The 45490-nt window shown below is 59.1% G+C and carries 36 protein-coding genes; 11 read left to right on the forward strand and 25 right to left on the reverse strand.

Annotated elements, in window-relative coordinates; translation table 11 throughout:
- The first annotated feature begins 176 nt into the window (after positions 1 to 176).
- Positions 177 to 542, forward strand: a complete 366-nt coding sequence (gene queD, locus KHQ28_RS21630; protein ID WP_004174641.1) for a 6-carboxytetrahydropterin synthase QueD — start codon at positions 177 to 179, stop codon at positions 540 to 542.
- 40 nt (positions 543 to 582) lie between these two features.
- Here queD and queE read toward each other — a convergent pair whose 3' ends face one another.
- Entirely contained in the window at positions 583 to 1254 is a 672-nt protein-coding gene (gene queE / locus KHQ28_RS21635) for a 7-carboxy-7-deazaguanine synthase QueE (protein WP_002915210.1), read from the reverse strand.
- A gap of 474 nt (positions 1255 to 1728) precedes the next feature.
- Here queE and KHQ28_RS21640 point away from each other — a divergent pair, with 474 nt between their 5' ends.
- Positions 1729 to 2838 carry an SDR family oxidoreductase gene (locus tag KHQ28_RS21640; protein WP_032418397.1) on the forward strand — a complete coding sequence of 370 codons (1110 nt, stop codon included), beginning with the start codon at positions 1729 to 1731 and terminating at the stop codon, positions 2836 to 2838.
- 63 nt (positions 2839 to 2901) lie between these two features.
- Here KHQ28_RS21640 and eno read toward each other — a convergent pair whose 3' ends face one another.
- The 5 genes from eno to rlmD all read right to left on the reverse strand — a co-directional run bounded on the left by eno (position 2902) and on the right by rlmD (position 10766).
- Positions 2902 to 4200, reverse strand: coding sequence for a phosphopyruvate hydratase (gene eno / locus KHQ28_RS21645; RefSeq protein WP_002915213.1), 1299 nt, complete (start codon positions 4198 to 4200; stop codon positions 2902 to 2904).
- A gap of 81 nt (positions 4201 to 4281) precedes the next feature.
- Complete coding sequence (gene pyrG / locus KHQ28_RS21650; RefSeq protein WP_004142808.1) at positions 4282 to 5919, reverse strand: glutamine hydrolyzing CTP synthase; 1638 nt, start codon at positions 5917 to 5919, stop codon at positions 4282 to 4284.
- 280 nt (positions 5920 to 6199) lie between these two features.
- Positions 6200 to 6991: a nucleoside triphosphate pyrophosphohydrolase gene (gene mazG, locus KHQ28_RS21655; RefSeq protein WP_002915215.1), complete on the reverse strand. Its 792-nt coding sequence runs from the start codon at positions 6989 to 6991 to the stop codon at positions 6200 to 6202.
- Between the two features lie 111 nt (positions 6992 to 7102).
- Positions 7103 to 9340 carry a GTP diphosphokinase gene (gene relA / locus KHQ28_RS21660; RefSeq protein WP_002915217.1) on the reverse strand — a complete coding sequence of 746 codons (2238 nt, stop codon included), beginning with the start codon at positions 9338 to 9340 and terminating at the stop codon, positions 7103 to 7105.
- 121 nt (positions 9341 to 9461) lie between these two features.
- Positions 9462 to 10766 (reverse strand): 23S rRNA (uracil(1939)-C(5))-methyltransferase RlmD, encoded by a 1305-nt coding sequence (gene rlmD / locus KHQ28_RS21665; protein WP_004174638.1) that lies wholly within the window; start codon positions 10764 to 10766, stop codon positions 9462 to 9464.
- 113 nt (positions 10767 to 10879) lie between these two features.
- Here rlmD and barA point away from each other — a divergent pair, with 113 nt between their 5' ends.
- Positions 10880 to 13630, forward strand: coding sequence for a two-component sensor histidine kinase BarA (barA, locus tag KHQ28_RS21670; RefSeq protein ID WP_004151066.1), 2751 nt, complete (start codon positions 10880 to 10882; stop codon positions 13628 to 13630).
- A 157-nt stretch (positions 13631 to 13787) separates the two neighbouring features.
- Here the strand turns inward: barA and KHQ28_RS21675 are convergent, their stop codons facing one another.
- From KHQ28_RS21675 to syd, 8 genes are all read right to left on the reverse strand, one after another.
- Positions 13788 to 14927, reverse strand: coding sequence for a glycerate kinase (locus KHQ28_RS21675; RefSeq protein WP_032418396.1), 1140 nt, complete (start codon positions 14925 to 14927; stop codon positions 13788 to 13790).
- 72 nt (positions 14928 to 14999) lie between these two features.
- Positions 15000 to 16340, reverse strand: a complete 1341-nt coding sequence (gene gudD / locus KHQ28_RS21680; protein WP_002915223.1) for a glucarate dehydratase — start codon at positions 16338 to 16340, stop codon at positions 15000 to 15002.
- Positions 16341 to 16357: 17 nt separating this feature from the next.
- Positions 16358 to 17698: an enolase C-terminal domain-like protein gene (locus KHQ28_RS21685; RefSeq protein ID WP_004900218.1), complete on the reverse strand. Its 1341-nt coding sequence runs from the start codon at positions 17696 to 17698 to the stop codon at positions 16358 to 16360.
- 2 nt (positions 17699 to 17700) lie between these two features.
- On the reverse strand, positions 17701 to 19053 hold the full coding sequence (locus KHQ28_RS21690) for an MFS transporter (protein ID WP_002915225.1): 1353 nt from the start codon (positions 19051 to 19053) through the stop codon (positions 17701 to 17703).
- Positions 19054 to 19524: 471 nt separating this feature from the next.
- Positions 19525 to 19968: a flavodoxin gene (locus tag KHQ28_RS21695; protein WP_002915235.1), complete on the reverse strand. Its 444-nt coding sequence runs from the start codon at positions 19966 to 19968 to the stop codon at positions 19525 to 19527.
- A gap of 4 nt (positions 19969 to 19972) precedes the next feature.
- Positions 19973 to 20767 carry a tRNA pseudouridine(65) synthase TruC gene (gene truC, locus KHQ28_RS21700; RefSeq protein WP_002915236.1) on the reverse strand — a complete coding sequence of 265 codons (795 nt, stop codon included), beginning with the start codon at positions 20765 to 20767 and terminating at the stop codon, positions 19973 to 19975.
- On the reverse strand, positions 20767 to 21096 hold the full coding sequence (locus KHQ28_RS21705) for a YqcC family protein (protein ID WP_002915249.1): 330 nt from the start codon (positions 21094 to 21096) through the stop codon (positions 20767 to 20769). Before KHQ28_RS21705 ends, truC begins: the two co-directional genes overlap by 1 nt.
- Before the next feature lie 631 nt (positions 21097 to 21727).
- The gene (gene syd, locus KHQ28_RS21710) at positions 21728 to 22273 is read right to left on the reverse strand and encodes a SecY-interacting protein (protein WP_002915253.1); all 546 of its coding nucleotides are present in this window, start codon (positions 22271 to 22273) and stop codon (positions 21728 to 21730) included.
- Positions 22274 to 22341: 68 nt separating this feature from the next.
- On the opposite strand from syd, the gene queF reads away from it, so the two are divergent.
- The 5 genes from queF (at position 22342) to KHQ28_RS21735 (ending at position 28978) form a co-directional block, all read left to right on the forward strand.
- Positions 22342 to 23187 carry an NADPH-dependent 7-cyano-7-deazaguanine reductase QueF gene (gene queF / locus KHQ28_RS21715; RefSeq protein ID WP_004174633.1) on the forward strand — a complete coding sequence of 282 codons (846 nt, stop codon included), beginning with the start codon at positions 22342 to 22344 and terminating at the stop codon, positions 23185 to 23187.
- Between the two features lie 111 nt (positions 23188 to 23298).
- Complete coding sequence (gene ppnN / locus KHQ28_RS21720; RefSeq protein ID WP_002915258.1) at positions 23299 to 24666, forward strand: nucleotide 5'-monophosphate nucleosidase PpnN; 1368 nt, start codon at positions 23299 to 23301, stop codon at positions 24664 to 24666.
- 509 nt (positions 24667 to 25175) lie between these two features.
- Positions 25176 to 26465 (forward strand): HAAAP family serine/threonine permease, encoded by a 1290-nt coding sequence (locus KHQ28_RS21725; protein WP_004151070.1) that lies wholly within the window; start codon positions 25176 to 25178, stop codon positions 26463 to 26465.
- Between the two features lie 65 nt (positions 26466 to 26530).
- Positions 26531 to 27898: an L-serine ammonia-lyase gene (locus tag KHQ28_RS21730; protein ID WP_002915259.1), complete on the forward strand. Its 1368-nt coding sequence runs from the start codon at positions 26531 to 26533 to the stop codon at positions 27896 to 27898.
- A gap of 138 nt (positions 27899 to 28036) precedes the next feature.
- On the forward strand, positions 28037 to 28978 hold the full coding sequence (locus KHQ28_RS21735) for an aliphatic sulfonate ABC transporter substrate-binding protein (RefSeq protein ID WP_002915261.1): 942 nt from the start codon (positions 28037 to 28039) through the stop codon (positions 28976 to 28978).
- Positions 28979 to 29023: 45 nt separating this feature from the next.
- On the opposite strand, the gene KHQ28_RS21740 is transcribed toward KHQ28_RS21735, so the two are convergent.
- The 9 genes from KHQ28_RS21740 to KHQ28_RS21780 all read right to left on the reverse strand — a co-directional run bounded on the left by KHQ28_RS21740 (position 29024) and on the right by KHQ28_RS21780 (position 38752).
- Positions 29024 to 30247, reverse strand: a complete 1224-nt coding sequence (locus KHQ28_RS21740; RefSeq protein WP_002915263.1) for an acyl-CoA dehydrogenase family protein — start codon at positions 30245 to 30247, stop codon at positions 29024 to 29026.
- A 10-nt stretch (positions 30248 to 30257) separates the two neighbouring features.
- Positions 30258 to 31679 (reverse strand): MFS transporter, encoded by a 1422-nt coding sequence (locus KHQ28_RS21745; RefSeq protein ID WP_032418395.1) that lies wholly within the window; start codon positions 31677 to 31679, stop codon positions 30258 to 30260.
- Between the two features lie 193 nt (positions 31680 to 31872).
- Positions 31873 to 32751 (reverse strand): MetQ/NlpA family ABC transporter substrate-binding protein, encoded by an 879-nt coding sequence (locus tag KHQ28_RS21750; protein WP_002915265.1) that lies wholly within the window; start codon positions 32749 to 32751, stop codon positions 31873 to 31875.
- The gene (locus tag KHQ28_RS21755; protein WP_015958893.1) at positions 32748 to 33446 is read right to left on the reverse strand and encodes a methionine ABC transporter permease; all 699 of its coding nucleotides are present in this window, start codon (positions 33444 to 33446) and stop codon (positions 32748 to 32750) included. The genes KHQ28_RS21750 and KHQ28_RS21755 overlap by 4 nt, the downstream gene beginning before the upstream one ends.
- Positions 33443 to 34465 carry a methionine ABC transporter ATP-binding protein gene (locus KHQ28_RS21760; protein ID WP_020317275.1) on the reverse strand — a complete coding sequence of 341 codons (1023 nt, stop codon included), beginning with the start codon at positions 34463 to 34465 and terminating at the stop codon, positions 33443 to 33445. Before KHQ28_RS21760 ends, KHQ28_RS21755 begins: the two co-directional genes overlap by 4 nt.
- A complete protein-coding gene (locus tag KHQ28_RS21765) occupies positions 34462 to 35868 on the reverse strand; it encodes an LLM class flavin-dependent oxidoreductase (protein WP_032418394.1) in 1407 nt (468 codons plus the stop codon). Before KHQ28_RS21765 ends, KHQ28_RS21760 begins: the two co-directional genes overlap by 4 nt.
- 73 nt (positions 35869 to 35941) lie before the next feature.
- Positions 35942 to 37339 carry an FAD/NAD(P)-binding protein gene (locus KHQ28_RS21770; protein ID WP_032418393.1) on the reverse strand — a complete coding sequence of 466 codons (1398 nt, stop codon included), beginning with the start codon at positions 37337 to 37339 and terminating at the stop codon, positions 35942 to 35944.
- Between the two features lie 46 nt (positions 37340 to 37385).
- Positions 37386 to 38558: an FMNH2-dependent alkanesulfonate monooxygenase gene (ssuD, locus tag KHQ28_RS21775; protein ID WP_004142863.1), complete on the reverse strand. Its 1173-nt coding sequence runs from the start codon at positions 38556 to 38558 to the stop codon at positions 37386 to 37388.
- Between the two features lie 77 nt (positions 38559 to 38635).
- Positions 38636 to 38752, reverse strand: a complete 117-nt coding sequence (locus tag KHQ28_RS21780; protein WP_004219275.1) for a hypothetical protein — start codon at positions 38750 to 38752, stop codon at positions 38636 to 38638.
- Positions 38753 to 38829: 77 nt separating this feature from the next.
- Between KHQ28_RS21780 and KHQ28_RS21785 the strand changes: the two genes are divergently transcribed.
- Together KHQ28_RS21785 and xni are read left to right on the forward strand one after the other, a co-directional pair.
- Positions 38830 to 40773, forward strand: coding sequence for a sigma-54-dependent Fis family transcriptional regulator (locus KHQ28_RS21785; protein WP_004142865.1), 1944 nt, complete (start codon positions 38830 to 38832; stop codon positions 40771 to 40773).
- Between the two features lie 96 nt (positions 40774 to 40869).
- On the forward strand, positions 40870 to 41625 hold the full coding sequence (gene xni / locus KHQ28_RS21790; protein ID WP_032418392.1) for a flap endonuclease Xni: 756 nt from the start codon (positions 40870 to 40872) through the stop codon (positions 41623 to 41625).
- 70 nt (positions 41626 to 41695) lie between these two features.
- On the opposite strand, the gene fucO is transcribed toward xni, so the two are convergent.
- Both fucO and fucA read right to left on the reverse strand, forming a co-directional pair.
- Positions 41696 to 42844, reverse strand: a complete 1149-nt coding sequence (gene fucO / locus KHQ28_RS21795; RefSeq protein WP_032418391.1) for a lactaldehyde reductase — start codon at positions 42842 to 42844, stop codon at positions 41696 to 41698.
- Positions 42845 to 42871: 27 nt separating this feature from the next.
- Complete coding sequence (gene fucA / locus KHQ28_RS21800; protein WP_002915470.1) at positions 42872 to 43519, reverse strand: L-fuculose-phosphate aldolase; 648 nt, start codon at positions 43517 to 43519, stop codon at positions 42872 to 42874.
- A 566-nt stretch (positions 43520 to 44085) separates the two neighbouring features.
- Between fucA and fucP the strand changes: the two genes are divergently transcribed.
- Positions 44086 to 45396: an L-fucose:H+ symporter permease gene (fucP, locus tag KHQ28_RS21805; protein ID WP_004151076.1), complete on the forward strand. Its 1311-nt coding sequence runs from the start codon at positions 44086 to 44088 to the stop codon at positions 45394 to 45396.
- The last annotated feature ends 94 nt before the right edge of the window (positions 45397 to 45490 follow it).

The raw sequence follows: 45490 nt of genomic DNA on the forward strand, positions 1-45490 counted from the left end.
GTTTTAGTTGTAGTTATTAACAACAAAATCGATTAAATAAGCAATTGAAATATAAGAGATTAACTCAAATAAAGCAGATGAACATGTCTATTTTCTGTTCACGGCCGTTTTAGTTAATGCGAAAAAATGTACTTTCCGGTACCCTACGGCGGTTTTTTTCGTCCTGTTGAGAGTCAATGATGTCCACCACGCTGTTTAAAGATTTCACCTTCGAAGCCGCCCACCACCTGCCGCACGTCCCGGAAGGACACAAATGCGGTCGCCTGCATGGCCACTCCTTTATGGTGCGTCTGGAGATCACCGGTGAAGTCGATCCCCATACCGGGTGGATCATGGATTTTGCCGAGCTGAAGGCCGCCTTTAAGCCGACATACGATCGCCTCGACCACTATTATCTGAACGATATTCCTGGTCTGGAAAACCCCACCAGCGAAGTGCTGGCCAAATGGATCTGGGATGAGATGAAACCGCGGGTGCCGCTGCTCAGCGCCGTGATGGTCAAAGAGACCTGCACCGCCGGCTGCGTCTATCGCGGCGAGTAAGCGAAAAAAAGCCCGGTCAGTACGCTGCCGGGCTTTTTTATCAGGCAATATTCAGATACTTGTGCGTCTGCATAGACAGGCGCCAGTTGCGGGCGATGCAGGTGTCGATACACAGGCGCGTCGCATCTTCTTTCTGACTGATCGGCTGCAGGGCGATGATCCGCGGTTTGTCATCGCTCAGCGTTTCCAGCAGTTCGTCCAGCGCTTCTATGTCGCGGACGCGCCCTACCGGATGCTTGATCTCATCCGCCCGCTGCAGGGCCTGAGACAGCACGTCATAGCCACCGCGCATGTTGACCTTCGGGGAAACCGTCACCCAGGTATTGGGGCTGCAGCGTACTTCATGGGTGCCGCTGGTTTCAATCTGACAGCTAAAGCCGTTTTGTTCCAGAAGCGAGGTTAACGGCGTTAAATCATGAATGCAGGGCTCACCGCCGGTAATAACCACGTGGCGGGCTGTCCACCCCTGCCGCCCAATAATCGCCAGCAGATCCTCGCTGCTTGCCGGGCCCCACTTGTCGCTCTCTTTGGTTTTCGCCAGGATGCTGAACAACGACACTTCCCGATCGGCCAGCTTGTCCCAGGTATGCTTGGTGTCACACCACGCGCATCCTACCGGGCATCCCTGCAGACGAATAAAGATGGCAGGCACGCCGGTGAAGTAACCCTCGCCTTGCAGGGTCTGGAACATCTCGTTAATCGGGTACTGCATAGTCATCTCTGTTTAGGGTGATAAACGTTCATTATCGCAGATTTCGCTGCCCAGGTCTTGTCCTGCGCTGCGATCGCTTTTTTACCCCTCCGTCAATATCCGTGTCGGGAATAATATTATTGATTAAAAAAGCAATCTTTTCTTTTGGCTTAGTTTATTAGCATGGTAAGAATTAAAATAAATAGCATTCTGACGCGCGGGGGGAAATATGTAACAGAAAATGTTATTCCTGTCATTCAGGATAAAATAAAAAGTCCAAGAACCAAAATAAAAAACCTTAAAATACAGTAATGTACAAACTGATACATGAAAGAGTGAATTATCTGGCCGATCTGCGAGTCCAATTCTATCCCCCGGTAATAATAACCTTAAACTGGTCTTAATAAAGCCCTGATCGGGCCCCTTTTTTATTTAATTGTCGTTTACTTTTGCCCGCCTAGAATCCCGCAGACCAACCATAATGAGATAGCGTTTATGACCACATTATTAATTACCGGCGTTACGGGGTTTCTGGGCGGTGCCGCGTTAGAGAAAATACTCCATCAGGAAACCCGGTTAGATCTGCTGCTGCTGGTACGTGCTGATAGCCCCGAGGCTGGCCTCGAACGGGTTAAAGAGAACATGCGTAAGTTCAACATCGCCGAGGAGAAGCTGGCGATGTTGCGCCAGCAGCATATCCTGCTGGGCGATCTCGCCTCTCCGGAGCATTTTCTTAACGATCCGCGCCTCGATCAGGTCACGCACATCCTCAACTGCGCCGCTGTCGCCTCATTTGGCAGCAACCCGCTTATCTGGAAGGTTAACGTTGAGGGCACGCTGCGCCTGGCGCAACGTATGGCGCAGGTGACGGGTCTGCAGCGCTTTCTGCACGTCGGTACGGCGATGTCATGTTCGCCTGAACCGGATTCACTGGTCGCCGAAAGCGCGGAGTTTCGGGAACGCGCTGAGCACCTGGTGGAATATACCCACTCGAAGTCGACCATCGAGCAGCTGATGCAGCAGCAGTGCCCTACGCTACCGCTGGTAATTGCCCGCCCCTCTATCGTGGTGGGTCATACCCATCACGGCTGCCGGCCTTCCAGCAGTATTTTCTGGGTGTTCAGCATGGGGCTGATGCTGCAGAAATTCATGTGCTCCATGGAGGACCGAATTGACGTTATCCCGGTGGACTACTGCGCCGACGCCCTGCTAATGCTGCTTAACCAGCCTCTGGCTCACGGCGAGGTGGTGCATATCTCTGCTGGCGAAGAGAACAGCGTGAAGTTTGCCGAAATCGACCTGGCGATGGCTCAGGCCCTGGAGCAGGCGCCGGTGGGGGATAAGTACGCCCAGGTGAGATATGAAACGCTGGTCAAAATGAGACGCGAACTGAAAGGGATATTTGGGCCATGCAATGAGCGGCTGATGCTGAAAGCCATGCGCTTATACGGCGCGTTCGCCACCCTGAACGTGCGCTTTAGTAACGACAAGCTGCTGAGCATGGGGATGCCAAAACCGCCGCGCTTTACCGATTACATCGACCGCTGCGTGGAAACCACCCGCGGGTTGTCGATCCCTCAGCAAATGGCCGTCGACTTTAAATAATGGCCGCAGGCGTAAAAAAAATGCCAGCCCGAAGGCTGGCATGATTATTTCACAAGGACAGGATTAAGCCTGACCTTTGATCTCTTTACGACCGTTGAACGGCGCTTGCTCACCCAGCGCTTCTTCGATACGAATCAGCTGGTTGTATTTAGCAACGCGGTCAGAACGGCTCATAGAACCAGTTTTGATCTGGCCTGCAGCGGTACCAACAGCCAGGTCGGCAATGGTAGCGTCTTCAGTTTCGCCAGAACGGTGAGAGATAACAGCGGTGTAGCCAGCGTCTTTCGCCATCTTGATAGCAGCCAGAGTTTCGGTCAGAGAACCGATCTGGTTGAACTTGATCAGGATGGAGTTAGCGATGCCTTTTTCGATGCCTTCTTTCAGGATCTTGGTGTTGGTTACGAACAGGTCGTCACCAACCAGCTGGATTTTGTCGCCCAGTACTTTAGTCTGGTAAGCGAAACCTTCCCAGTCAGATTCGTCCAGACCATCTTCGATGGAGACGATCGGGTACTGTTTGGTCAGCTCTTCCAGGAAGTGAGTGAACTCTTCAGAGGTGAACGCTTTGTTGCCTTCGCCAGCCAGAACGTATTTACCGTCTTTGTAGAATTCAGACGCCGCGCAGTCCATCGCCAGGGTGATGTCTTTGCCCAGCTCGTAGCCTGCAGCTTTAACCGCTTCAGCGATAACAGCCAGCGCTTCGGCGTTGGAACCCAGGTTCGGCGCGTAGCCGCCTTCGTCACCAACGGCAGTGTTCATGCCTTTGGACTTCAGCACTTTCGCCAGGTGATGGAACACTTCAGAACCCATGCGTACTGCTTCTTTCAGGGTCGGCGCGCCAACCGGCTGAATCATGAATTCCTGGATGTCGACGTTGTTGTCAGCGTGCTCACCGCCGTTGATGATGTTCATCATCGGAACCGGCATGGAGTATTTGCCCGGAGTGCCGTTCAGTTCAGCGATGTGCGCGTACAGCGGCAGGCCTTTGGACGCAGCAGCTGCTTTGGCGTTCGCCAGAGAAACAGCCAGGATAGCGTTCGCACCGAAGTTAGATTTGTTTTCAGTACCGTCCAGGTCGATCATGATCTTGTCGATGCCAGCCTGATCTTTAGCATCTTTGCCCAGGATTGCCTGAGCGATCGGGCCGTTTACCGCAGCAACAGCTTTGGTTACGCCTTTACCCAGGAAACGGGATTTGTCGCCATCGCGCAGTTCCAGCGCTTCGCGGGAACCAGTAGAAGCACCTGACGGAGCAGCTGCCATACCGACGAAACCACCTTCCAGGTGTACTTCGGCTTCAACAGTCGGGTTACCACGGGAGTCGATGATTTCACGACCGATGACTTTAACGATTTTGGACATTAGGTTTTCCTCAGTACAAGTTAAACTAAAACTCCAGACAAACAATGCACCCGGATGGGTGCATTGCCGTTCAAACTCTTTTTACTTCGCCTGGCGTTTCTGGTACTCGCTCGCGGCTTTCACAAAGCCGGCAAACAGCGGGTGTCCATCACGCGGCGTCGAAGTAAACTCCGGGTGGAACTGGCAGGCCACAAACCACGGATGGTTCGGCACTTCGATGATCTCGACCAACTGATCATCCCCGGAACGGCCCGCAACGCGCAGACCGGCAGCTTCAATCGGTTTCAACAACATGTTGTTGACTTCGTAGCGGTGACGATGACGCTCGGTGATGGTCGGCTCGCCGTAAAGCTGGCGTACCAGAGAATCATCACTCAGCTGGCACTGCTGCGCGCCCAGGCGCATGGTGCCGCCCAGATCGCTCTTCTCAGAGCGGACTTCAACGTTGCCATCTTCGTCACGCCATTCGGTAATCAGGGCCACGACCGGGTATTTACAGTCTGGCACAAATTCCGTCGAGTTGGCGTTTTCCATACCCGCTACGTTACGCGCGAACTCAATCAGCGCAACCTGCATACCCAGGCAGATGCCCAGATAAGGAATATTGTTTTCACGCGCATAGCGCGCGGTGGCGATCTTGCCTTCAACGCCGCGATAGCCGAAGCCGCCCGGGATCAGGATAGCGTCTAAATCCTTGAGGATTTCGACGCCGCGCGTTTCCACATCCTGCGAATCGATCAGCTTGATGTTGACGGTAACGCGATTTTTCAGACCGCCGTGTTTCAGCGCTTCAATCACCGACTTGTAGGCATCCGGCAGTTCAATGTACTTACCGACCATACCGATGGTGACTTCGCCTGCCGGATTAGCTTCTTCATAGATTACCTGTTCCCATTCGGCCAGGTTTGCTTCCGGACAAGTTAAGCTGAATCGTTTACAAATATAATCGTCCAGCCCCTGAGATTTCAACAGGCCCGGAATTTTATAAATGGAATCGACATCTTTCAGAGAAATCACAGCCTTTTCCGGAACGTTACAGAACAAAGCAATTTTGGCTCGTTCGTTGGCCGGAACCGCGCGATCGGAGCGGCAGATCAGAATATCAGGCTGAATACCGATGGAGAGCAGCTCTTTCACGGAGTGCTGGGTCGGCTTGGTTTTGACTTCGCCCGCGGCGGCCATGTACGGCACCAGAGTCAGGTGCATGAACAGGGTATGCTCGCGGCCGATCTCTACCGCCATCTGACGAATCGCTTCGAGGAACGGCAGGGATTCGATATCGCCTACGGTACCGCCGATTTCCACCAGCACGACGTCATGGCCTTCGCCGCCCGCCAGTACGCGCTCTTTGATAGCGTTGGTGATGTGTGGGATAACCTGAACGGTCGCGCCCAGGTAGTCGCCACGGCGCTCTTTGCGCAGCACGTCGGAGTAGATACGGCCGGTGGTGAAGTTATTGCGGCGCGTCATCTTGGTGCGGATAAAACGCTCATAGTGGCCCAGGTCCAGATCGGTTTCTGCGCCGTCTTCAGTAACGAACACTTCCCCATGCTGGATTGGGCTCATGGTGCCCGGATCGACGTTGATATACGGATCCAGTTTCATGATGGTCACGTTGAGACCACGGGCTTCAAGAATGGCTGCCAGGGAGGCTGCGGCAATGCCTTTACCCAGAGAGGATACGACCCCGCCGGTCACAAAAATATAGTTCGTTGTCATGCTGAACCTGAGAAGTTAGGGTAAAACGATGGAATAACCAGGACGGGAAAGTAGTATACCCGAACATGCGTGACGCCACAAACTTTCATTCTTCCCCTCCCCTTCGTTCTTCAAGTTGCACCTGTGTTGCGACTCGAACAACTCGAAGAGGCAGGCTACATGGTGTTTCAACGACATAACGGAAAGAGAAAATAGACGCTTTTGGCGAAATGTTTTTGACGTAAATCAAGCGCTTGTTATTTATAAAATCACACAAATCGCGCTTGATCACGAAAATCCGTTAGAGATCAGTTTCCTGGCGTTTTACTTCCTGCCACACTTCTTCCATGGTATCGAGGTCGACGCCGGTCATTTCCAGGCCTCGGGCGGCGACAATACGCTCGACCTCGCGGAAACGACGCTCAAACTTGAGGTTTGCTTTCTGCAGCGCCACCTCGGCTTTGACGCCCAAATGACGGGATAAATTCACCGTGGCAAACAGCAGATCGCCCACTTCCTCTTCCAGTTTTGCTTCATCCACCACCGCCTGCTGCGCTTCATGCATCACTTCATCAATTTCTTCATGCACTTTGTCGAGCACCGGGCCCAGCGAGGTCCAGTCGAAACCCACTGCCGAGCAGCGGCGCTGGATTTTATGCGCGCGCATCAGCGCCGGCAGGCTATGGGGAATATCGTCCAGTGCCGAATGCTGGGCTTTTTCCGCCCGCTCCGCGCTTTTGATTTGCTCCCAGCGGGCCAGGACTTCCGTGCTATTGCCCGCCGATGCCTCGCCGAAGATATGCGGGTGGCGACGCTCCAGCTTGTCGCTGATGGCGGCGCAGATATCGTCAAAGTTAAAGCGTCCCTCTTCCTGCGCCATTTGCGCATAGAACACCACCTGGAACAGCAGATCGCCCAGCTCACCGCGCAGATCGTCAAAATCTTCCCGCTGGATAGCATCGAGGACCTCGTAGGTCTCCTCAAGGGTGTAAGGGGCGATAGTGGCAAAGGTCTGCTCTTTATCCCATGGGCAGCCGTTTTCCGGGTCGCGCAGGCGGCGCATGATGCCGAGCAAGCGGTCAATTTGAGTCATGTGACAATCCTGGAAATTTAAAAAATAGTCGGCCGGATAAGGCGTTTAGACCTTATCCGACGTTGCGAAATTGCCGGATGGCGGCTTCGCCTTATCCGGCCTACAGACGAATTAACCGCCGTGCAGACGGCGCGCGTCGATCACATCCGGCACCTGGTTGAGCTTACCGAGCACCCGGCCCAGCACCTGCAGGTTGTAAATCTCGATGGTCATATCGATGGTTGCCAGCTGCTGACGGGTATCGCTGCGGCTGGCGACGCCCAGCACGTTCACCTTCTCATTGGCGAGGATGGTAGTGATATCGCGCAGTAAACCGCTGCGATCGTTCGCCTCCACTCTGACCACCAGCGAGTAGCCCGCCGAGTAGCTTTCGCCCCATACCGCATCGACGATGCGCTCCGGGGCATGCGACTGCAGTTCTGCCAGCTGATCGCAGTCCGCGCGATGCACGGAGATCCCGCGCCCCTGGGTGATAAAGCCGACGATCTCGTCGCCCGGGATTGGCTGGCAGCAGCGGGCAATATGGTGCATCAGGTTGCCTACCCCTTCCACCACTACCCGGCCATTGTCCTTGGTGCGATTTTGCGGCGTGTAGGTTTTCTGCTGCAGTTGCTTCAGCGCGGCCGCATCCTGCTCGGCGGCGCTAGGTTTATTGAACTGCGCCTGCAGGAAGTTGACCATCTGGTTGAGACGGATATCGCCACCGCCGATGGCGGCCAGCAGTTCATCGAGCTCGTTGAAGTTATAGCGCGGCAGCAGGTGCTTTTCCGCATCCTTCAGGCTGATGCCCAAATGCTCCAGCTCGTCGTCGAGGATCTGCCGACCGGCGAGAATGTTCTTGTCGCGATCCTGCTTACGGAACCAGGCGTGGATCTTCGAGCGTCCGCGGCTGGTGGTCACATAGCCGAGGTTAGGGTTCAGCCAGTCACGGCTCGGGTTCGGCTGCTTCTGGGTAATAATTTCGATCTGATCGCCCATCTGCAGCTGGTAGGTGAACGGCACGATGCGGCCGCCAATTTTGGCGCCGATGCAGCGATGGCCGACATCGCTGTGAATATGATAGGCAAAGTCCAGCGGCGTCGACCCCGCAGGCAGGTCCACCACGTCGCCTTTCGGCGTAAAGACATACACCCGGTCGTCGAAGACCTGGCTGCGCACTTCGTCGAGCATCTCGCCGGAGTCGGCCATCTCTTCCTGCCAGGCAATCAGCTTACGCAGCCAGGCGATACGGTCTTCATAGCCGCGGCCGCCGCTGGTGCCGGCTCCCGCGCCCTCTTTGTACTTCCAGTGCGCGGCCACGCCCAGCTCGGCGTCTTCATGCATCTGCCGGGTGCGGATCTGAATTTCCACCGTCTTGCCGCTCGGCCCCAGCACCACGGTATGGATAGACTGGTAACCGTTGGGTTTCGGGTTGGCCACGTAGTCGTCGAATTCATCCGGCAGATGGCGGTAGTGAGTATGGACGATCCCCAGCGCGGCATAGCAATCCTGCAAACGCTCAGCCACAATACGCACCGCGCGAACGTCAAACAGCTCGTCGAAAGCGAGGTGTTTTTTCTGCATTTTGCGCCAGATACTGTAGATATGCTTCGGCCGGCCATAGACTTCCGCCTTGACGCCTTCGGCTTTCATCTCTGAGCGCAGGTGGCCGACAAACTCTTCGATGTAATGCTCGCGGTCGATACGGCGCTCGTGGAGCAGTTTGGCAATGCGCTTGTATTCCGCCGGGTGCAGATAGCGGAAGCAGTAATCTTCCAGCTCCCACTTCAGCTGGCCGATACCTAAGCGGTTCGCCAGGGGAGCATAGATATTGGTGCACTCTTTCGCCGCAAGAACGCGCTCATCTTCCGGCGCGTCCTTGACCTCGCGCAGATGCGCGATACGCTCAGCAAGTTTGATGACCACGCAGCGGAAATCGTCAACCATCGCCAGCAGCATACGGCGAATGTTATCCACCTGCTCGGAAGAGACCGAGTCGGTATGGGTAGCCTTCAGCTGGCGGATAGCGGCCATGTCCCGCACCCCGTGAATCAGGGTCACGACCGATTTACCTACGCTCTCCTGCATCACCTCTTCGCTGACAACTTCGCCGTCGGCCAGCGGGAACAGCAGCGCCGCGCGCAGCGTATCGATGTCCATACTTAGGGTGGAGAGGATCTCCACCATTTCGACGCCCCGCCACAGCAGCAGGTCCGCCTGCGGGTGTCCTTGCGTTTTTTCGCGACAATAATCCCAGGTTTCGGCTAAGCGCTCACACGACTGCTGGCTGGAAATTCCCAGACTCGCGATCCATTTCTTCGGGTCAAATTCACCAGCTTTATTAAGATGTGCACTTCTTACCGCAACCATTGTCCTCTCCTTAAGGGACCGGCCTGCCGAAGTCGGCAAGCCTCAACTTTCTACATGTCATCCTGCAGGTCGCGTCAGCATTCATGGCCAGGGTGGCTCTTCTGCGACGTTGTGAATGACCTTATGTAAGCCTGCGCTCAAACAACACCATTGATTCCAGATGGCCGGTATGCGGGAACATATCCAGCATCGCCAGGCGTTGAATCTGATATCCAGCCTGCAACAGGGTTTCGCTGTCTCGCGCCAGCGTCGCCGGGTTGCAGGAAACATACACCACCCGCCGCGGTGCCAGTTTTATTATATGCGGCATCACGCCCGGCGCGCCGGCGCGGGCCGGGTCCAGCAGCACTTTATCAAAGCCGTGCTTCGCCCAGGCCTGACGGGTGACGTCTTCTTCCAGATTTTCATGGAAGAAAGTGACATTTGATAAACCATTGCGGGCGGCGTTTTCCCGCCCCTTCTCCACCAGCGCCGGCACCCCTTCCACGCCCACCACATGGGCGGCGCGTGTCGCCAGCGGCAGGGTAAAGTTGCCCATCCCGCAGAACAGATCCAGCACCCGGTCCTCTGGCCGCAGATCCAGCCACTCCAGTGCGGTACGCACCATCTGCTGATTTACGCCGTCGTTGACCTGGATAAAATCCCGCGGGCTGAACACTAAGCGTAGTCCGTCTGAGGTATACCATGGCGCTTCGCCATGAATATGCTCCAGTATCTCGCTTTGTGGCGCGAGGTACAGGGAAAGACCGTGAGTTTGCGAAAAGCGTTCCAGTTTTTCCCTGTCTGTCGCCGGCAGGGCTGCGGTATGGCGCAGCACCATCAGCGGGCCATTGTCCGCCTGCACCAGCTCGACGTGGCCGAGATGGCGTAATGCGCTCAGCGCGCTTAAGCACTCGCGCACGGCGGGCAGCAATGCCTCAAGTTGGGGCACCAAAACAGGGCACTGCACCACATCGACGATCGCTTTGGCGTTGGCCTGGCGAAAACCCATCTGCAATTGTTGGGTCTTCGGCTGATAATTCAAGCTCAAGCGTGCGCGACGGCGGTAGCCCCACGGCGCGCCGGCGATGACGTCATCTACCTCGCGCTTCATCAGTCGCCCCAGCGCGGCGCGTTTACTTTGCTGCTGAAGCGGAACGCTGGCATGTTGTTGTTGGCATCCGCCGCAGACGCCAAAATGGGGGCAGCGCGGCGCCTGGCGCTGCGGGCTGTCGGTCAGTCGGCGTTTCACCTCGGCGCGGGCGTACTGTTTTTTATCTTCCACCAGCACCACCTCGGCCTGCTCGTGGGGCAGCACGCCGCTCACGAACAGCGCCTTCCCCTGGTGGCGGGCAACACCCTGACCAAAGGGATCGAGGTCGTTGACTGTAACGGTTATGATCTGGCGCGTCGTCACACGCCGTTTTGCAGAGTAGAATTGCGCCATCGTAGAGAGTTGTCTCAATCAAATAAAACGAGCTCGTTCAGAGCGGCAGCGCCGCGAGGCGCAGCGACGCTGCACAGAACGATGATGTCTATATTCTCCCATAATGGAACCGCATGACCAACTACAGCCTGCGTGCTCGCATGATGATTCTGATTCTGGCGCCAACCGTCCTGATAGGACTGTTGCTCAGTATTTTCTTTGTCGCTCATCGTTATAACGACCTGCAACGCCAGCTGGAGGACGCTGGCGCCAGTATTATCGAACCGCTGGCGGTCTCCAGCGAATATGGCATGAACTTGCAAAACCGCGAATCCATCGGCCAGCTGATCAGCGTTCTGCATCGTCGCCACTCGGAGATCGTGCGGGCCATCTCGGTGTACGATTCGCATAACCGCTTATTTGTCACCTCCAATTACCAGCTCAATCCCAGCGAACTGCAGATCCCGAAAGGCGAGGCATTCCCCCGTCACCTCAGCGTCATCCGCGATGGCGACATGATGATCCTGCGCACGCCTATTGTCTCGGAAAGCTATTCTCCGGATGAATCACCCGAATCTGACGCTAAAATGCCGGGCAATATGCTGGGCTACGTCGCCCTGGAGCTGGATCTAAAATCGGTTCGCCTCCAGCAGTACAAAGAGATTTTTATCTCTAGCGTAATGATGCTGTTCTGTATCGGCATCGCGTTAATCTTCGGCTGGAGGCTGATGCGCGACGTCACCGGGCCAATCCGCAATATGGTTAACACTGTCGACCGCATCCGCCGCGGACAGCTGGACAGCCGGGTCGAAGGCTTTATGCTCGGCGAACTGGATATGCTGAAAAACGGCATTAACTCGATGGCCATGTCGCTGGCGGCATACCACGAAGAGATGCAACACAACGTCGACCAGGCGACCTCCGATCTACGGGAAACGCTTGAGCAGATGGAGATCCAGAACGTCGAGCTGGACCTGGCGAAAAAGCGCGCCCAGGAGGCGGCGCGCATTAAGTCTGAGTTCCTGGCCAATATGTCTCACGAGCTGCGCACCCCGCTCAATGGGGTGATCGGCTTTACCCGCCTGACGCTGAAAACCGATCTCAACGCTACGCAGCGCGACCACCTGACCACCATCGAACGTTCGGCCAACAATCTGCTGGCGATCATCAATGACGTGCTCGACTTTTCCAAGCTGGAAGCCGGGAAGCTGATCCTGGAGAGTATTCCGTTCCTGCTGCGCACTTCGCTTGATGAAGTGGTCACCCTGCTGGCGCATTCCGCGCACGATAAAGGGCTGGAGCTGACGCTGAATATTAAGAACAATGTACCGGATAACGTCATTGGCGATCCGCTGCGTCTGCAGCAGATTGTGACCAACCTCGTGGGCAACGCCATCAAATTTACCGAGCACGGCAATATCGACGTACTGGTGGAGCAGCGGGCCATCAGTAATTCCCGGGTACAGATCGAAATTCAGATCCACGATACCGGCATCGGCATCCCCGAGCGCGACCAGTCCCGGCTATTCCAGGCCTTCCGTCAGGCCGATGCCAGTATTTCACGCCGCCACGGCGGCACCGGGCTCGGGCTGGTGATCACTCAGCGTCTGGTCAAAGAGATGGGCGGGGATATTTCGTTCCACAGCCAGCCGAACCGCGGCTCCACCTTCTGGTTCCATATCAGCCTCGATCTCAACCCGAACGCCATTCCGGATACGCTGAACACCGACGGGCTTGTCGGCAAACGTCTGGCCTATGTGGAAGCCAACGCGACGGCGGCGCAGTGTACCCTGGAGATGCTGGCCGCTACGCCGCTGGAGGTTATCTACAGCCCTACCTTCTCCTCGCTGGCGGAAGCGCAGTATGACATTCTGCTGGTCGGTATCCCGGTTTCAATGCGCGATTTGTCGCCGCATCGGGAAAAATTAGCCAAAGCCTGCGCGATGTCCGATAACGTACTGCTGGCCCTGCCGTGCCATGCCCAGGTCAGCGCCGAAGCCCTGAAGCGCGACGGCGTTGCCGCCTGCCTGTTAAAGCCGCTCACCACCACCCGTCTGCTACCGGCGCTGGTGGCTACCAGCCACGCGCTTGCCTCCGCGCCGCTGATGCAGATCGACAGTCATAAGTTGCCAATGACGGTAATGGCCGTCGACGACAACCCGGCTAACCTGAAGCTGATTGGCGCCCTGCTGGATGATCTTGTGCAGCAGGTGATCCTCTGCGACAGCGGCCAGCAGGCGGTGGACAAGGCCAAGCAGCTGCAGATGGATCTGATCCTGATGGATATTCAGATGCCGGATATGGACGGCATCCGCGCCTGCGAGCTTATCCATCACCTGTCCCATCATCAGCAAACCCCGGTTATTGCGGTCACCGCGCACGCCCTGGAGGGCCAGCGTGAGAAATTACTGAGCGCCGGCATGAACGACTATCTGGCGAAGCCAATCGAAGAAGAGAAACTGCACGCACTGCTGCTGCGCTATCAGCCCGGCCTGCACAGCGTCGTTCCGGCGTCGCTACCGCCCGCAGAGCCGATCGTCGATCATAATCAAACGCTCGACTGGCAGCTGGCGCTGCGCCAGGCGGCCATGAAGCCGGACCTGGCGCGGGAGATGCTGCAAATGCTGATCGCCTTTATGCCGGAGGTGCGTAACAAAGTTGAGGAGCAGCTGGTGGGCGAGCAGCCGGAAGGGCTGGTGGATCTGATCCATAAACTGCACGGCAGCTGCAGCTATAGCGGCGTGCCGCGGCTGAAAAAGCTGTGCCATACCCTGGAAAGTCAGCTGCGGGCAGGCACCGCCGCCGAGGATCTGGAGCCGGAGCTGCTTGAGCTGTTAGATGAGATGGATAATGTGGCCCGCGAAGCGTGCAGGATGGGGGTGTAAACCCCGGATAGCGGCGCTACGCGCCTCATCCGGGCTACGCCCTACGGTCCGGTATTCGGTTGGTAGCCCCGGTAAGCGTAAGCGCCACCGGGGATGGTTCCCGGATCGCGGTGCTACGCACCTTATCCGGACTACAAATACCACTGCGCCAGCCGGGTTACCGGCTGTCGCCCATCTGCAAAACCGCAGCTACGTTACGCGCCGTCATTCGCAGGTTGGCGGCGGCATTGGCCAACGCTTCATCAAGGGTACAGATGGTATACAACACGCTGAATACCGCATCCAGCCCGTGCTGATGCACGACGCCAACATCGGCGGTAAGACTGCCGGCAATCCCGATCACCGGGACGTTAAAACACTTCGCCACTCTCGCCACCCCCACCGGCACTTTGCCGTGGATCGTCTGGCTATCGATACGCCCTTCGCCGGTGATCACTAAATCGGCATCCGCCACCCGCTCAGCCAGCTGTAGCGCATCGGTGACAATCTCAATGCCCGGACGCAACTGAGCACCACAGAACGCATACAGCGCCGCACCCATGCCGCCCGCCGCGCCGCCGCCCTCAAGGCTCAGCACGTCGATATCTAAATCGCGGGCGATAATCCGGGCATAGTGCCGCAGGCCGCTGTCGAGCCGGTCGATCATCTGCGCCGTCGCCCCTTTTTGCGGGCCGAACACCGCGCTGGCGCCCTGCGGGCCGGTCAACGGGTTGGTGACGTCGCAGGCAACGTCAATCCGGCAATCTGCCAGACGCGAATCGAGTTCGCTGAGATCGATTCGCGCCAGCGTCTCCAGCGCGCCGCCCCCGGAGGCGATTTGCTGGCCCTCGGCGGTCAGCAGTTTCGCCCCCAGCGCCTGCGCCATCCCGGCGCCGCCGTCATTGGTCGCACTGCCGCCAATACCAATAATGATCTGTCTTACCCCGGCGTCCAGCGCATGGCGGATAAGCTCCCCGGTACCCCAGGAAGTGGTCAGCAGCGGGTTACGCTGCGCCGGCGGGACGCTCTCCAGGCCGCTGGCCGCCGCCATTTCGATAAAGGCGCACTGGCGATCGCCGGACAGCCCGTAAAATGCCTCAACCGGCTCGCCCAGCGGCCCGGTGACCGTCAGCGGAACCAGAAGCCCGCCGGTCGCCGCCACCATGGCTTCCACCGTCCCTTCCCCACCATCGGCAACCGGCAGCTTGACGTACTCGGCGTCAGGATAAATCTCGCGAAAGCCTTGCTCTATCGCACTGGCCACTTCCAGCGCGCTCAGGCTCTCCTTCCAGGAATCCGGTGCGATCACTATTTTCATCTGCTGTCCTTACTCTGAGCCAACCCCTGGCGCTGTCGCGCAATGCCGGCCCCCGCAGAGGCCGGCGGACTTTTAGCGCACCATGCATGGACGCTTGTTGTCAAAGGTCCAGCCCGGGATCAGATACTGCATCGCCATCGCATCGTCGCGGGCGCCAAGACCATGTTTCTTATATAGCTCATTTGCCTGCATCACGCGGTCCATATCCAGCTCAACCCCCAGGCCCGGGGTACTCGGTACCTGCACCATGCCGCCTTTGATTTCAAAAGGTTGTTTGGTCAGACGCTGGTTGCCCTCCTGCCAGATCCAGTGGGTATCGATAGCGGTGATCTTGCCCGGCGCCGCTGCCGCGACGTGGGTGAACATCGCCAGCGACACGTCGAAGTGATTATTAGAGTGCGAACCCCAGGTCAGGCCGAACTCATGGCACATCTGCGCTACGCGCACCGACCCCTGCATGGTCCAGAAGTGCGGGTCCGCCAGCGGGATATCCACCGATTGTAGCGACAGCGTATGGCCCATCTGCCGCCAGTCGGTGGCGATCATATTGGTGGCGGTCGGCAGGCCCGTCGCGCGGCGGAACTCGGCCATCACTTCGCGGCCGGAGAAGCCCTGTTCGGCGCCGCACGGATCTTCCGCATAGGCCAGCACGCCCTTCAGCTGTTTACCAATCTGAATGGCCTCCTCAAGCAGCCAGGCGCCATTCGGGTCGAGAGTGACGCGAGCATTCGGGAAGCGCTTCGCCAGGGCGCTGATCGCTTCGGCTTCTTCAAAACCGGCCAGCACGCCGCCCTTCAGCTTAAAGTCGTTGAAACCATATTTTTCATACGCCGCTTCCGCCAGGCGGACCACCGCATCCGGCGTCATCGCCTCTTCATGGCGCAGGCGATACCACTCGCACTGCTCATCCGGCTGGCTCTGATAGGCCAGCGGCGTCGCATGGCGATTACCGACAAAGAACAGATAGCCCAGCATTTCGACTTCGCTGCGCTGCTGGCCATCGCCTAGCAGCGAGGCGACGTTGACCCCAAGGTGCTGGCCCAGCAGATCCAGCAGTGCCGCTTCGATGCCGGTCACCACGTGAATGGTGGTGCGCAGGTCAAAGGTCTGCAGGCCGCGGCCCCCGGCGTCGCGGTCGGCAAACTGATTGCGTACCGCGCCCAGCACGTTTTTATACTCGCCCAGCGTTTTGCCCACCACCAGCGGAATGGCATCCTCCAGGGTCTGGCGAATCTTTTCACCGCCCGGGATTTCACCGACGCCGGTATGGCCGGCGTTATCTTTGATAATTACGATATTGCGGGTGAAGTACGGGGCGTGGGCGCCGCTCAGGTTCATCAGCATGCTGTCATGGCCGGCAACCGGGATCACCTGCATGGTGGTGACAACGGGCGTTGAAGAGAAAGTCGTCATAGCATCATCCTTTTTAATTAGTGGCGGCCGAAAACGGGACGTTTGCGGTCGAATGTCCAGCCGGGGATCAGGTACTGCATCGGGCCCGCGTCGTTGCGCGCGCCGCCCGGCAGCGCTTTATAGGCCTCATGGGCTCTGCGCACCTGCTCCCAGTCAAGTTCCACGCCGAGTCCCGGCGCGTCTGGCACGGCAATGCTGCCGTTAATAATCTGCAGCGGATCTTTGGTCAGGCGCGCGTCGCCCTCCTGCCAGATCCAGTGGGTATCGATGGCGGTGGGGTTGCCCGGCGCGGCGGCGCCGACGTGGGTAAACATCGCCAGGGAAATATCAAAGTGGTTGTTGGAATGGCAGCCCCAGGTGAGCCCCCAGTCGTCGCACAGCTGCGCCACCCGCACCGCGCCGGAGAGCGTCCAGAAGTGCGGGTCCGCCAGCGGGATATCGACGGCGTTGAGCATCACCGCATGGCCCATTTCGCGCCAGTTAGTGGCTATCATATTGGTGGCGACCGGCAGCCCGGTGGCGCGGCGGAACTCGGCCATCACCTCCCGGCCGGAGAAACCCTGCTCGGCGCCGCACGGATCTTCGGCGTAGGTCAGAACATCCTGCAGCCCTTTACACAGCGCGATGGCCTCATCCAGCAGCCAGGCGCCGTTAGGGTCGACGGTGATGCGCGCATCCGGGAAACGCTTTTTCAGCGCCCGCGCGGTGTCAATCTCCTGCTCGCCGGGCAGCACGCCGCCTTTGAGCTTAAAGTCTTTGAAACCGTAGCGATCCTGGGCGGCTTCCGCCAGACGCACTACCGCCTCGCTGCTCAACGCCTGCTGGTGGCGCAGGCGGTACCATTCGTGATCGCCCGGCGTATGGTCCAGATAGCCAAGGTCGGTTTTCTGCCGATCGCCGATATAGAACAGGTAGCCCAGCACGGTGACGGCATCACGCTGCTTACCCGGGCCCAGCAGCTCGCAGACCGGCACATTAAGCACCTGGCCGAGCAGGTCCAGCAGCGCCGCTTCCAGCGCCGCCACCGCGTTAACCTTCAGTTCGAAGGTCCACGCCCCTTTGCCGAAGGTGTCGAAATCCGCCGCCTGATTGCCTTTGTGCACCTGCTGCACCACGCGATTGAGTCGGGCGACCTCCTGGCCCACCACCTGCGGGATCGCCGCCAGCAGCGTCTGGTAGATGACCTCTCCGCCGGGCGCTTCGCCGACGCCGGTATGGCCGGCGTTATCGGTTAACACCACGATATTGCGGGTAAACCAGGCGTTATGCGCTCCGCCGATGTTCAGCAGCATGCTGTCGTGCCCGGCCACCGGAATGACCTTCATCTCTGTGATAATCGGGCTGGATTGAGTAGTCATGATTAACGTCCCGCTACAGGTTTCAGTTCGATACGTTTGATATCGCCCACCAGCACCAGATAGCTCAGCACCGCCACCAGGGCATGGATACCGACGTAGATCAGCGCGCCGTTGAACGAGCCGGTGGTGCCGACGATATAGCCGATGGCGATCGGGGTGACGATGCCGGAGATATTGCCGAACATATTGAACAGACCGCCGGAGAGACCGCTAATCTCTTTCGGCGCGGTATCCGCCATCACCGCCCAGCCGAGGGCGCCGATCCCTTTGCCGAAGAAGGCCATTGCCATAAAGCCGATCACCATCCACTCCACGTTGACATAGTTACACATCAGCATGGTCATGGAGAGCAGCATCCCCAGCACAATCGGCGTTTTGCGCGCAATGTTCAGCGAGCCGGTGCGGCGCATTAACCAGTCGGAGATCACCCCGCCCAGCACCCCGCCGACAAAGCCGCACACCGCCGGAATCGAGGCGACAAAGCCGGCTTTGAGGATCGACATGCCGCGCGCCTGCACCAGATAAACCGGGAACCAGGTGATAAAGAAGTAGGTTAAGGCGTTGATGCAGTACTGACCGATATAGATGCCGATCATCATCCGCGAGCCGATCAGTTGCTTGATCTGCCCCATTTTGACGCTAAACGGCACTTTCTGCGCGCTGCTCTTCTGATCCATGTTGATCAGCGCCCCGCCTTCGGCGATATAGTCCAGCTCTTTCTGGTTCACGCCCGGGTGGTTGTTCGGATCGTGGATCACTTTCAGCCACACAAAGCTAATCACAATCCCCAGCCCGCCCATAAAGAAGAACACATGCGACCAACCCACCTCATGCGTCAGCCAGCCCATGATCGGCGCGAAAATAACGGTGGCAAAGTACTGGGCGGAGTTAAAAATCGATACCGCTGTCCCCCTCTCCTGCGCCGGGAACCAGGCGGCGACGATCCGGCTGTTGCCGGGGAATGACGGCGACTCGGCAAGGCCGACGAGGAAGCGCAGGGTAAACAGCGCAACGATAATGCCAAAGCCGCTGAAGATATCGACGAAGCCCTGCAGCAGGGTAAACATCGACCAGATGAAGATCGACCAGAAATAGACGCGCTTCGAGCCGAAGCGGTCGAGCAGCCAGCCGCCCGGGATCTGGCCGATGACATAAGCCCATGAGAAGGCGGAGAACACATACCCCATCCCCACCGGATCAAGGCCGATATCCCTGGCCATTTCCGAACCGGCGATCGACAGCGTCGCCCGGTCGCCATAGTTAAAAGAGGTGACGATAAACAGCATCACCACTATCCAGTAGCGGGCGTTGGTGCGCTTTTCAGCCGCCGTCGCCGCCTGACTTAATGAACTCATTGTTGTACTCCTGAACCATAGCGTTTAGCTACGTTCATTCTGAACAGCACAACCTGTAGGGTAATCAGAATGACGTGGTCGTGTTTTGATAGTTGTCGTTATATCTGGCACTGCATTTATCACTGGCTGGAGCAGTATATGAAGAGGCACACCGCGGCTCACCGTGCATCCACACAGCTTTTACGCCGCTATTGCAGGTGGTTTGTGGCGAATGCCTGAAAGAATGGGGGGAAGTTCACGGAAATGAAAAGCCAGCGCCGCTGGCGCCGCATAGCGCAGCAAAAAGGCCCGGAGTGTGAAATACCTCACTTGACCCGGTGAAACTGGCTGGCTTAAGCCATGATATTGCTAAGGATATTATGGCGTTTGCCTAAAGGCGCGGCACCTGGAAAGCGCTACTATTTTGACGTCCGCGTATCTGGCCGCGACGTATTGAAAGAGCGCCCTCTGCGTAGGGAGAGGGCAGCGCTTTTATGCGAGCAGGGTGGCCCACTGCTCAACCCACGGATTGGAGACGCTCTCCGGCTCCGGGTCTTCGCTGGCGTCAATCTTCAGCATCTCGCCGATGCGCTTCGCGCCCTGCTCCTGCAGCAGCTGATCGAACTTCAGGCCGCCGCCGCAAAAGTTGGCATAGGTGCTGTCGCCGAGCGCGATAATGCCGTACCGCAGGTGAGGCTGATACATATCTTTGATGCCCTCATACAGCGGGACGATGCTGTCCGGCAGATCGCCCTGCCCGGTGGTGGAGGTGACCACCAGCACATACTTACCCGTGTAGGATTCCCAGTCGTTGACCTGCGGATCCTCATACACGGTAGCCTTGTGTCCCAGTCCGCTGAGGATCGCTTCCGCTTCTTCCGCGACCAGCAGCGAGTTGCCGTACATGGTGCCGACAAAAATTCCGACTTCCGCCATGCTATTATCTCCCTGGATTGACCTTATTCTCTTCATCCTGACCGCTGTCGTCGGCAAACTCAACCCTTTCATTTAGCGGGAGAAGCCCGCGCCAGCCAAACTGCGACAGCGCGCGCATCCAGACGTCGTCAAAACCGGCGCGCAGGGTCAGCGGCTCGCCGGTAAAAGGATGGGTTAACGACAGCTCGCTGGCGTGCAGCATTAGGCGGTGACAGCCGAAATGTTCCGCGGCGCTGCGGTTTTGCCGCAGATCGCCGTGCTTGCTGTCGCCGAGGATCGGATGACGGAGGTGGGCCAGATGACGGCGCAGCTGGTGCTTGCGGCCGGTTTTCGGCTCCAGTTCCACCAGCCCATAGCGCGAGGTGGGATAGCGCCCAGTCGCCACTGGCATCTCCACTGTCGCCAGACCGCGGTAGTGGGTTACCGCTGGCTGCGGCCCTTTATCTTCGCGGGCGAACTTATCGGCAATTCTATCCAGCTCCTCCACCAGCGGGTAATCCAGCAGCGCCTCTTCCATCAGCCAGCCGCGGACGATCGCATGGTAGCGCTTCCGGATCTGGTGCTGCTCGAACTGTTGCGCCAGCAGCCGGCCCGCCTCGCTCGACAATCCCATCAGCAGCACGCCGGAGGTGGGCCGGTCGAGACGATGAGCGGTAAAAACGTGCTGACCAATCTGGTCGCGCACGGTCTGCATCACCACCACTTTCTCGTCGCGATCGAGCCAGCTGCGATGCACCAGCCAGCCCGAGGGTTTGTTGACCGCCACCAGCCAGTCGTCCTGGTAGATAATCTCCAGCATCAGGCCTGCTCACCGGCAAACAGCGCGTCTAACAGCAGAAGTTCCGCCAGCATGGATTCGCGGACCGGGTGGGCCTGATCCAGAGCCATTTCGTAATAAGGCGCAACGGCAAAATTTTGCGGCAGCGGCTGGCCGCTCTCCAGCAGCTGGTGCATACGCGGGATCAGGACCCACTGCAGCCACTCCAGCGGCTCCAGGGTATCCAGGCAAAACGGCTTATCGCTGGCGAAGGCGCTGCTGTCCGGCGCCGTCTCCTGCCAGTGCTCCGTTTCGCGCAGCAGGGCTTCAATGGCGCGCAGGCGATCGCGCACGCTATCGTGAAGAGTCATGGGGAAACCTCGATGAGTTAAAAACCGGGCGCAGGATAGCAAATCCGCAGGAGAAATAAAAAAAGGGAGCACTGTATAAACAGTGCTCCCGGTTCGTTTTGCAGCAGTCCCGCTACATTGGTGCTCCCTGCTCGTCCTTGAAAACTTTTCCTGAGGTCTCCTGACCATGTTCATCCATAAACACGTGCATCCTGCTTTCACACCACCCCGATGCGAAATGACTTATCCATAAGTTTGTCCCGATCTTCCTGATCCACCGTTCATCCTGAGCGGCTCTCGTTCTCCATCCTGGAGGTGTCCATTACGCGATCCTGCGTTATCCTTGCTTCATCCTGAAGCCTGTCCCTGCAGCGCCGTCCTGGCGGGTCCTGCAGAAGCGCCATCATCCTGATGTTCGCTTCATTTCGCGACGTCCTGTCGACAGACATAGGATCACTGATTCTGCCCCTTCTTACAACCCTTCTTGAGACAATCTCTTAAGATTAGTCCCCACTCAAAAGGACGAAAAAATTAAGATCTGATTTAATACCAACAACTTATATAAAAAAGTATGGATTAAATTTACCTTAAATGATGACGATCTCTTACAGGTTTTGTAAGAGATCTCTCACAAACGATCTGGCAGACTGGATTACAGAACTGGCTCAAGGTGGTTGAGGAAACCCGCAAGTGAGGGAGAAAGCGTAATGCGTTTGGCGGTGCCGAGGGTCTCTTTGACTACCTCGCCGCTGAGATTACAGACGGATATCACATCCAGTTCACTCTCGAGGGTGGCGATAAACAGCGTCGGCGACAGCTTCAACCGCTTCTGCACCACCAGGTGCCCGATTAAATTTTCCTGCACCCGCTGGAAATCCTCTTCACTCCAGGTCTGCAGCAGCGTCAAGGTTTCGCCGGCAAACCGGCCGGACATATCGCCGGCAAACTGAGTGGTATAATAAGAATGAAGCGGCTGTTGTACCACAATGTCGAGGGCGCGTTCAACCGCGCTGATATTTTGCGCCAGCGAAAACGGCTGCGGCTGCCAGAAAACGGCCTCGCCCTGGGTGTCGACAACGCAAGGCGACGGGACGCCGTAAAGCTCTTCACTGCGCGGCAGGCTGTGGCGCTGCTGCTGCCAGACGGCGCAATATCGTTGGGTAAAAGCGCGTAGCGCTTCTGCTGTCTGATGGTCCACCGGTTTCTCTCTTCACGTTAGACAGGATACACTGGAGCAATAGTGTACCCGCTTTACTATGGTGAAACATGTCTTCTTACGATAATCATCAGGCGCTGGCCGGCCTGACGCTCGGTAAATCAACCGATTACCGCGATACCTATGACGCCTCGCTGCTGCAGGGCGTGCCGCGCAGTTTAAACCGCGACCCGCTGGGCCTGCATGCCGATAATCTGCCGTTTCACGGCGCCGATATCTGGACGCTATACGAACTCTCCTGGCTGAACGGCAAAGGTCTGCCGCAGGTGGCTGTCGGCCACGTCGAGCTGCCCGATACCAGCCTCAATCTGGTGGAGTCGAAAAGCTTTAAGCTCTATCTCAACAGCTTTAACCAGACCCGTTTCGCCAGCTGGCAGGACGTTGCAGAGACGCTGACTCGCGATCTCAGCGCCTGCGCGCAGGGGAAGGTGAAGGTATCGCTCTACCGCCTGGATGAACTGGAAGGCCAGCCGATTGCCCGCCTGCACGGCACCTGCATCGACGATCAGGATATCGAGATCGATAACTATCAGTTCAGCGCCGATTACCTGCAGGGCGCCGCCAGCGGCAAAATCGTGGAGGAGACGCTGGTCAGCCACCTGCTGAAGTCTAATTGCCTTATCACTCATCAGCCGGACTGGGGCTCGGTGCAGATCCAGTATCGGGGGGCGAAAATCGACCGCGAGCAGCTCCTGCGCTATCTGGTTTCGTTCCGCCACCATAACGAATTCCATGAGCAGTGCGTCGAACGTATCTTTAACGATATTCTCCGTTTCTGCCAGCCGGAATCGCTTTCCGTTTACGCCCGCTATACGCGGCGCGGCGGTCTGGATATCAACCCCTGGCGCAGCAATGGCGACTTTTCCCCCGCCACCGGCCGCCTCGCCCGTCAATAATAAACAATTTCACAATTTGCGTGCGTTTAGGCGCGCGCAAGGTTGTGGAAACGCCGTTCGCAGGGCTATTGTAATCACAGGAAGACCATAAGCGTCCTGTAAGGAGTTCACTTGATTACACATGTTAGCCCGCTTGGTTCAATGGATATGCTGTCGCAGCTGGAAGTGGATATGCTTAAGCGCACCGCCAGCAGCGACCTGTACCAACTCTTTCGCAACTGCTCGCTTGCTGTGCTCAACTCGGGGAGCCTGACCGATAACAGCAAGGAGCTCCTGTCCCGTTTCGAAAATTTCGAGATTAACGTGCTGCGGCGCGAACGCGGCGTGAAGCTGGAACTGATCAACCCGCCGGAAGACGCCTTCGTTGACGGGCGGATTATCCGCTCCCTGCAGGCCAACCTGTTCGCCGTGCTGCGCGATATCCTGTTTGTTTACGGCCAGATCCACAATACCGTTCGCTTCCCGAACCTCGATCTCGAAAGTTCGGTTCATATCACTAACCTGGTGTTCTCGATCCTGCGCAACGCCCGCGCGCTGCACGTCGGCGAGGCGCCGAACATGATCGTCTGCTGGGGCGGCCACTCCATCAACGAAAACGAATATCTCTACGCCCGCCGCGTCGGTACGCAGCTGGGCCTGCGGGAACTGAATATCTGCACCGGCTGCGGGCCTGGCGCAATGGAGGCACCGATGAAAGGCGCCGCCGTCGGCCATGCGCAGCAGCGCTACAAAGACAGCCGCTTTATCGGCATGACCGAACCATCCATTATCGCTGCGGAACCACCGAACCCGCTGGTCAATGAACTGATCATCATGCCGGATATCGAAAAGCGTCTGGAGGCCTTCGTACGTATCGCCCACGGGATCATTATTTTCCCGGGCGGCGTCGGCACTGCCGAAGAGCTGCTCTACCTGCTGGGTATTCTGATGCACCCCGACAACAAAGCGCAGGTGCTGCCGCTGATCCTCACCGGGCCGAAGGAGAGCGCCGACTACTTCCGCGTACTGGACGAGTTTATCACCCATACCCTGGGCGAATCGGCCCGTCGCCACTACCGGATCATCATTGACGACCCCGCGGAAGTGGCGCGGCAGATGAAAAAAGCGATGCCGCTGGTGAAAGAGAGCCGTCGCGAGACCGATGACGCCTATAGCTTTAACTGGTCGATTCGCATCTCGCCGGACCTGCAGATGCCGTTTGATCCGACCCACGAGAACATGGCCAACCTCAAACTCTCCCCGGATCAGCCGGTGGAAGTGCTGGCCGCCGACCTGCGTCGTGCCTTCTCCGGGATTGTCGCGGGGAACGTCAAAGAGGTGGGCATCCAGGCCATTGAGCAGTACGGTCCTTACAAATTGCACGGCGATCCGGAGATGATGCGCCGTATGGACGATCTGCTGCAGGGCTTCGTCGCCCAGCACCGCATGAAGCTTCCGGGCGGCACCGCCTATATTCCTTGCTACGAAATCATCGCCTGATTTCCCCCTCTCCCGCCGGGGCATCGCCTGACGCCTGCCCCCGGCGGGCTCTCTTCCTCTGACTTCCAGAACGCGCTAAAAACCTTTCTGTTACTAATCAATCACCTGAATTATTTCTACATAGCCAAACGTTTGCGTTGGTAAAAACTGCGACAATTATCACTGCAAAAAATGGTTTTAAGCGCAAAAACGTCGACTAGTTCTCTTTTTTACAGTAAATCCCTCGTTATTACGCCGCTCCGCTTTTATCTCATATGCTGCAAATGGTAGCCTTCGCGCCACAAATCGCTGGCTGATCACCAGAAACAGGCTGTTGGACTAAAAATACGCACATTGAAAGTGGATTATTGCATTTGAGATCGCGATCACTGATGCATAAACCATATAAATGTATCTTTCCGGCCCAATTATTACGGAGAAAATTTCTAAAAAAACCGTAATTAAACGAATTTCATGTTACGCAATTGTATTTATTCATTAGATTTTGTTGATTCCTCCAGGAGATACAGATGGAAACCACTCAAACCAGCACCATCGTTTCGGGCGAAACCCGCAGCGGATGGCGTAAAACCGACACCATGTGGATGCTGGGCCTGTACGGTACAGCGATTGGTGCGGGCGTCTTGTTCCTGCCGATCAACGCCGGCGTTGGCGGCATGATCCCCCTGATCATCATGGCGATTCTGGCCTTCCCGATGACTTTCTTCGCCCACCGCGGCATGACCCGCTTCGTGCTCTCCGGGAAAAACCCGGGCGAAGACATCACCGAAGTAGTGGAAGAACACTTCGGCGTAGGCGCAGGTAAGCTGATTACCCTGCTTTATTTCTTCGCTATCTACCCGATCCTGCTGGTTTATAGCGTGGCGATCACTAACACCGTCGAAACCTTCATGGCGCACCAGCTGCACATGACGCCGCCGCCGCGCGCCATTCTGTCGCTGATCCTGATTGTCGGCATGATGACCATTGTGCGTTTCGGCGAGCAGATGATCGTTAAGGCAATGAGTGTGCTGGTGTTCCCGTTCGTTATCGCGCTGATGGTGCTGGCTCTGTATCTGATCCCGCAGTGGAACGGCGCGGCGCTGGAGACGCTCTCCCTGAGCGGCGCTTCCGTTACCGGCAACGGCCTGCTGATGACCCTGTGGCTGGCGATCCCGGTGATGGTCTTCTCCTTCAACCACTCGCCGATCATCTCTTCCTTCGCGGTAGCCAAACGTGAAGAGTACGGCGAAGGCGCTGAGAAGAAATGCTCCAGTATCCTCGCTCGCGCCCACATCATGATGGTGCTGACCGTGATGTTCTTCGTCTTCAGCTGCGTTCTGAGCCTCTCTCCGGCAGACCTGGCGGCGGCGAAAGAGCAGAACATCTCGATTCTGTCTTACCTGGCGAACCACTTTAACGCGCCAATCATTGCCTGGATGGCGCCGATCATCGCGATGATCGCCATCACCAAATCCTTCCTTGGCCACTATCTGGGCGCTCGCGAAGGCTTTAACGGCATGGTGATTAAATCCCTGCGCAGTAAAGGCAAATCAATTGAAATCAACAAACTGAACAAGCTGACCGCGCTGTTCATGCTGATCACCACCTGGATTGTGGCAACCCTGAACCCGAGCATCCTCGGTATGATCGAGACCCTTGGCGGCCCGATTATCGCGATGATCCTGTTCCTGATGCCGATGTACGCGATTCAGAAAGTCCCGGCGATGCGTAAATACAGCGGCCATATCAGCAACGTCTTCGTGGTGATTATGGGCCTGATTGCCATCTCCGCGATCTTCTACTCTCTGTTCAGCTAATTCATTCAACGCCTCCCCCCGCGCCGCTTTACGGCGGCGCGCTTTCCGACAGCACGGGAATACATATGATCAGCGTATTCGATATCTTTAAAATCGGCATTGGCCCTTCCAGCTCCCATACCGTTGGACCGATGAAAGCGGGCAAACAATTCACTGACGACCTGATCGCGCGCGGCCTGCTGGCCGAGGTGAGCAAAGTCGTCGTCGACGTCTACGGCTCCCTCTCCCTGACCGGTAAAGGCCACCATACCGATATCGCGATTATCATGGGACTCGCCGGCAACCTGCCGGACACCGTCGACATCGACGCCATTCCGGGCTTTATTCAGGACGTTAATACCCATGGCCGCCTGATGCTGGCCAACGGTCAGCACGAAGTGGACTTCCCGGTGGATCAGTGCATGAATTTCCATGCCGACAACCTGTCGCTGCATGAGAACGGCATGCGCATCACCGCCCTGGCCGGCGACAAGGTGCTCTACAGCCAGACGTATTACTCTATCGGCGGCGGCTTTATCGTTGATGAGGAGCACTTCGGCCAGACTACCGAGGCGCCGGTTGCCGTTCCTTACCCTTACAAAAACGCCGCCGACCTGCAGCGTCACTGCCGTGAAACCGGGCTGTCGCTCTCCGGCCTGATGATGCAGAACGAACTGGCGCTGCACAGCAAAGAAGCCCTTGAGCAACACTTCGCCGCGGTGTGGGAAGTGATGAGCGCCGGTATCGAGCGCGGCATCACCACCGAAGGCGTCCTGCCGGGCAAACTGCGCGTCCCGCGCCGCGCCGCCGCGCTGCGCCGCATGCTGGTGAGCCAGGACACCACCAACAGCGATCCGATGGCGGTGGTCGACTGGATCAATATGTTCGCCCTGGCGGTGAACGAAGAGAACGCCGCCGGCGGCCGGGTGGTGACCGCGCCAACCAACGGCGCCTGCGGTATCGTGCCGGCGGTGCTGGCCTACTACGACAAGTTTATCCGCAAGGTGAACAGCAACTCCCTGGCCCGCTATATGCTGGTCGCCAGCGCGATTGGTTCGCTGTATAAGATGAATGCCTCCATCTCCGGCGCCGAAGTCGGCTGCCAGGGTGAAGTGGGGGTCGCCTGCTCGATGGCGGCGGCCGGTCTGGCGGAACTGCTGGGCGGCAGCCCGGGTCAGGTGTGCATCGCGGCAGAGATCGCTATGGAGCATAACCTCGGCCTGACCTGCGACCCGGTCGCCGGCCAGGTGCAGGTGCCGTGCATCGAACGCAACGCTATCGCTGCCGTGAAAGCGGTCAACGCCGCGCGAATGGCGCTGCGCCGGACCAGCGAGCCGCGCGTGTGTCTCGATAAAGTGATCGAGACCATGTACGAAACCGGCAAAGACATGAACGCCAAGTACCGGGAAACCTCCCGCGGTGGTCTGGCGATGAAGATTGTTGCCTGCGATTAACCTGCTGGCCCGCCACGCGTCGGCGTGTCGGGCCATCGTCCTGCATAACTCTTTTTGTTATATCAATAAAATTTTAGTTATTTAATGGTTATAAGCGCTGTTTGTTACCTTACGCAAAACCGCTAAGGAGAACAGACAATGTCCAACCGATTCCGCCCCGCCTGGCTGCTGGTCCTCGCCGCCCTCTCTACCTCCGCGCTGGCCAAAGCGCCGGAAACCGTCAACATCGGCTATCAAAAGGCGAATATCTTCGCGCTGCTGAAGTACCGCGGCACACTGGATGAGAGCCTGAAAAAACAGGGCATTGCCGTACGCTGGGTCGAATTCCCCGCCGGGCCGCAAATGCTGGAGGGGCTGAACGTCGGTAGTATCGATCTGGCCGCGACCGGCGATGCGCCTCCGGCCTTTGCCCAGGCGGCGCAAGCCGATCTGGTCTACCTTGCCCACTCCCCCGCTAACCCGAAAACGGAAGCGATTGTGGTGCCTGAACAGTCGGCAATCCACAGCGTGGCCGACCTGAAGGGCAAGCGCGTGGGCTTGAACAAGGGGTCTGACGTCAACTACCTGCTGGTTGCCGCACTGGAAAAAGCGGGCCTCAGCTATAAAGACATCACCCCGGTCTATCTGCCGCCGGCGGACGCCCGCGCCGCTTTCCAGCGCGGGGCGATTGATGCGTGGGTGATCTGGGATCCGTTCCTCGCAGAAGTGGAAACCAACGCGAAAGCCCGACAGATCCGCAATGCCGAGGGGCTGGTGCCGCACTACACCTTCTATCTCGCCAGCCGCAAGTTTGCAGATACCTACCCGGAGACAGCAAAGCAGGTGGTGGATGAGCTGGGTAAACTCAGCGCGTGGGCGAACAGCCATCAGGACGAGGCCGCCGGGCTGCTGTCGACCTCAACCGGACTGGATAAAGCCATCTGGCTGAAGACCCTGGCCCGCCTGCCCTACGGTGCCGAACGCATGACCCCGGCGGTGTATAACGAACAGCAGGCGCTGGCGGATACCTTTACGCGCATCGGCCTGCTGCCGGTGAAAGTCGACGTGCGCAGCGCCACCTGGTCGCTGGATAAACCTTGATTTTCCTGACGACGGGAAGCACTGCGCCTCCCGTCGCCGACAGGCTTACCCCGCCGTTTTCTCACCATTGCCTATCTGCCAGATAAAGGTGGGCGCTTCACCGTTCACCAGCCAGTTACCGATATTACGTGCCTTATAAATCACCGGATTATGCGAGGCAACCGTCCGCGCATTGCGCCAGTGGCGATCCAGCGCAAGGCGAGTTCGCGTATCCGACGCCCCGAGGGCATTAAACAGCTCCGTAGCCGCCCGCGGGATCCAGTCGCTGGCGATCACCTGCGCCTGCGCCGCTTCCACTTCCGCCAGCTGGTTACGCCGGGCAATCAATGCTTCGTCGTCGCTGACGTGCGCCACATAGGCCTGCTGCAGCGATTCCGCGGCCTGCAGGACCGCGGCCCGGGTCGCCCATGCCCAGCTGCTGATCTGCCCAACGACCTGCAGAACCTGGGCGTCATCGCGCGGCACGGCGGCGTTGCCGTGGCTGTACATCCGGGAGCGATGTTTGACGCCCTGCGCGGCATCCCGCTCAACCGCCAGGCCAATGCCCGCGAGGGTCGCCAGCAGCACATGCTGGTAGAAGGCGGTCTGATAGCGAAAGCGCTGGGCAAAATCATAGACATGTTCGGTTTCTACCCGAGCGCCGGTAAAGCGGGTGGTCCCGCTGCCGGTCAACCGCTGGCCAAAGCCATCCCAGTCATCTTCCCGCACCACGCCGGTCTGCTGGGTGCTGACCAGGGCTATCACATCGCTGGCGGTATCACTGCGCCGGGCAAACACATCGATCCAGTCGGCGTACAGCGCGCCGGTGCTGTAAAACTTCTCGCCGTCGAGTCGCCAGCCGCCCTCTGTCGGCGTCACTCTGGTGTTCACCTCTCCCAGCTTAACCGCGCCGATCTCCGTCCAGCCGCTGCCCACCAGCTCACCGTCGAGGAAGCGACGAAACCAGCGGTCGCGCCCGGCGGAATCCGGCTGATTCAGCTGATCTTCCACAAAGGCAAAGTGCGCGCGCAGGGCCTGCGGCAGGTTAGAGTCCGCTTGCGCCAGCTCGATCAGCAGCGCGCTGAGCTGCGGCAGCGAAGCGCCCCAGCCGCCCTTCTCGCGCGGGATACGCAGCGTGCCGAAGCCCGCTTCTTTCAGCCAGCGGATCGGCTCATCGGGCAGAATGCGCTGCTGTTCGCGCTCCGCAGCGCCCTGGGCGATACGGGTGAATATCGGGCGGAAGGCGGCCGCCAGCGCGTCATAATCGGTGCCAGTGGAGAGCAGGGTCATTGTCAGTTCCTTATTCATGAAGTGCGTCGATATCTTCTCGCGTCGGTTCATGACGGACCGCCAGCAGGAAGAAAATGGGAATAATGGCGGCAAGCGAGACCACCCAGAACATCTGCGTGCCGAGGGAGGCCTGCAGCAGCGGCAGAATAAACAACGCCAGCGCGCTGCCGATCCCGGAGAGTGCCCGGCTGAAACCGACCCCGGTGGCGCGAATGGCAGTAGGATAGGAGAGCGCCGGGTAGATCATCAGCTGCGCCCCCGGGCCAAACCCTTCGGCGAACAGCCACAGCCCCAGCATCGCGATAGCCAGCACGATACCTGCCGTCGCGTGCGGTTGCCCCACCAGCGCCAGCACAATCAGCGCCACAAACTGCAGGGCGAAGCCGGCTATCGCCACATGACGCGAAGGATATTTCCACGCCAGATGCATACCGAGCAGCCCACCGGTAAAAGCAAACAGGGCGTTCAGCCCCAGCGATGCCGAAATAGTTTCGAAGACGCCAGCCCCGAGGAACTGGGCAAGAATTGACGGCAGGAAAAAGGCAATCGCCGTGTACTCGAAGGAGATACAGATATTCATCACCCCGGCGACGATAGTCCGCTCGCGGTAGGGTTTTTCGAACAGCACGCGGAAGCTCACTTTCGGCGCTGGCGCGGGCTTCGCCGCCGGGGCCTCATGGGCATGGATCCCCCAGGAGTCGCGTAAAATACGCACTGCAGAGGTCAGATCGCCCTGGTTCGCCGCCCACAGCGGGGATTCATTCATAAATCGACTGCGGACGGCAATAATCAGCAGTGCCGGCACGGCGCCGAACAGCAGGGAGGCGCGCCATAGCCAGTCAAGATGCTCCTGCGGCAGCAGGAAATAGAGGCCGAAGATAATGAGAAAGCAGACGGTTGAGGCGGCGTACCACATCGGGCACCACGCCGCGAGGCGAGCCGCTTTGTTGCCTTTGCCGGCAAAGCGGGAAAACTCGGCCAGATAGGACATCGCTACCGGCAGGTCGATGCCAACGCCGATGCCCATCAGGAAGCGGGCGCCAATCAACACCCAGACGTTCGGCGCCAGCCCGGCGGCGATAGCCGAAATCACGAAAAAGAACATATCGGCCATAAAAACCGAATAGCGACCATATTTATCGGTCAGCCAGCCGCCGATAATATTGCCGACGATAGTCCCGACCATAATGGACGAAGTCACCAGGCCGGTCAGCAGCGGTGAGAGCTGAAATTCACGTACAACGTCATCAATACCGTAGGAGAGCGTGGTTAAGTCATATGCGTCGAGAAAAACGCCCCCCAGCGCGAGGAAGACAATCATCCGCGCATATTTCGCTTGTTCCTTGCCGGAATTAATTAGACGCGCCACATCCCCGACGCTACTGACCGGTACCGAAGCGATACCGGGATTATCCACTGGTAATGTACTCATTTTTTCACCTTATTATTTTGTGCAGGTCATCAGCGGTTATAGACCGCGCGCGACCAGAATCAAAACAACAAATCATTCTATAAAAATCAATATAATCAATAAGTTAATAAATATCACCAGCACAAAAAGGACGCGTTTTCACGCATCCTCAAGGGAAATAAATAACAACGAAAATAGACGTCGTGCAGGACGCTTATTCCGCGGACACTGGAACTAATACGTCTTTTACCAGCGGGTCATCGGTGGTTTTTAACCACGTCTGGATCCGCGGGTCAGAAAAAGCCTGTTTTAATTTGACGATATTTTCCTGCGATAAATACGGTGTACCAATCACTAATTGCGAAGCAAAGGTGCGCGGCGCCGGCGGGAATAATATGCCTTTCTCACGCGGCACTTTCCCGGCGTCAAATTGCGAGACATAGCCGATGGCGGCATCCACCGAATTTAACGCCCGCGGCATGGTCAGCAGATCCAGCTCTTTAAAGACAAACTGATGCGGGTTACCGACAATATTTTTCAGCTTCGCCGTGCGCGGCTCCACCGCCGGGTCGAGCGAGATCAACCCAATGCGCTGGAGCAGCCACAGGGCCTGCCCCTGATTGGCGCCATCGTCAGGCACGACAATGGTCGCGCCGTTGGGCAACGCCTGTACCGACGAGTAGCGGTCGGAATAGATGCCAAACGCCCACTGGAACACCGGCACCGTGGTCGACAGCGCAAAGCCGTTAGCGTCCACCACCTGTTTAAGCCACCACTGATGCTGATAGATCGTCCCGGCATACTGACCTTCCGCTACCGCGCGGTCAGCCTGGACCGGATCCTGCACCCCCACCGCCTCCAGTTTCAGACCGTAATCGGGCGCAATATGCTGATTAATATACTCAATGATCCGCTGCTCGCCGGCCATCGCCGGCTCGTAGTGAATTTTTAACGTGCTGCCGAAGACCACCTGCTGGCTTTGGGTATGTCCCCGCCACCACCAGAAGGCGATGGCGAGCAGGATAATCACCGCCAGCGCCGCCAGCCAGGGCCAGCGCCGCGCTTTACGTAACTCAAATTGCTCTGTTGTCATACAAGGTTCCCCTGCGTGTGGCGTAAACGGTTGACCAGACGGTCACCCAAAAATTGAATCAACTGGATCGTGGCGATCAGGGCAACGATCGTCGCGATCATGATGTGGTTGTCGAAGCGCTGATAGCCGTACACCACGGCCAGGTAGCCGATGCCGCCGGCGCCGATGGTCCCGGCGATAGCCGAATACTCGATCATCGAGACCAGGTTTAGCGTCACCGCCGCCGCCAGCGCGGGCATGGCTTCACTGAGCTGCGCGCTGGCAATGATTTGCCAGCGCGACCCGCCGCAGACGACCCCCACCGCGGTGACCTCCGCCGGCAACTCGCGCAGCGCGTTCTCCACCAGACGGCCAAAGAACGGGACGCCGGCGGCGATCATCGGCACTACCGCGGCGGGGATGCCAATCGTGGTGCCGGTCAGCCAGTAAGTGAACGGGATAATGGCGGCCATCAGCACCAGAAACGGCAGCGAACGTCCCATATTGACCACCCAGTTCAGCAGCCGGTACAGCAGTGCGTGCGGAAATAAGCCCCGCGGCGAGGCGTTAAACAACACCACCCCCACCAGCCCCCCCAGCGTGACGACAAACAGCATCACAATGGCCACCATCAGCCAGGTTTCGCCATAGGCGGGGAGCAGCAGCGAAGGGATTTCGCCCCAGGGGGTATCCTGACTGATGACTGTCGGTTTCATACCGCCTCCCTGAGCAACGGCGCGCTGTCGAGGATCTCCGCCGTTATGCCGAGCTGCGCCAGCAGGCCCTGCAGTCGCGCGGGCGACAGGCGTTCGCCCTGAAAGCGCACTCCGGCCTGCAGGCGACCGGCCAGCCGACCATTAATCACCTCGACGTGACCGCCAAGGAGATCGATCTGCAGCCCCCACTGCTGGCTCAGGCGGCTGATCCAGTCGGTGGCCACCGGCACATCCCAGCGGTAGCTCAGACGCAGCAGCAGATCGCTATGGGTAGCTGCCGCCGGCGTCAGCGGCAACAGCTGCTGGCCGAGCAGAGAATCGGGACGCGCCAGCAGATCTTCGATCCGCCCGTACTGGACGATCGTCCCGTCGCGGATCTCCGCCACCGCATCCGCCGCCGTGCGCACCGCGTCCATTTCATGGGTAATCAGGACGATCGCCAGCTGGTACTCATCACGCAGCCGCTTGAGCAGAGCCAGCACCGAGGCCGTGGCCTGAGGATCGAGGCCGGAGGTGGCTTCATCCGCCAGCAGAACGGACGGGCGCAGCGCCAGCGCGCGGGCAATGCCGATCCGCTGGCGCTGGCCGCCTGAGAGCTGGGCCGGCCAGGCATCCGCTTTGTGGCTCAGGCCGACGCTCTCCAGCAGCTCGCCAACCCGCGCCTTGATATCGCGCTCCACCACACCAAGCCACGCCAGCGGCAGGGCGACATTCTCCCAGGCGGTCCTGCGGCTCAACAGCGCCGAAGACTGGAAAACGGTGCCAATCGCCCGCCGTTCCCGGCGCAGCGCCTCGCCGGACAGCGCTGACAGATCCTGGCCATTGATACGAATGCTGCCGCTGTCCGGTTGCTCCAGCAGGCTGATGCAGCGCGCCAGGGTTGATTTACCGGCGCCGCTCGGCCCCACCACCGCGGTGATGGAGCGCTCAGGCACCTGCAGCGACAGCCCTTTCAGCACCGCGCTGAGCCGGCCATCCGCCGTGCGGTAACTTTTATGCAGGTCATCAATAGCGATCATGTCACCTTCTCCTCTACCGATGCCGCCGTGCGCGCATCGCGGCGGTAGCTGGCGCCCGGGTGAGGCGCGGCCAGACGCGGGCCGCCGCCGAACAGTTTTTCGCGCAGGGTCCCCTCGCGGTACTCTTGCTTAAAGACGCCGCGCTTTTGCAGCTCAGGCACCAGCAGCTCGACGACATCGCGGAAGGTTTCGTGAGTGACGGCATAGGCGAGGTTAAAGCCATCGACGTCCGTCTCTTCGACCCAGGACTGCAGCTCGTCCGCCACGGTTTGCGCGCTGCCAACCACCAGCGGACCGAAGCCGCCGATCCCCGCCCAATCGGCCAGGGCCTGCACCGTCCACTGGCGGTTCGGATCAGCGGTCGAAAAGGCCTCCACCGCCGACTGAATGGCGTTGGTGTGCAGATACTTCAGCACCTGATCCGGCTGATACTGGCCGAAATCGATCCCCGTCCAGCCGGAGAGCAGCGCCAGCGCGCCTTCATAGCTGACGTACTGCTTATATTCCTGCCACTTCGCCTGTGCCTCGCGGTCGGTGTCGCCGACAATCACCGTCTGCAGGTTGAAGATCAGGATGCTGTGCGGATCGCGCCCCGCCTCAGCTGCCCGGCGGCGAATATCCGCCACCGTCTTCTTCAGCAGCACCTTCGACGGCGCTGCGACGAAGACGCATTCGGCATGGCCGGCGGCGAACTGTTTGCCGCGGCTGGACGCCCCCGCCTGATACAGCACCGGCGTGCGCTGCGGGGATGGCTCGCAGAGGTGGATCCCCGGCACGGAAAAGAACTGTCCCTGATGGTTAATGGGATAGATTTTCCGCGGATCGCTGAAGATCTTCCGCTCTCTGTCGCGCAGCACCGCCCCATCCTCCCAGCTTCCCTCCAGCAACTTATAGATCACCTGCAAATACTCATCGGCATAGTCATAGCGGGTGTCATGGTCGGTCTGGGTCTGCTGGCCGATATTGCGCGCCCCGCTCTCCAGATAGGAGGTGACGATATTCCAGCCCACCCGCCCTTTGGTCAGATGATCGAGCGTCGACAGACGACGAGCGAAGGGGTAAGGATGCTCAAACGACAGCGAGGCGGTCAGGCCGAAGCCCAGATGCTCCGTCACCAGCGCCATTGGGGTGATCAGAGCCAGCGGATCGTTGACCGGAACCTGCGTCGCCTGGCGGATCGCCGCATCGCCGCTGCCGTTCAGCACGTCATAGATCCCCAGCACGTCGGCGATAAACAGCCCGTCGAACTTGCCGCGCTCCAGCAGCCGCGCCAGATCCACCCAGTACTCCAGATCTTTATACTGCCAGGAGCGATCCCGGGGATGCGCCCACAGGCCCGGCGACTGATGGCCGACGCAGTTCATATCGAAAGCGTTAAGACGAATTTCACGTTGTGATGACATAGCAATCTCCATAGCGCGGCCCGTCGCCGGGGCGCACGCGGCAAAATGAATCAGGGAAAAGAAAGAGAGGTATTCAGTACGCAGGACATCGGGAGTCCTGCGGGATCCCGAGCGTGAGTAACGCTTGCGCCGCCACGTCAGCGGCATGGTCGGCTACCTGCGGCAGGCCCATCAGTTCGCCAAAACGCCCGCGGGCGGCCGGACCGGCCACCAGCACCGGCAGCGCCTCAACGTGCGGCTCAGCCACTGCCCGGGAACGGCTGTCCACCTCCAGGCCCATGCCGAGGGCATCGGCGCGAATCAGGCCGCGGCGGGCGAGGTCCTGTAAAAATGGCTGGCTGTCGGTCAGGGCGCGGTGTGCGGGTCCGGTGGTCAGGATCAGGTGATCGACGCTCAGCGTCTGCACGCCGCCGCCGCGCCGCGCCAGCGTCAGACACAGCGTTTCGCCTTCACCGCTTATCGACAGTAGCCTGGCCGCCTGCACCTGCAGACTGCCCGTGCGCTGGCGCGCCTCCAGCACCTCGGCGACCTGCGGCGCCACGCGGTAGCGGTGGACATCCCAGTAATGGCGCAGATGGCGCAGAAAACGCTGGCGATCGGCGACGCTGAGCGCCTGCCAGATCCGTTGCCCCTGCTGACGAACCGCATCCAGCACCACCTGCCAGCTCAGGCCCTGCTGCGCCGCATACGCGACGTCGAGGCGGATCTGGCGCAGGCGCTGGCGCAGGCTGCCCTGCTGATAGTCGCCAGGCCAGGTTGCCCCTGCGCCGCTAAGGTTGCCGCGCGACAGCAGGCCATGGCGCGAAAAGGCGACGATACTGCCGCGGTGGCCCAGCCGGTCCAGCGTCGCGACCGTATCGGCCATGGTTAATCCGGTGCCCATCACCGCCACCCGGGCGTGCGGGGCGATGGCATCGAGCGCGCCTGGCTGCCACGGGTTGGCAATCAGCGCCGGATGATGACGCCAGGCTTCGGCCTGTGCCGGCAGCGAAGGCGGTGGATGACTGATCGCCAGCACCAGCAGATCGGCCTTAAGCTGCAGGCCGCCGTCGGTGGTCACCGTCCCCTGATGAAAAGCGAGCGCCCGATCGCGCAGGTGGCGAAGCCGTCCGCCGCTGGACGCCGCGGCGTCGGCAAAACGCTGCGCCACATAGCGACCAAACTGGCCGCGCTGAGGGTAGACGGAACCGTCCGGGCGCAGCGCCTGCACATCGACGGTAAAGGCAGGCTGATGGCGGTACCAATGATCGAAGGCGCCCTCTTCGTCGCCGGCCAGCTGCATGCGAGCGGCCGGAACGTTAATCCGGTGCGTCGGCTCCGCAGTGGAGTAGGCCACCCCGGCCCCGGGGGACTGGCGCGGCTCCAGCAGCGTCACGCGCACCCCGTTCGGCGCCAGGCGCAGCAGCTCAATCGCCACCGCCGCGCCGCTAAAGCCGCCGCCGATAATCACGATATGCGGTTCTGCACTCATCGCTGCCCTCCTCCGGTATGCTGTCTCATGGTCGCGCTCCGGGCCATCAGCTGGCGCTGACCTGGCGCACCGGGCGCTTATCGCCGCCGATGGTTTCGCCAAACGGACCGGTGTTCACGCTACGCGCCTTCGACGAGGCCCCGTTTTCCAGCGGCAACAGAGGCATCACCAGCTCAGCAAAGCGGTGCGCTTCTTCCAGATGTGGGTAGCCGGAGAAGATAAAGTTGCTGATGCCGAGCGCCTGATATTCGCGGATGCGTTCCGCTACCTGCTGCGGATTACCTACCAGCGCGGTACCCGCGCCGCCGCGCACCAGTCCGACGCCGGCCCACAGATTGGGCGCAATGCGCAGATTATCGCGCGATCCCTGATGCAGGGCGCTCATCCGCGCCTGGCCGGCCGAGTCCATGCGGGCGAAGATCTTTTGCGCCTGGGCAATGGTATCGTCGTCAAGATGGGCGATCAGCCGGTCGGCGGCGGCCCATGCCTCTTCTTCCGTTTCGCGCACAATGACGTGCAGACGAATGCCGTACTGCAGGGTGCGTCCGCGGGCCGCGGCGCGCTCGCGCACCACCGCCAGCTTCTCCGCCACCAGTTCCGGGGGTTCGCCCCACGTCAGATAGCTGTCGATCTGCTCGGCCGCCACATCAATGGCCGCATCAGAAGAGCCGCCGAAATAGAGCGGCGGGCCATTCTCCTGCACCGGCGGGAACAACACCTCAGCGCCTTCCACGTGAATATGCTCGCCGTGATAATCCACTTTTTCCCCGCGCAGCAGGCGGGTGTAAATATCAAGAAATTCGCGGGTCACCTGATAGCGCTCGCTGTGGCTGAGGAAGATACCGTCGCCTTTGTTTTCCACCGGGTCGCCGCCGGTAACGACGTTGATCAGCAGCCGACCTTCCGATAAACGGTCGAGGGTGGCCGCCATCCGCGCCGCCAGGGTTGGCGGCTGCAGGCCCGGCCTGACCGCCACCAGATAGCGCAGACGGCGGGTCAACGGCGCCAGCGCCGAGGCCACCAGCCACGAATCTTCACAGCTTTTACCGGTGGGGATCAGCACGCCGTAGTAGCCCAGGCTGTCGGCTGCCAGCGCCACCTGCTGCAGATAAGGTAAATCGACCGGGCGTCCACCCTCGGTGGTACCCAGATAACGGCCATCGCCGTGGGTAGGTAAGAACCAGAAGACATTGATCTTGTCGGGAGCTTGCTGCGTCATTATCTATTTCCTATATAACCATATCCGATATTTATCGAAGAGATGTTTTAATTTGGTTATATGGGTGTTAGCGATAATCATGCCAATGGTGAATAAAAAATTAATCTTTTAAAATCAATGCACTGAAAACGGCTTCGCCGCGCCGCGCTGTTGCAAATCGCGCAGCCGCCGCGCATCCGCTGGCGCATTTGCAACAGCCGCGGGCCTTCCCCCTCTGGTTTCTGCGGCCGCCGCAGGATAAGTTCAGAGCGTCAACGATCGGAGGCCCGCTATGCTGAACCCAGAATCCCCTTCCACCGCTCCCGCGCTGATCGACCCGGCGTCGAAGGCCTTCCAGAGCCTGCTGGACAAACTCGCGCCAACGGAGGCGACCGTGCTGATCGTGGGCGAAACCGGCACCGGCAAGGAGGTGGTGGCCCGCTATCTCCATCATCACAGCGCCCGTCGCCAGCAGCCGTTTCTGGCCGTTAACTGCGGCGCGCTGACCGAGAGCCTCGCCGAAGCCGAACTGTTCGGCCATGAGAAAGGCGCCTTCACCGGCGCGCAGCAGGGACAGCCCGGCTGGTTTGAAGCCGCGGAAGGGGGGACGCTGCTGCTGGACGAGATCGGCGAATTAAGCCTGCCGCTGCAGGTGAAGCTGCTGCGAGTGCTGCAGGAGCGTGAAATTACCCGCGTCGGCTCACGCAAAGCGATTAAAGTGAATGTCCGGGTGATTGCCGCCACCCACGTTGACCTGGCCCAGGCGATCCGCGAGCGCCGCTTTCGCGAGGATCTCTACTATCGACTGAATATCGCGGTGGTGCCGCTGCCGCCGCTGCGCCAGCGTCGGCAGGATATCCCGCTGCTGGCGCACCACTTTTTATCACTCTACGCCCGGCGCCTCGGGCGGCCAACCCTGCGTCTGGCGCCGGAATCACTGGCCCGGCTGATGGACTATTCGTGGCCGGGCAATATTCGCGAGCTGGAAAACACCCTGCACAACGCGGTGCTGCTCAGTAAAGAAGAGGAGATCAGTCCTGCCCAGCTGCGCCTGGCGACGCTCAACGACGCCCCGGGGCCGGCGAGCGATCATGAACTGGACGACTTTATTCGCCACCAGCTGGCGCTTCCCGGCGAGCCGCTGTGGCAGCGAGTGACCAGCGCCCTGATTCGCCACGCCATGGCGCATTGCGACGATAACCAGAGCCAGGCGGCCGCGCTGTTGGGGATCAGCCGGCATACCTTGCGCACCCAGCTCGCTAACCTCGGGCTGATCAAAAGCCGCCGCCGCCCGCCTGCGCCGCCGCGGGCGTTCGCCAACGCAGCCGGGGCCGATCGCGAACTGCGCATTGGCTACCAGCGCTTCGGCAGCCTCGGGATCCTGAAAGCCCGTCAGAGCCTGGAAACCGCCTTCGCCAGCCTCGGCGTCAACGTGCTGTGGAGTGAGTTTCCTGCCGGACCGCAGCTCCTCCACGCCCTCGCCTGCAACGAGATCGACTTCGGCACCACCGGAGAAGCGCCGCCGGTGTTTGCCCAGGCCAGCAATAGCGAACTGATGTACGTGGCGTGGGAGCCGCCGGCGCCGCGCAGCGTGGCGATGGTCGTCCCGCAGGAGAGCGACATTCGCCAGCTCAGCGATCTGCGCGGTAAACGCATCGCCCTCAATAAAGGGTCGAATGTCCACTGGCTGCTGCTGCAGATCCTCGAGGACGCCGGCCTGGGTCTGAACGATGTGCGGGTGGTCTATACCCCGCCGAAATATCCGCTGACCGCCAGCGACTATCTGGCGGTTGACGCCTGGATGATGTGGGATCCGCTGCTCAGCGACGCCGAACACACCGGCGAGCTGCGGGTGGTCGCCAGCGGCGAAGGCCGGGTCAACAACCATCAGTTTTATCTTTCGCGACGGGACTACCTCGCTCAGCATGGCGATATCATGCGCCGCCTGCTGACGGAGCTGACCCACACCGGGCAGTTTATCGACTCGCATCGCGGCGAAGCGGCCCGCTTACTCTCGGCAGAGCTGGGGATCGACGCCCGGTCGCTGAGCATGGCCCTCGCCCGCCGCAGCCATCGCCCGCGGCCGATGGATCTGTCGGTGATCCGCGCCCAGCAGACCATCGCCGATCGCTTTTACGCCCTCGGGCTTATCGCCAAACCGGTCCCGGTGCGCGAAGCGGTGTGGTACGGCGAACCCGCGCCGGACGTCATCAGACCGCTGATGGCGGTCAGTTAGCGAAATTTGCGCGTTATCTTCCTGATTGTTCAGGCGCAGATAGCCTCGATCTGATGGCGATGTTACCCTAAAGACGCTGAGAATAAGGGGGTATCTGTGGCTGTTCATCTGTTAATCGTCGACGCGTTAAATCTAATCCGCCGCATCCACGCGGTGCAGGGTTCACCCTGCGTCGATACCTGCCTGCATGCCCTGGAGCAGCTGATTGTCCACAGTCAGCCCACCCACGCAGTGGCGGTGTTCGATGATGAGGATCGCGCCCACGGCTGGCGCCACCAGCGCCTGCCGGAGTACAAAGCCGGCCGCGCGCCGATGCCGGAGACGCTGGTGGCCGAGATGCCGGCGCTGCGGTCCGCCTTCGAACAGCGGGGGATCCGCTGCTGGGCCTCGCCGGGCAGCGAAGCGGACGATCTCGCCGCCACCCTGGCGGTGAAGGTGGCCCAGGCGGGCCATCAGGCCACCATTGTCTCCACCGACAAAGGCTACTGCCAGCTGCTGTCGCCCACCATCCGCATCCGCGACTACTTTCAGAAGCGCTGGCTGGACGCCCCCTTCATCGCCAGCGAGTTCGGCGTCACCCCGGAGCAGCTGGCGGATTACTGGGGGCTGGCGGGGATCAGCAGCTCGAAGGTGCCGGGCGTGGCGGGCATTGGACCCAAAAGCGCCGCCCAGCTGCTGAACGAGTTTCAGGACCTGGAGGGGCTGTACGCCCGTCTGGCCGAGGTCCCGGAGAAGTGGCGCAAAAAGCTGGCCGCGCATCAGGAGATGGCCTTCACCTGCCGGGAGGTGGCCCGCCTGCAGACCGACCTCCAGCTGGACGGCAATCTGCAGCAGCTGCGGCTGACGCGCTGACCTTCGTTAAGAGGTGCGCCGGTGCAGGGTGACTGCCTCCGGCACTGCCTGCTTTACCCGGGCCAGGCAATCACCAGGCCGCCTGATATAACCCGACGATATCCGCCAGGCTCGCCTCGCGCGGGTTGCCGCAGGTACACACATCCGCCAGCGCCGCCTGGGCCAGCGCCGGAATATCCTCTTTCCTGACGCCCACCTCGCGCAGATGGCCGGGAATACCGACATCGCGGTTAAGCTGGCAGACCGCCTCTACTGCCGCCTCGCGCGCGGCGGTCAGGCTTAACGCTTCCACCCTGACGCCCATCGCCCGGGCGATGTCGCGATATTTTTCCCCGGTCGCCTCAGCATTAAAGCGCATCACGTGCGGCAGCAGGATGGCATTCGCCACGCCGTGCGGCGTGTTGTAAAAAGCGCCGAGCGGATGCGCCATACCGTGTACCAGGCCAAGCCCAACGTTGGAAAATCCCATCCCCGCCACATACTGGCCGAGCGCCATAGCTTCCCCCGCGCCGGCGTCTCCGGCAACCGAGCCGCGCAGCGCGCCGGCGATGATCTCGATGGCCTTGAGGTGCAGAGCATCGGTCAAAGCCCAGGCGCCGCGAGTGAGGTACCCTTCGATAGCATGCGTCAGGGCGTCCACGCCGGTAGCCGCCTTCAGCGCCGGCGGCATAGCGTCCATCATATCGGCATCGATAAAGGCCACCTGCGGAATATCGTGCGGGTCGACACAGACGAATTTGCGCCGCTGTTCTTCATCAGTGATGACATAGTTAATCGTCACCTCCGCCGCGGTACCCGCGGTGGTCGGCACCGCGAAGATCGGCACGCTGGGCTGACGGGTGGGCGACAGCCCCTCGAGGCTACGGACATCGGCGAATTCCGGGTTACGCTGAATAATACCGATCGCCTTACAGGTATCCTGCGGCGAACCGCCGCCGATGGCGATCAGGTAATCCGCCCCGCTGCGTTGAAAGGCCTGCAGCCCCTGCTGGACCACGGCGATGGTCGGGTTAGGGATCACGTCGCTGAATATATCCCATGCCAGCCCGGCGGCATCCAGTTTGTCGGTGACTTTCGCCGCCACGCCGCAGCGGGCGAGAGTGCTGTCGGTGACGATCAATGCTTTACGATAACCGCGCCGCACCGCTTCATCGGTTAATGCGTTTATCGCCCCCCGGCCAAACCATGCCGTTTCATTGAGGATCATTCTGTTTGCCATCGTGGCTCTCCTGTTAGCGTTGCGGCATCACTCTTCAATGCGTAATCCGTAGGTTTTGAACTTCTCCAGCACGATGGCGATCGCCTCGTCATCCAGCACCGGGACCGGGTCGGTAATCGCCAGCGTACTGAGGTAGAGCTGGGCCAGGACCTCCACTTCATGCGCCAGCCAGAGCGCTTTCTCCAGGCTGGCCTCGCAGGCGATCAGGCCGTGATGCTGCAGCAGCGTGGCTTTGCGGTGCTTCAGCGCCACCGCGACATGCTCAGACAGTTCGCGGGTGCCGAAGGTGGCATAGGGCGCGCAGGGGATCGAATTCCCGCCGGCCGCGGCGATCATATAGTGGATGGCCGGGATGGGCCGGTTGAGGATCGACACCGCCGTACAATGGACAGCGTGATTGTGGACCACCGCCTGGGCATCGGGTCGCGTCTGGTAGGCCGCCTGATGAAAACGCCATTCGCTGGAGGGCAGTTTTCCCTGCTCATGCTGGCCGTCGGCATCAATAAAGACGATCTTGTCTTCCGTCAGCTTTTCATATGGGATACCGGTAGGGGTGATCAGCATTCCTCCCTGATAGCGCACGCTGACATTGCCGGCGGTCCCCTGATTTAACCCCAGGCGGGTCATTTCCAGGCAGGTATCGATAATCTGCCGGGCCAGTCTGTTTCTTTCCATTGCGTTCCTCTTTTGGTGACTCATCATCCATCAACGGCAGGGCAACAGAAATATCGTCGGCTACCGTGGGATAGGGTGAATAATGGTCTTCATCATCAACCTGAATATTCAAAGGGGAATTTTCATGATTATTTTTTGTGAGCCGCGTCAATTATTCCGCCATGAATAAAGCAACCATGCCCATTACGAGAGAGATTAAAATGCCCGTTCTTAATAATATTTCATCAAGCGGGCATTTTATTTCTTTGTAACATTTGCCCGTTTTCCACGATATATATTCATTCGGTCATTAGCGTTGTGGTTTTGTGAATTTATTTTCTCAAACGGTCAGCGTTTTTGAAAAATTAAAGTGACAATAATCACATAAAATGGCCCACAGTACGTTAAGTGTGACCATCATCATATTAACAGACGGTTTTTATTTGAAAATGAAGCCATGGGTTCCGCCGTGACTTTCATTTCACTCACCGGCGCGTCACCTGAGCTCACTTAATTTTGCGGTCTGCTGCAGCACCAGACTGCGCCCTGAATGCTGTTGTAAATGCTTCTGAACTGATGAGGACGCTATGGGAAACACAACGATACCAACGCAAAGTTACCGCGCCATGGAGAGCGGGCAGAGTAAGAGCTACATTATTCCTTTCGCTCTGCTGTGCTCCCTCTTTTTTCTGTGGGCCGTGGCAAATAATCTGAATGATATTTTATTACCGCAATTTCAACAGGCCTTTACCCTGACTAACTTCCAGGCCGGATTAATTCAATCGGCCTTTTACTTTGGCTATTTTATTATTCCCATCCCCGCCGGGATGTTGATGAAAAAATTCAGCTACAAAGCCGGCATCCTTACGGGGCTGTTTTTATATGCCTGCGGCGCCGCGCTGTTCTGGCCTGCCGCCGAAGTGATGAATTACACCTTATTTCTCATTGGATTATTTATTATCGCTGCCGGGCTTGGCTGTCTGGAAACCGCGGCCAACCCGTTTGTCACCGTCCTCGGTCCGGAAAGCGGCGGTCACTTCCGCCTTAATCTGGCCCAGACCTTTAACTCATTCGGCGCCATTATTGCCGTGGTATTTGGCCAGAGTCTTATTTTGTCTAACGTCCCGCATCAGCCGCAGGAGGTGCTGGATAAAATGACGCCGGAACAGCTCAGCGCCTGGAAGCACAGTCTGGTCCTGTCGGTACAAACCCCCTATATGATTATCGTGGCCATTGTCCTGCTGGTCGCCCTGCTGATCGTCTGCACCCGCTTCCCCTCCCTGCAAAGCGATGACCACAGCGACAGCGCGCAGAGCACTTTTTTCGCCTCGCTGACGCGCCTGATGCGCATCCGCCACTGGCGCTGGGCGGTACTGGCCCAGTTCTGCTACGTCGGCGCGCAAACCGCCTGCTGGAGCTACCTGATTCGCTACGCTATCGAAGAGATCCCGGGCATGACGGCCGGTTTCGCCGCCAACTACCTGACCGCCACCATGGTCTGCTTCTTTATCGGCCGTTTTACCGGCACCTGGCTTATCCGCCGCTTCGCGCCGCACAACGTGCTCGCTATCTATGCGTTTATCGCCATGCTGCTCTGCTTGCTCTCCGCCTTCAGCGGCGGCCACGTCGGTCTGCTGGCCCTGACCCTGTGCAGCGCCTTTATGTCCATTCAGTACCCGACCATCTTCTCGCTGGGGATTAAGCATCTGGGCCAGGACACCAAATATGGCTCGTCATTTATCGTCATGACCATTATCGGCGGCGGGATCGTTACCCCGGTGATGGGCTTTGTCAGCGACGCCGCCGGCAATATCCCGACCGCCGAACTGGTCCCGGCGCTGTGCTTCGCCATCATCTTTATTTTTGCCCGTTTCCGTTCACAAGCGGCGACGAACTAAACCTGTTATCCGCATAACCTGAGGGATCTGTAATGAAAAAAATCAGCTTACCGAAGATCGGTATTCGTCCGGTAATCGATGGTCGTCGCATGGG

Source organism: Klebsiella sp. 28 (assembly GCF_018223905.1).
Lineage (GTDB): Bacteria > Pseudomonadota > Gammaproteobacteria > Enterobacterales > Enterobacteriaceae > Klebsiella > Klebsiella pneumoniae.

What these genes read in the sequence shown, in the direction of transcription:
- queD (WP_004174641.1), top strand. Translation starts at nt 177, where the DNA reads ATGATGTCCACCACGCTGTTTAAAGATTTCACCTTCGAAGCCGCCCAC.
- queE (WP_002915210.1), bottom strand. Translation starts at nt 1,254, where the DNA reads ATGCAGTACCCGATTAACGAGATGTTCCAGACCCTGCAAGGCGAGGGT.
- KHQ28_RS21640 (WP_032418397.1), top strand. Translation starts at nt 1,729, where the DNA reads ATGACCACATTATTAATTACCGGCGTTACGGGGTTTCTGGGCGGTGCC.
- eno (WP_002915213.1), bottom strand. Translation starts at nt 4,200, where the DNA reads ATGTCCAAAATCGTTAAAGTCATCGGTCGTGAAATCATCGACTCCCGT.
- pyrG (WP_004142808.1), bottom strand. Translation starts at nt 5,919, where the DNA reads ATGACAACGAACTATATTTTTGTGACCGGCGGGGTCGTATCCTCTCTG.
- mazG (WP_002915215.1), bottom strand. Translation starts at nt 6,991, where the DNA reads ATGACTCAAATTGACCGCTTGCTCGGCATCATGCGCCGCCTGCGCGAC.
- relA (WP_002915217.1), bottom strand. Translation starts at nt 9,340, where the DNA reads ATGGTTGCGGTAAGAAGTGCACATCTTAATAAAGCTGGTGAATTTGAC.
- rlmD (WP_004174638.1), bottom strand. Translation starts at nt 10,766, where the DNA reads ATGGCGCAATTCTACTCTGCAAAACGGCGTGTGACGACGCGCCAGATC.
- barA (WP_004151066.1), top strand. Translation starts at nt 10,880, where the DNA reads ATGACCAACTACAGCCTGCGTGCTCGCATGATGATTCTGATTCTGGCG.
- KHQ28_RS21675 (WP_032418396.1), bottom strand. Translation starts at nt 14,927, where the DNA reads ATGAAAATAGTGATCGCACCGGATTCCTGGAAGGAGAGCCTGAGCGCG.
- gudD (WP_002915223.1), bottom strand. Translation starts at nt 16,340, where the DNA reads ATGACGACTTTCTCTTCAACGCCCGTTGTCACCACCATGCAGGTGATC.
- KHQ28_RS21685 (WP_004900218.1), bottom strand. Translation starts at nt 17,698, where the DNA reads ATGACTACTCAATCCAGCCCGATTATCACAGAGATGAAGGTCATTCCG.
- KHQ28_RS21690 (WP_002915225.1), bottom strand. Translation starts at nt 19,053, where the DNA reads ATGAGTTCATTAAGTCAGGCGGCGACGGCGGCTGAAAAGCGCACCAAC.
- KHQ28_RS21695 (WP_002915235.1), bottom strand. Translation starts at nt 19,968, where the DNA reads ATGGCGGAAGTCGGAATTTTTGTCGGCACCATGTACGGCAACTCGCTG.
- truC (WP_002915236.1), bottom strand. Translation starts at nt 20,767, where the DNA reads ATGCTGGAGATTATCTACCAGGACGACTGGCTGGTGGCGGTCAACAAA.
- KHQ28_RS21705 (WP_002915249.1), bottom strand. Translation starts at nt 21,096, where the DNA reads ATGACTCTTCACGATAGCGTGCGCGATCGCCTGCGCGCCATTGAAGCC.
- queF (WP_004174633.1), top strand. Translation starts at nt 22,342, where the DNA reads ATGTCTTCTTACGATAATCATCAGGCGCTGGCCGGCCTGACGCTCGGT.
- KHQ28_RS21725 (WP_004151070.1), top strand. Translation starts at nt 25,176, where the DNA reads ATGGAAACCACTCAAACCAGCACCATCGTTTCGGGCGAAACCCGCAGC.
- KHQ28_RS21730 (WP_002915259.1), top strand. Translation starts at nt 26,531, where the DNA reads ATGATCAGCGTATTCGATATCTTTAAAATCGGCATTGGCCCTTCCAGC.
- KHQ28_RS21735 (WP_002915261.1), top strand. Translation starts at nt 28,037, where the DNA reads ATGTCCAACCGATTCCGCCCCGCCTGGCTGCTGGTCCTCGCCGCCCTC.
- KHQ28_RS21740 (WP_002915263.1), bottom strand. Translation starts at nt 30,247, where the DNA reads ATGACCCTGCTCTCCACTGGCACCGATTATGACGCGCTGGCGGCCGCC.
- KHQ28_RS21745 (WP_032418395.1), bottom strand. Translation starts at nt 31,679, where the DNA reads ATGAGTACATTACCAGTGGATAATCCCGGTATCGCTTCGGTACCGGTC.
- KHQ28_RS21750 (WP_002915265.1), bottom strand. Translation starts at nt 32,751, where the DNA reads ATGACAACAGAGCAATTTGAGTTACGTAAAGCGCGGCGCTGGCCCTGG.
- KHQ28_RS21755 (WP_015958893.1), bottom strand. Translation starts at nt 33,446, where the DNA reads ATGAAACCGACAGTCATCAGTCAGGATACCCCCTGGGGCGAAATCCCT.
- KHQ28_RS21760 (WP_020317275.1), bottom strand. Translation starts at nt 34,465, where the DNA reads ATGATCGCTATTGATGACCTGCATAAAAGTTACCGCACGGCGGATGGC.
- KHQ28_RS21765 (WP_032418394.1), bottom strand. Translation starts at nt 35,868, where the DNA reads ATGTCATCACAACGTGAAATTCGTCTTAACGCTTTCGATATGAACTGC.
- KHQ28_RS21770 (WP_032418393.1), bottom strand. Translation starts at nt 37,339, where the DNA reads ATGAGTGCAGAACCGCATATCGTGATTATCGGCGGCGGCTTTAGCGGC.
- ssuD (WP_004142863.1), bottom strand. Translation starts at nt 38,558, where the DNA reads ATGACGCAGCAAGCTCCCGACAAGATCAATGTCTTCTGGTTCTTACCT.
- KHQ28_RS21785 (WP_004142865.1), top strand. Translation starts at nt 38,830, where the DNA reads ATGCTGAACCCAGAATCCCCTTCCACCGCTCCCGCGCTGATCGACCCG.
- fucO (WP_032418391.1), bottom strand. Translation starts at nt 42,844, where the DNA reads ATGGCAAACAGAATGATCCTCAATGAAACGGCATGGTTTGGCCGGGGG.
- fucA (WP_002915470.1), bottom strand. Translation starts at nt 43,519, where the DNA reads ATGGAAAGAAACAGACTGGCCCGGCAGATTATCGATACCTGCCTGGAA.
- fucP (WP_004151076.1), top strand. Translation starts at nt 44,086, where the DNA reads ATGGGAAACACAACGATACCAACGCAAAGTTACCGCGCCATGGAGAGC.